Source organism: Acidipropionibacterium virtanenii (assembly GCF_003325455.1).
Classification (GTDB): Bacteria; Actinomycetota; Actinomycetes; order Propionibacteriales; family Propionibacteriaceae; genus Acidipropionibacterium; species Acidipropionibacterium virtanenii.
In genome coordinates this window covers 285,276-340,906 of record NZ_CP025198.1, presented here as the reverse complement: position 1 = coordinate 340,906, position 55,631 = coordinate 285,276, and the positions used below count along the sequence as shown (strand labels likewise).

The 55,631-nt window shown below is 68.1% G+C and carries 59 protein-coding genes and 1 pseudogene (2 of these 60 cut by a window edge); 31 read left to right on the top strand and 29 right to left on the bottom strand.

What is annotated here, in order from left to right:
• A protein-coding gene (locus JS278_RS01530; RefSeq protein WP_114046044.1) for an NADH:flavin oxidoreductase/NADH oxidase crosses the window boundary here: on the top strand, positions 1–80 show its 3' end. 1,021 nt of this gene lie to the left of the window's left edge; the window shows 80 of its 1,101 coding nt (coding positions 1,022–1,101); its start codon lies off the left edge, out of view; it ends in the stop codon at positions 78–80.
• 209 nt (positions 81–289) lie between these two features.
• Positions 290–1,066 (top strand): siderophore-interacting protein, encoded by a 777-nt coding sequence (locus tag JS278_RS01525; RefSeq protein ID WP_114043656.1) that lies wholly within the window; start codon positions 290–292, stop codon positions 1,064–1,066.
• Between the two features lie 95 nt (positions 1,067–1,161).
• On the opposite strand, the gene JS278_RS01520 is transcribed toward JS278_RS01525, so the two are convergent.
• From JS278_RS01520 to JS278_RS01470, 11 genes are all read right to left on the bottom strand, one after another.
• Positions 1,162–2,031, bottom strand: coding sequence for an undecaprenyl-diphosphate phosphatase (locus JS278_RS01520; protein ID WP_114043655.1), 870 nt, complete (start codon positions 2,029–2,031; stop codon positions 1,162–1,164).
• 106 nt (positions 2,032–2,137) lie between these two features.
• Complete coding sequence (locus JS278_RS01515; RefSeq protein WP_147243121.1) at positions 2,138–2,743, bottom strand: 2'-5' RNA ligase family protein; 606 nt, start codon at positions 2,741–2,743, stop codon at positions 2,138–2,140.
• A 44-nt stretch (positions 2,744–2,787) separates the two neighbouring features.
• Positions 2,788–3,234, bottom strand: a complete 447-nt coding sequence (gene rplI, locus JS278_RS01510; RefSeq protein ID WP_114043653.1) for a 50S ribosomal protein L9 — start codon at positions 3,232–3,234, stop codon at positions 2,788–2,790.
• Between the two features lie 15 nt (positions 3,235–3,249).
• Positions 3,250–3,489, bottom strand: coding sequence for a 30S ribosomal protein S18 (gene rpsR, locus JS278_RS01505; RefSeq protein ID WP_114043652.1), 240 nt, complete (start codon positions 3,487–3,489; stop codon positions 3,250–3,252).
• 207 nt (positions 3,490–3,696) lie between these two features.
• A complete protein-coding gene (locus JS278_RS01500; protein ID WP_114043651.1) occupies positions 3,697–4,335 on the bottom strand; it encodes a single-stranded DNA-binding protein in 639 nt (212 codons plus the stop codon).
• Between the two features lie 153 nt (positions 4,336–4,488).
• Complete coding sequence (gene rpsF, locus JS278_RS01495) at positions 4,489–4,779, bottom strand: 30S ribosomal protein S6 (protein WP_114043650.1); 291 nt, start codon at positions 4,777–4,779, stop codon at positions 4,489–4,491.
• Between the two features lie 245 nt (positions 4,780–5,024).
• A complete protein-coding gene (locus JS278_RS01490) occupies positions 5,025–6,374 on the bottom strand; it encodes a Dyp-type peroxidase (protein WP_245935164.1) in 1,350 nt (449 codons plus the stop codon).
• Between the two features lie 23 nt (positions 6,375–6,397).
• Positions 6,398–7,738, bottom strand: a complete 1,341-nt coding sequence (gene efeO, locus JS278_RS01485) for an iron uptake system protein EfeO (RefSeq protein WP_114043648.1) — start codon at positions 7,736–7,738, stop codon at positions 6,398–6,400.
• A 125-nt stretch (positions 7,739–7,863) separates the two neighbouring features.
• Positions 7,864–8,793: an iron uptake transporter permease EfeU gene (gene efeU, locus JS278_RS01480; RefSeq protein ID WP_114043647.1), complete on the bottom strand. Its 930-nt coding sequence runs from the start codon at positions 8,791–8,793 to the stop codon at positions 7,864–7,866.
• 170 nt (positions 8,794–8,963) lie between these two features.
• Positions 8,964–10,460: an ATP-binding cassette domain-containing protein gene (locus tag JS278_RS01475; protein WP_114043646.1), complete on the bottom strand. Its 1,497-nt coding sequence runs from the start codon at positions 10,458–10,460 to the stop codon at positions 8,964–8,966.
• Entirely contained in the window at positions 10,457–10,888 is a 432-nt protein-coding gene (locus tag JS278_RS01470) for a hypothetical protein (RefSeq protein ID WP_114043645.1), read from the bottom strand. Before JS278_RS01470 ends, JS278_RS01475 begins: the two co-directional genes overlap by 4 nt.
• A 527-nt stretch (positions 10,889–11,415) precedes the next feature.
• Between JS278_RS01470 and JS278_RS01465 the strand changes: the two genes are divergently transcribed.
• Both JS278_RS01465 and JS278_RS01460 read left to right on the top strand, forming a co-directional pair.
• Positions 11,416–11,775: a roadblock/LC7 domain-containing protein gene (locus JS278_RS01465; RefSeq protein ID WP_245935163.1), complete on the top strand. Its 360-nt coding sequence runs from the start codon at positions 11,416–11,418 to the stop codon at positions 11,773–11,775.
• Positions 11,776–11,786: 11 nt separating this feature from the next.
• Positions 11,787–12,374 carry a protoglobin domain-containing protein gene (locus JS278_RS01460; protein WP_181833794.1) on the top strand — a complete coding sequence of 196 codons (588 nt, stop codon included), beginning with the start codon at positions 11,787–11,789 and terminating at the stop codon, positions 12,372–12,374.
• Between the two features lie 96 nt (positions 12,375–12,470).
• Here JS278_RS01460 and JS278_RS01455 read toward each other — a convergent pair whose 3' ends face one another.
• The 3 genes from JS278_RS01455 to JS278_RS01445 form a co-directional block, all read right to left on the bottom strand.
• The gene (locus tag JS278_RS01455) at positions 12,471–12,854 is read right to left on the bottom strand and encodes a rhodanese-like domain-containing protein (RefSeq protein WP_114043642.1); all 384 of its coding nucleotides are present in this window, start codon (positions 12,852–12,854) and stop codon (positions 12,471–12,473) included.
• 89 nt (positions 12,855–12,943) lie between these two features.
• Positions 12,944–14,890 (bottom strand): AMP-dependent synthetase/ligase, encoded by a 1,947-nt coding sequence (locus JS278_RS01450; protein WP_114043641.1) that lies wholly within the window; start codon positions 14,888–14,890, stop codon positions 12,944–12,946.
• A gap of 120 nt (positions 14,891–15,010) precedes the next feature.
• Positions 15,011–15,814, bottom strand: coding sequence for a deoxyribonuclease IV (locus JS278_RS01445; RefSeq protein WP_114043640.1), 804 nt, complete (start codon positions 15,812–15,814; stop codon positions 15,011–15,013).
• 181 nt (positions 15,815–15,995) lie between these two features.
• Here JS278_RS01445 and JS278_RS01440 point away from each other — a divergent pair, with 181 nt between their 5' ends.
• From JS278_RS01440 to JS278_RS01395, 10 genes are all read left to right on the top strand, one after another.
• Entirely contained in the window at positions 15,996–16,829 is an 834-nt protein-coding gene (locus JS278_RS01440; RefSeq protein WP_114043639.1) for an SDR family NAD(P)-dependent oxidoreductase, read from the top strand.
• A 2-nt stretch (positions 16,830–16,831) separates the two neighbouring features.
• Positions 16,832–17,800 (top strand): lysophospholipid acyltransferase family protein, encoded by a 969-nt coding sequence (locus JS278_RS01435; protein WP_114043638.1) that lies wholly within the window; start codon positions 16,832–16,834, stop codon positions 17,798–17,800.
• Between the two features lie 2 nt (positions 17,801–17,802).
• On the top strand, positions 17,803–18,294 hold the full coding sequence (locus JS278_RS01430) for a GyrI-like domain-containing protein (RefSeq protein ID WP_425451484.1): 492 nt from the start codon (positions 17,803–17,805) through the stop codon (positions 18,292–18,294).
• A gap of 10 nt (positions 18,295–18,304) precedes the next feature.
• Entirely contained in the window at positions 18,305–19,093 is a 789-nt protein-coding gene (locus JS278_RS01425) for a hypothetical protein (protein ID WP_114043636.1), read from the top strand.
• A gap of 45 nt (positions 19,094–19,138) precedes the next feature.
• On the top strand, positions 19,139–20,305 hold the full coding sequence (locus JS278_RS01420; protein WP_114043635.1) for a lipid II:glycine glycyltransferase FemX: 1,167 nt from the start codon (positions 19,139–19,141) through the stop codon (positions 20,303–20,305).
• Entirely contained in the window at positions 20,302–21,372 is a 1,071-nt protein-coding gene (locus tag JS278_RS01415; RefSeq protein ID WP_114043634.1) for an alanine racemase, read from the top strand. Before JS278_RS01420 ends, JS278_RS01415 begins: the two co-directional genes overlap by 4 nt.
• Positions 21,373–21,420: 48 nt before the next feature.
• On the top strand, positions 21,421–22,152 hold the full coding sequence (locus JS278_RS01410; protein ID WP_147243120.1) for a hypothetical protein: 732 nt from the start codon (positions 21,421–21,423) through the stop codon (positions 22,150–22,152).
• A gap of 88 nt (positions 22,153–22,240) precedes the next feature.
• Complete coding sequence (locus JS278_RS01405) at positions 22,241–23,461, top strand: NAD(P)/FAD-dependent oxidoreductase (RefSeq protein WP_114043632.1); 1,221 nt, start codon at positions 22,241–22,243, stop codon at positions 23,459–23,461.
• 56 nt (positions 23,462–23,517) lie between these two features.
• Positions 23,518–24,810 carry an aminotransferase class I/II-fold pyridoxal phosphate-dependent enzyme gene (locus JS278_RS01400; protein ID WP_114043631.1) on the top strand — a complete coding sequence of 431 codons (1,293 nt, stop codon included), beginning with the start codon at positions 23,518–23,520 and terminating at the stop codon, positions 24,808–24,810.
• Between the two features lie 88 nt (positions 24,811–24,898).
• A complete protein-coding gene (locus tag JS278_RS01395) occupies positions 24,899–26,293 on the top strand; it encodes an FAD-binding oxidoreductase (RefSeq protein WP_114043630.1) in 1,395 nt (464 codons plus the stop codon).
• Between the two features lie 17 nt (positions 26,294–26,310).
• Here the strand turns inward: JS278_RS01395 and JS278_RS16725 are convergent, their stop codons facing one another.
• The 4 genes from JS278_RS16725 to JS278_RS15945 all read right to left on the bottom strand — a co-directional run bounded on the left by JS278_RS16725 (position 26,311) and on the right by JS278_RS15945 (position 27,499).
• Positions 26,311–26,370, bottom strand: coding sequence for a hypothetical protein (locus JS278_RS16725; protein WP_425451483.1), 60 nt, complete (start codon positions 26,368–26,370; stop codon positions 26,311–26,313).
• Positions 26,371–26,402: 32 nt separating this feature from the next.
• Positions 26,403–26,663 (bottom strand): type II toxin-antitoxin system RelB/DinJ family antitoxin, encoded by a 261-nt coding sequence (locus JS278_RS01385; protein ID WP_114043628.1) that lies wholly within the window; start codon positions 26,661–26,663, stop codon positions 26,403–26,405.
• A gap of 186 nt (positions 26,664–26,849) precedes the next feature.
• The gene (locus tag JS278_RS15950) at positions 26,850–27,026 is read right to left on the bottom strand and encodes a hypothetical protein (protein WP_181833793.1); all 177 of its coding nucleotides are present in this window, start codon (positions 27,024–27,026) and stop codon (positions 26,850–26,852) included.
• A 302-nt stretch (positions 27,027–27,328) separates the two neighbouring features.
• Positions 27,329–27,499, bottom strand: a complete 171-nt coding sequence (locus tag JS278_RS15945; protein WP_181833792.1) for a hypothetical protein — start codon at positions 27,497–27,499, stop codon at positions 27,329–27,331.
• Positions 27,500–27,626: 127 nt separating this feature from the next.
• Between JS278_RS15945 and JS278_RS01375 the strand changes: the two genes are divergently transcribed.
• Positions 27,627–28,727 (top strand): sensor histidine kinase, encoded by a 1,101-nt coding sequence (locus JS278_RS01375; RefSeq protein WP_245935162.1) that lies wholly within the window; start codon positions 27,627–27,629, stop codon positions 28,725–28,727.
• Here the strand turns inward: JS278_RS01375 and JS278_RS01370 are convergent.
• Positions 28,689–29,333, bottom strand: a complete 645-nt coding sequence (locus tag JS278_RS01370; RefSeq protein ID WP_114043625.1) for a response regulator transcription factor — start codon at positions 29,331–29,333, stop codon at positions 28,689–28,691. The two genes, JS278_RS01375 and JS278_RS01370, sit on opposite strands and share 39 nt — an antisense overlap.
• Before the next feature lie 161 nt (positions 29,334–29,494).
• On the opposite strand from JS278_RS01370, the gene JS278_RS15780 reads away from it, so the two are divergent.
• From JS278_RS15780 to JS278_RS01360, 3 genes are all read left to right on the top strand, one after another.
• Positions 29,495–30,184 carry a hypothetical protein gene (locus tag JS278_RS15780; RefSeq protein ID WP_147243119.1) on the top strand — a complete coding sequence of 230 codons (690 nt, stop codon included), beginning with the start codon at positions 29,495–29,497 and terminating at the stop codon, positions 30,182–30,184.
• A 359-nt stretch (positions 30,185–30,543) separates the two neighbouring features.
• Complete coding sequence (locus JS278_RS01365) at positions 30,544–31,242, top strand: ATP-binding cassette domain-containing protein (RefSeq protein ID WP_114043624.1); 699 nt, start codon at positions 30,544–30,546, stop codon at positions 31,240–31,242.
• A gap of 38 nt (positions 31,243–31,280) precedes the next feature.
• Complete coding sequence (locus JS278_RS01360) at positions 31,281–32,921, top strand: hypothetical protein (protein WP_147243118.1); 1,641 nt, start codon at positions 31,281–31,283, stop codon at positions 32,919–32,921.
• A 12-nt stretch (positions 32,922–32,933) separates the two neighbouring features.
• On the opposite strand, the gene JS278_RS01355 is transcribed toward JS278_RS01360, so the two are convergent.
• Complete coding sequence (locus JS278_RS01355; protein WP_114043622.1) at positions 32,934–33,335, bottom strand: type II toxin-antitoxin system VapC family toxin; 402 nt, start codon at positions 33,333–33,335, stop codon at positions 32,934–32,936.
• 3 nt (positions 33,336–33,338) lie between these two features.
• A complete protein-coding gene (locus JS278_RS01350) occupies positions 33,339–33,572 on the bottom strand; it encodes a FitA-like ribbon-helix-helix domain-containing protein (RefSeq protein WP_114043621.1) in 234 nt (77 codons plus the stop codon).
• 504 nt (positions 33,573–34,076) lie between these two features.
• On the opposite strand from JS278_RS01350, the gene JS278_RS16720 reads away from it, so the two are divergent.
• The 4 genes from JS278_RS16720 to JS278_RS01330 all read left to right on the top strand — a co-directional run bounded on the left by JS278_RS16720 (position 34,077) and on the right by JS278_RS01330 (position 38,207).
• On the top strand, positions 34,077–34,382 hold the full coding sequence (locus tag JS278_RS16720) for a lactococcin 972 family bacteriocin (protein ID WP_114043620.1): 306 nt from the start codon (positions 34,077–34,079) through the stop codon (positions 34,380–34,382).
• A gap of 104 nt (positions 34,383–34,486) precedes the next feature.
• The gene (locus tag JS278_RS01340) at positions 34,487–36,544 is read left to right on the top strand and encodes a bacteriocin-associated integral membrane family protein (RefSeq protein WP_147243117.1); all 2,058 of its coding nucleotides are present in this window, start codon (positions 34,487–34,489) and stop codon (positions 36,542–36,544) included.
• A gap of 17 nt (positions 36,545–36,561) precedes the next feature.
• On the top strand, positions 36,562–37,326 hold the full coding sequence (locus tag JS278_RS01335) for an ATP-binding cassette domain-containing protein (protein ID WP_114043618.1): 765 nt from the start codon (positions 36,562–36,564) through the stop codon (positions 37,324–37,326).
• Between the two features lie 491 nt (positions 37,327–37,817).
• A complete protein-coding gene (locus tag JS278_RS01330; protein ID WP_147243116.1) occupies positions 37,818–38,207 on the top strand; it encodes a sensor histidine kinase in 390 nt (129 codons plus the stop codon).
• 270 nt (positions 38,208–38,477) lie between these two features.
• Here JS278_RS01330 and JS278_RS01325 read toward each other — a convergent pair whose 3' ends face one another.
• The 6 genes from JS278_RS01325 to JS278_RS01300 all read right to left on the bottom strand — a co-directional run bounded on the left by JS278_RS01325 (position 38,478) and on the right by JS278_RS01300 (position 44,661).
• Entirely contained in the window at positions 38,478–39,731 is a 1,254-nt protein-coding gene (locus JS278_RS01325) for an anaerobic glycerol-3-phosphate dehydrogenase subunit C (RefSeq protein ID WP_114043616.1), read from the bottom strand.
• Between the two features lies 1 nt (position 39,732).
• Positions 39,733–41,079, bottom strand: coding sequence for a glycerol-3-phosphate dehydrogenase subunit GlpB (gene glpB / locus JS278_RS01320; RefSeq protein ID WP_114043615.1), 1,347 nt, complete (start codon positions 41,077–41,079; stop codon positions 39,733–39,735).
• Positions 41,076–42,701 carry an anaerobic glycerol-3-phosphate dehydrogenase subunit GlpA gene (gene glpA, locus JS278_RS01315; protein WP_114043614.1) on the bottom strand — a complete coding sequence of 542 codons (1,626 nt, stop codon included), beginning with the start codon at positions 42,699–42,701 and terminating at the stop codon, positions 41,076–41,078. Before glpA ends, glpB begins: the two co-directional genes overlap by 4 nt.
• Positions 42,702–43,039: 338 nt before the next feature.
• Positions 43,040–43,396: a hypothetical protein gene (locus JS278_RS01310; protein ID WP_114043613.1), complete on the bottom strand. Its 357-nt coding sequence runs from the start codon at positions 43,394–43,396 to the stop codon at positions 43,040–43,042.
• On the bottom strand, positions 43,348–43,677 hold the full coding sequence (locus JS278_RS01305; protein ID WP_114043612.1) for a hypothetical protein: 330 nt from the start codon (positions 43,675–43,677) through the stop codon (positions 43,348–43,350). The genes JS278_RS01310 and JS278_RS01305 overlap by 49 nt, the downstream gene beginning before the upstream one ends.
• 21 nt (positions 43,678–43,698) lie before the next feature.
• Positions 43,699–44,661, bottom strand: a complete 963-nt coding sequence (locus JS278_RS01300; RefSeq protein ID WP_114043611.1) for a 2-hydroxyacid dehydrogenase — start codon at positions 44,659–44,661, stop codon at positions 43,699–43,701.
• Between the two features lie 185 nt (positions 44,662–44,846).
• Here JS278_RS01300 and JS278_RS01295 point away from each other — a divergent pair, with 185 nt between their 5' ends.
• From JS278_RS01295 to JS278_RS01270, 6 genes and pseudogenes are all read left to right on the top strand, one after another.
• The gene (locus JS278_RS01295) at positions 44,847–45,242 is read left to right on the top strand and encodes an ArsR/SmtB family transcription factor (RefSeq protein ID WP_114043610.1); all 396 of its coding nucleotides are present in this window, start codon (positions 44,847–44,849) and stop codon (positions 45,240–45,242) included.
• 76 nt (positions 45,243–45,318) lie between these two features.
• Positions 45,319–45,717, top strand: a complete 399-nt coding sequence (gene arsD, locus JS278_RS01290; RefSeq protein ID WP_114043609.1) for an arsenite efflux transporter metallochaperone ArsD — start codon at positions 45,319–45,321, stop codon at positions 45,715–45,717.
• The gene (gene arsA, locus JS278_RS01285) at positions 45,684–47,483 is read left to right on the top strand and encodes an arsenical pump-driving ATPase (protein ID WP_342767031.1); all 1,800 of its coding nucleotides are present in this window, start codon (positions 45,684–45,686) and stop codon (positions 47,481–47,483) included. Before arsD ends, arsA begins: the two co-directional genes overlap by 34 nt.
• A pseudogene (locus JS278_RS01280) lies at positions 47,480–47,656 on the top strand (arsenate reductase/protein-tyrosine-phosphatase family protein); the annotation flags it as partial. The gene arsA and the pseudogene JS278_RS01280, both read left to right, overlap by 4 nt.
• Before the next feature lie 93 nt (positions 47,657–47,749).
• Positions 47,750–48,277, top strand: coding sequence for a MarR family winged helix-turn-helix transcriptional regulator (locus tag JS278_RS01275; RefSeq protein WP_114043607.1), 528 nt, complete (start codon positions 47,750–47,752; stop codon positions 48,275–48,277).
• Between the two features lie 98 nt (positions 48,278–48,375).
• Positions 48,376–49,767, top strand: a complete 1,392-nt coding sequence (locus JS278_RS01270; RefSeq protein ID WP_114046042.1) for a chloride channel protein — start codon at positions 48,376–48,378, stop codon at positions 49,765–49,767.
• A 20-nt stretch (positions 49,768–49,787) separates the two neighbouring features.
• Here the strand turns inward: JS278_RS01270 and JS278_RS01265 are convergent, their stop codons facing one another.
• Together JS278_RS01265 and JS278_RS01260 are read right to left on the bottom strand one after the other, a co-directional pair.
• On the bottom strand, positions 49,788–51,179 hold the full coding sequence (locus JS278_RS01265) for an amino acid permease (protein WP_114043606.1): 1,392 nt from the start codon (positions 51,177–51,179) through the stop codon (positions 49,788–49,790).
• 300 nt (positions 51,180–51,479) lie between these two features.
• On the bottom strand, positions 51,480–51,959 hold the full coding sequence (locus JS278_RS01260; RefSeq protein WP_114043605.1) for a MarR family winged helix-turn-helix transcriptional regulator: 480 nt from the start codon (positions 51,957–51,959) through the stop codon (positions 51,480–51,482).
• Between the two features lie 126 nt (positions 51,960–52,085).
• On the opposite strand from JS278_RS01260, the gene JS278_RS01255 reads away from it, so the two are divergent.
• The 3 genes from JS278_RS01255 to JS278_RS01245 all read left to right on the top strand — a co-directional run.
• A complete protein-coding gene (locus JS278_RS01255) occupies positions 52,086–52,631 on the top strand; it encodes a YceI family protein (protein ID WP_114043604.1) in 546 nt (181 codons plus the stop codon).
• A gap of 121 nt (positions 52,632–52,752) precedes the next feature.
• Entirely contained in the window at positions 52,753–53,949 is a 1,197-nt protein-coding gene (locus tag JS278_RS01250; RefSeq protein ID WP_114043603.1) for a metallophosphoesterase family protein, read from the top strand.
• Positions 53,946–55,631, top strand: the 5' portion of a protein-coding gene (locus JS278_RS01245; protein WP_114043602.1) for an AAA family ATPase. It continues 1,044 nt past the right edge of the window; only the first 1,686 of its 2,730 coding nucleotides appear in the window; it begins with the start codon at positions 53,946–53,948; its stop codon lies beyond the right edge, outside the window. Before JS278_RS01250 ends, JS278_RS01245 begins: the two co-directional genes overlap by 4 nt.

Below are 55,631 nucleotides of genomic sequence, written 5' to 3'. Positions count from 1 at the left end.
TGCGCGCCGCCCACGAGCTCGGGCTGCCGAATGACGAGGCGCCCTGGCAGCCGCAGCGCGCCCGTGCCATGTGGCGGTAGCGGGTTCAGCCGCGCCCCAGTTGTCCCCAGCCTGTGGACAACTCCTGTGGACAACTGGGCCCCGGGTGTGAATAACACTCTGCGATCCACCGGAACCCGTAGTCATTGACCTGTGGCATCGGTGGATGAAGAGTTCCTCACCGTCCACCGGTCGGTCCGAGCAGTATTTGTGTAACGAGCCCCTTGCGCAATTCGACTACTCTGACCCCATGCCGAAGCCGCTGCACCGTGCCCGCGTCACCGCCGTCTTCCACGACATCCCGGGCGTCACGTCGATCGATTTCGCCCCGGGCCTGGCGCCCCGCAGCCACGTCGACGACCACGTCAAGATCCTCCTGCCACCACCGGGCGCCCCGTACCGCAGTCCGGTACCGATCCCGGCGCCCGGCAGCCCTGCACCGCTGCTGCGCACCTACACCCGGCGCCGGTACGACCCGGCCACCGGGGCCTGGGGGATCGACGTCCTGGACCTGGGCCACGGAGGCCCTGGGAGCGCCTGGGCCGGCTCGGTGCGGCCGGGCGACGAGGTGACCGTGCGCGGCCCCGGCGGCCACTGGCAGATGCCCGAGCATCCCGGCACCGTATGGATGGTGGGTGACGCCGTCGCCATGCCCGCGATCTCCAACGCCCTGGAGGCCCTTCCGGCGGGCTCGCGCGCCGTCGTCCTGCTGGAGGGCGGGGGTCGCTCCTACCCGCTGCCGGAGCGACCGGAAGCACGGATCGTCGACATCCCCGTCACCTCGGGCGGCTCGGCCCTGGTGGACGCCGTGCGGCGTCTGAGGACGCCGGATCAGCCGTGGTGGGCCTTCGCCCACGGCCAGGCCGAGATGATCCGGCCGCTGCGGCGCCACCTGAGGATCGAGCGCGGCCTGGCCCGGGAGCGTCTGCTCCTGTCGGCCTACTGGATCGCCGGACGGGACGCCGAGGGCTGGAGGGTCATGAAGCCCGAGTTCAACCGCGCCATGGAGGCCGAATCAGGAGACTGAGCTGTCAACAGGACGACCCCCCTGCGCTCGCCAGGGTTCGCTGATCCCCCGAACAGGTCGGGTCGGCTACCGCGCCCGGAAAGCGGAGTGACGTTCTAGACGGCGACCAGACCGGTGAGCGCCAGGACGAGGATGATCACGCCGAGGGCGATCCGGTACCAGATGAAGCTGGTGAACTTGTTCGAAGACACGAACTTCAGCAGCCAGGCGATGGAGAAGTAGGCCACCACCAGAGACACCAGCAGGGCGATGATCGTCGGTCCCCAGCCGATCACGGCGGTCCCGCCGTTGGTGAGGATCGGGCCGGCGGCGGTGATGTCGGAGGCGGATCCGATCGCCTCGTAGACGCCTGCGGCCACCAGAGCCGGGATGCCCATGAAGAAGGACAGCCGGGTCGCGGTCTCGCGGTCGAAGCCCCGGAACAGACCGGCCGAGATGGTGGCCCCGGAGCGGGAGATGCCCGGGAACAGCGGCGACAGCGCCTGGAAGCAGCCGATGACCAGGGAGTCGGTGAGGGTGACGTCGCGCATGCCCCGGGTGAGGCCCTCGCGCCGGTCGGCGAACATCATCACGAAGCTCCACACGATCAGCGCCCCGGCGACCACCCAGATGGAGCTGAGCGGCCCGCGGATGAAGTCGCCCAGGACCAGACCCACGACGGCCACCGGGATCGACCCGATGATGATCCCCCAGCCGAGCGTGTAGTCGGGGTCCTCACGGGCGTCCTTGTCCAGCAGCCCCTTGAACCAGGCGCCGACGATGCGGACGATGTCTCCCCAGAAGAAGATGATCGCGGCGATGATCGCCCCGATCTGGATCACCGCCGTGAAGGCCGTGATGCCCGCGCCCTGGGTCTTGAAACCCATCAGGTTCTCGACGATCCTCAGGTGACCGGTGCTCGACACCGGAAGATACTCAGTGATGCCCTCGACGATGCCGAGGATGACGGCCTGCCACCAGTTCACGAAGGACGACCCTTTCTGTTGACTCTCTTGACGACGCGCACCGATCCGGGCGTACCGGCCTCAGCCTAGAGGGTCCGCGCAACAACTGGCACCTGCGGCTCCTGCCTCAGAACCGGGCCAGCATCTCCAGCTCGTCGGTGCCGACGGTCCACACGGAGATCCCGCAGAATGCGATCTCCACCGGAACATGGCCCGCCAGCAGCGTCCTGGCGAAGGTTGTCAATGCGTCCGGCACCTGGAACCCGACTGTGACGTGGGGCCGCCACAGGGGCGGGCCGTAATAGTTGAAGGTCGTGACGCCGGCACCCGCCAGACGCTCGTGGAGCTCCAGGTGCCCGGCCCTCAGCGGGCCTGCGGCCGTCTCGACGGGTCGCAGCGCGACCGCCCCGGAGGAGTCCTGCAGCAGCCCGGCCCGGTCCAGGGTCAAGCGCCGTGGAAGAGTCAGTTCGGGCACCACGTCCGCGACGCCGTCCATGGCGTCGACGCAGCACAGCGTGATGTGGAACGGGTGCTCCAGCACCGGAATCCCGGCCCGACGCAATTCCTGGCGGGCGGCGTCCAGCCTGAGCTGTGAAGCGTCATCCAGAACCAGCGCCAGAGAGTGGGTGAAGACGATGTCCGACTGCCACTCGGGCGGATCGGGCACGAGAGGTTCAGATGCGGAGGGCAGCGAGAAGGGGTCGCGCCCGACGGGCGCGACCCCTTCTCTCATGACGCCTTGCCTCTTGTGGTGCCTTGGCAGACGGTCGGGGCCGATCAGACCGCGAAGGTCTCCACAGCCACATGGCCCTTGACGGACTCGTGCAGCTTCACACCGACGGTGTGGGTGCCGAGGGTCTTGATGGGCTTGCTGATCTCGATGGACCGCTTGTCGAGGGCCGGACCGCCGGCCTTCTTGACGGCCAGCACGATGTCGCCGGGGGTGACGGCGCCGAAGAGCCGACCGGACTCGCCGGCCTGCACCTGGATCTGGACCTTGAAGTCCTCGAGCTGCGAACGGACCACCTCGGCCTGCTCGCGGGTCTGGATCTCCTTGGTGGCACGGGCCCGCTTGATCTGATCGATCTGGGCCTCGGCCCCACGGGACCATTTGATGGCGAAGTGCTGCGGCAGCAGGTAGTTGCGGCCGTAGCCGTCCTTGACCTCGACGATGTCGCCGGGGACGCCGAGCTTCTCGACGGGTGCGGTGAGAATGAGCTTCATGTCAATCCTCCTGACTCAGCGCGCGGTCGAGGCGTAGGGCAGCAGGGCCAGCTCGCGCGCGTTCTTGATCGCGATGGCGATCTTGCGCTGATCCTGGACCGACAGCCCGGTGACGCGGCGGGCGCGGATCTTGCCCCGCTCCGAGATGAACTTGCGCAGCAGGGCGGTGTCCTTGTAGTTGACCTCGCCGATGTGCACCGTCTTGACGGGGACGATCTTCTTCTTGTTCACAGACTTGCGCTGTGGACCGGCCATTGTGGTGCTCTCCTTGTCTACGGGATCACTCCCGTGAAAGCCCGGCTCTCGCCGGAATGTGCCTGTCCGTGTCCCCGGGACGCCGACCGATCAGCCGGCATCCGCGAGGGCGGAACCTGACGTTGGATGTGAGGGATCGAGGTCCTGATCAGGCCTGAGCCGATCAGGTGACACCGATCAGAACCGTGTTGATCTGAACTGTGTTGATCAGAAGGGCGGCTCGTCGCTCTGGGCCTGGGCCCACGGGTCGACGCCGCCTCCTCGGTTGTCCGATCCCTGGTTGTAGGACCCCTGGTTGTTGCCGGAGGGCGCGTTGTTCCAGCCGCCGGAGTTGCCCGACTGGGGCTGCTGCGACCAACCGCCGCCTCCGCCCTGGTTGAACCCGCCGGAGTTGCCGCCGGAAGGGTTCCCGCCGCCGGAGTTGCCGCCGGAAGGATTCCCACCGCCGGAGTTGCCGCCCGACCAGCCGCCACCGCCGCCACCGGGGGTGCGGGTGACCTTGGCCGAGGCGAACCTCAGTGCGGGCCCGACCTCGAGCACGTCCAGCTCGTGGACCACGCGATGGTTGCCGTCGCGGTCGTCGTAGGACCGGGCGCGCAGGTTGCCCTGAACGATGACCCGGGTGCCCTTCGAGAGGGACTCGGCCACGTTCTCGGCGTAGTTGCGCCACACCGAGCAGTTGAGGAACAACGCCTCACCGTCACGCCATTCGTTCGACTGGCGATCGAATGTGCGCGGTGTGGATGCCACCGTGAAGTTGGCCACGGGCACCCCGTTGGGGGTGAATCGCAGTTCAGGATCGGCTGTGAGATTGCCGATCACGGTGATGGTTGTTTCGCCTGCCATGTGACTCTCCGAATCGGATCGGGTACGACGTCGTCAGTTCAAGACTGCCAGCCTCCACCGACGGTTCTCACCGCGGGTCGGTACTGGCCCCCTTCGGACATCGCGTCCCTCCATCTGCTGGAGGGGTCCTGATGTGATCGTGTGCCCGGATCCTCAGTGGATCGCGGGACGCATGACCTTGGTCCGCAGGATGTTCTCGTCGATGGCGAAGAGCCGATCGACCTCCTGAACGGTCGCAGGGGTGCAGGTGACGTCCAGGACGACGTAGATCGCCTCGGACTTCTTCTGGATCTCGTAGGCCAGGCGACGCTTGCCCCACACATCGACGTTGTCGACGGTGCCCTTCTCGTCGGTGACAACCTTCAGGTAACGCTCCATGAGGGAATCGACCTGACGCTCGTCGACAGAAGGATCAATGAGGATCATGACCTCGTACTTGCGCATACGCTGACTCCACCTCCTCTGGTCTCAGCGGCCACGGGTCGTTCCCGTGGCAGGAGGGCGAATGCCCGTCGGGGGACAGGACCGCCCGACGCGGCCGCCCCGGAAGGACGGCCAGCGGGAAACTCTACGCCAGTGGCCCACCGATCACCAAGATGGCGGGCCCGGCGTGCGCATATCACTCGCTGGAGCCCGGTTTCGGACACAATTGTGTCGGATCGGGCTCTCCAGCTAGCAGAATGCGCGCGCTACTCCACCACGCCCTTGAAGAGGCGCTCCGCGACCCCCGGATCCGCCGCTCCGATCCCCGGCGGGACGGCGAACAGCGCCGAGGCCTGATGCTGGAGGTACTCGGTGAGAGCGTCGGACCGCGTCATCCGCGACAGGATCGGGTAGAAGTTCGTCCGCGGATCGCGCACGAAGGCGACGAAGAAGAGTCCCGCGTTGATCCGCCCCAGGGAGTCGATCCCGTTGGTGTAGTTGTAGCCGCGCCGCAGCATCCGGCGCCCCTTGTTCTGCTCGGGGGAGACCACCGCGATGTGGGAGTCGCCGGGTACCAGGGTGTCTCCCCCGGACCTGACGGCGTAGTCGGGGGTGGTGAACTCCTGGCTCGCCGACGTCGGTGCGGCCACTGACAGGGGCGCGCCGTACATCTTGTCGCGGCCCATCGTGTCCTCCTGCTCCCCCAGCCGCAGGCGGTCCCAGACCTCCATGAACATCCGGATCCGCCGGGCCATGTAGTAGGTGCCCCCGGCCAACCAGTCGCCCTGGTCGTCATCGGCCTGCACCCACAGGTGCTCATTCAGCTGGGCGGTGGGGTCCTCGGCCTTGATGTTGTTGGTGCCGTCCTTGAATCCGAAGAGATTGCGCGGGGTCTGCTGGTCCTTCGACGTCGAGGAGGTGCGCCCGTAGCCGACCTGGGACCAGCGCATCACGGCCTTGCCGAAGGCGATCCGGGTGAGGTTGTGGATGGCGTGCATGGCGACCTGGTTGTCGTCGGCGCAGCACTGGATGAGCAGGTCGCCGTCGGAGTCGCCGGACTGGAGGGTCTCGTTGGCGAACTTCGGCATCCCCTGGTCGAGGATCTTCGGCATCCTCGACTTCAGCCCGAAGCGGTCACGACCCTTGGCGTCGACGAAGAGCCCCCGGCCCACCCCGAAGGTGATAGTGAGCCCGGATGCGGGGTACCCCCAGGCCTCGCCGGTGTCGATCGGGGCGGCCTGCTTGTCGGCCAGCGGCTGGCCGCCGACCAGCTCGCCGGCCATCATCTGCTCGGCGGCGACCGACCAGTCGCGCAGCAGTTTGCGGACCAGACGGACGTCGATGTCCCGCAGGTCGTACGCGGCGCTGAACATCGAGTCCTGGGCGGGGGTGAGGATGCCGCTCTGATGGGCTCCGCGGAAGGGATACGTCGTGACGGTGGGGTGCGTCGACGACGCCGCGTCCTCGCGCTCCAGATGCCGGGCCAGGGCGTAGCCGCCCAGCCCGAAGGCCGCGGCGGCCCCGCCCGTGGAGGCCAGCATCGCGCGCCGGGAGACCTGGGCAGGTCCCTTCTCATGGCTCTGCGGGGGCTCGATCCGCTCGTCCTTGTCGCTCATCAGGTCACGCATTCGCTCAGTGGTCAGTGCAGGATCTTTCCCGGCACCTTCGAGAGCGCCTCGGAGGAGACGTTCACCTCGTCGGAGAACTCCCGCTGGGCCTTGGTGTAGGCCGAGTCCTTGGGGGCCTCGCCGGCGTCCTTCTGAACGGCCGCGATGGTGGAGTAGTCGACGTACTTCACGTTGCCCATCGAGTCCTTGCCGTTCTGGTACTTCTTCAGCAGGGCCTCCAGGTCCTTGAAGGACTGCATCACCTCGGCGTCCAGATCGGGATCGGCCTTCTTCACCAGGGCCTGCACGTTGCCGTAGGCCACCTGGGCGCCTTCGAGGTTGGCCTTGAAGTCGGGCAGGTCGGTGTGGGAGAAGGTCTCCTCCTCACCGACGATCTTGGAGGTGGCGACCTCCTCGAGCAGGCTGGAGGCGCCGGTGACGACGTCGGTCAGCTTCAGCGAGAACTTGCCGGAGGCGCCGTTGATCTTGCCGTAGACGAGGTTGTACAGGCTCTGGGTGTCCTTGTCGAGCTGATCGGCGGCGGCCTTCCGGTCGGCGGCCGAGGCGAACTTGAAGGCCGATCCGTCGGCGGTGAACAGATCCGCCTCGATCCGGTGCCAGCCGGTCCACGACTTGAGCACCGAGGGGTCGGTCACCTTCTTGCCGGCGTCGGCGGCGACGTCCTGGACGCGCAGATCCAGGGCGGCGTCCAGATCTCCGGCCTCCTTGATGCCGAAGGCCTCGGCGGTGGGCTCGATGCGCTCGTAGTGGCCGCGGGCCACCGGGTAGAGCTCCTTGGCCTTCGCGGTGTCGCCGGATGTGTAGGCCTTGGTGAAGGCAGCCGTCTGGGTGAGCAGCTGGCCTACCTGATCGCGCACGTAGGCGGTGTAGTTGGTGATCGCCTTCTGCTCGAGCTCCTTGGTGTCGGCCGAGACCGTGGCCCCCGAGCCGGCGGTGACGGTGAGCTTCTGCACTCCCTTGAGCGCCCCGACCATGTTGGGTTTGCAGGCCGTGTAGTAGGTGCCCTTCTCCAGCGCGGTGGTGAGGGTGGTGGTAACCCCTGGACCGACATTCTCCTTCTCGGCGACGATCTGGAGCTTGTTCTCGGTGAGGATCTCGAACTCGTTGGCGGTCGAGCCGTTGTTGACGATGGTGACGCTCACCTGACCACCGGGCAGGGTGGTGGTCGACATCGAGCAGGTGTCCCCGGCCCCGGTGATGGTGAAGGTCGGCTTGCCGGAGGATGCGGATCCGGCGGCGGAGGCGTCGTCGGTGTTGTCGGTGCAGCCGGCGGCGGCCAGCAGGGCGGCCAGCGCGAGGGCGCTCGCCGCGGATCGGCGGAGTCGATGGTTGCCGGCAGGTGAGCTGGGCATGTCTTCCTCAGGGGTGTCGTGCGTGCATGACGCGGGGTGGCGCTCCGGTTGCGCCGGGGCGGGTTCGGGATGGGACCGGAGGGGACGGCGTCGTCAGACGGTGTCGGTATCGGGATCGGCCGGAATCAGGTGGTGGCGGTCGCCGCCCCGCGTTCGGCGGAGGGCTGGGATTCCACCACGGCGGCAGGTTTCCTGGCGTCCCGGGGGCCGGCGGCGCGGCCGGGGAGCCTCCCATTGACCTGGGCGATGAACAGGGCCAGCACCGGGATCAGGTAGACCCACCAGGCGATGGTCTGGAGCACGGTCGGGGCCGGGTTGACCTGGAACATCGCGACCAGCACGACGTAGAGCCAGTAGATCGGTGACGTCGAGGCCGGCAGCGCGGCCGAGTAGTCCCAGGCGTGGGTCATGATGCCGGGCAGGAGGCCGGCCTCCTGGAGATCGCCGACGCCGTAGGAGACGATTCCGGCGGCGACCAGGATGAGGAATCCGCCGGTGAGGGCGAAGAAGCGGTGCATATTGATGCGCACCGCGCCGCGGTAGACCGCCCATCCCAGGACGACGGCGAGAGCCAGGCCCGCGACGACGCCGGCCGTGGTCGCGACGGTGCTGGTGCGCATCGAGGACTTGACGGTGGCCCAGATGAACAGCGCCGTCTCCACTCCTTCACGGCCGACCGCGAGGATGGCGATCCACACGACTCCCCAGCCGGATCCGTGATTCCGGAGGGACTTCGTGAGATCGGACTCGATGTCGTGCTTGAGTTCGCGCGAGTTCTTGCCCATCCAGAAGATCATCCAGGTGACCATGGCCACCGCGACCAGGGAGAGGCCGCCGCCGAGGATCTCCTGGGCCTGGAAGGTGAGCGTCTTCGGGCCCCAGGTGAGGATCGCGCCGACGCCCAGCGGAATGAGTGCGGCCAGGCCGACGCCGAACCAGAGCCTGCTCATGAGGTCGCGGCGTCCGGCCTTGACCAGGTAGGCGGCGATGATGCCGACCACCAGGGATGCCTCGAAGCCCTCGCGCAGGGCGATGAGCAGGTTGGCGACGAACATGGGCCCTCCATTCGCTGGAACGATTCCAGCTCCTTAGGCGAGCCTTACCTAATCATCCTTGGCGGTGGGCGGTCAACCCCGGCGTCCACATCCTGACGGCGCTCCCTGCGTGGCGCCCCTCATACCCCTTGTCCTGTCCCCGGACTGCCCTGTTTCTCGACGCCGTCGGCTCAGCGCGGGCTTCCCGGCAGGACCGCCGACGCGGTCGGCAACTTCGGATCGGGGCGCTCTCCCCGGGAGACCTGCTCAAGATCGGTCACCGCGATCTGCTCCGGCAGCCAGACCGCGCCGAGGCTGTGGTCCTGCATGACGAGGATCCGGTCACTGAAGGTGCGAAGCTCGGCCTCGTTCGAGGAGACCAGGATGACGGCCACACCCCGGCCGGTCACCTCGCCCAGCAGGCCGAGGAACCGTTCGCGGGTCTTCATGTCCAGGGCACGCGTCGGTTCGATGAGAATCAGCACCCGCGCATCCTGGGAGGCCAGCTCCAGAAGCCGCTTCCACCGCATCTGCCCGCCCGAACCCGATCGCTGCCCCAGCAGCTTCTTCATGGAGTCGTCGGCCTCGCGCATGGCGTCGAGCATCGTCAGGGTGTCGGAGAACTCGGCGTCGTAGGTCTCGTCGTCGGCATCGCTGAGCATCAGCAGATTGCGCGCCAGATAGGCCTCCGCCGATTTCTCCGGCAACCCCGACAGGACGCCGATCCGCAGCCTGCTCGCATCCCGGGGGGAGTCGATGGTCACCCGCACCCCGTTGAGCTCGATGCGGCGGGCCTCCCGCGGCTGCTCACCGGTCAGGGCCTGGACGAGTTCGGAGACCCCGGAGCTCCGGGCGCCGGCGACGCCCAGCACCTCGCCGGCGCGCAGATCGAAGGACACCCGGTCTGCGCCCTCCAGGCCGCAGTCCAGGCCGCGCACGCTCAGCGCGATGTCGTCGACGGCGTGGCTCGTCGTCCGGTCGAGGCTCACCTGGCCGTCGAACAGGGACTCCATGAGCTGCTCGGGGGTGGCCGTCGCGGCGCTGACCACCTCGGATATCCGGCCGTCGCGGAGCACCGCCACCCGGTCGCACAGCGAGATCGCCTCGGGGATGTCATGGGTGATGTAGATGACCCCGCGACCGTCCACCGCCGTCCTGCGGATCGAGTAGCGCAGATCCTCCATCTCCCGGGCGTTGAGGTTGCTGCCGACCTCATCCAGGACCATGACGTCATGCGGGTCGGCGAGCATCCGCACGGCCTCCAGCAGCCGCTGGTCGGCATCGCCGAGATCCCCCACGCGCTCGGCGGGGTCGAGCGCGATGCCCGCCTCCACGAGCACCCTGCGGGCCGCGGCGGCCATCGCCCGCTCGTCCATCCGGCCCTGCGGATCCGCATCGCGGTAGATGGCGCGAGCGACGGTGAGGTCGGGATCCAGGGAGAGGTTCTGCTCGACGATGGAGACCCGTTCCGGACGCCATGGCCCGCCGGGCATCTCGATCCGGCCCTCATCGGCCTCGAGCCTGCCCGACAGGATCGAGGCGAGGGTGGACTTGCCGACGCCGTTGGGCCCCAGCAGCGCCAGGATCTCCCCAGGACGCACCTCGAGATCGATGCCCGCCAGCACCTGCAGGTCGTCGAAGCTCTTGGTCAGGCCACGGATCGTCAGCACTGCCTCGACCTGGCTCATCGCGATTCCTTCCCCTCATCCGCCCGGCGGCGGTCCCGCAGTGTCACGGCCCGGCGCAGGTGCTCAACCTCGTTCGACTGGCTCTCGAGTTCATCGCGGGCGTGATCCAGGGCATCGGCAAGTCCGACGTTCTCGGCCTGCAGCGCCTCGATCCTGGCCTCCAGCCCGGGCACGGTGGCGTCCCACGCCCTCACCGCCCCGGTCTCGAGTCTCGAGATCTCGCGGTCCCTGGCGGCCAGCGCCCTCTCGAGTTCGCCGATCCGCGCGACGAGAATGTCGGGAGCGGCGTCCGCCCCAGGAGCCGAATCCGTCAGCTCGCCGACAGCGGGGACGACCCTGCGGTACACGGTCCAGCCGATCAGCGCTCCCGGCACGACGGCGACCAGCGCCGCCCGGAACACCCGGCCGCGCGAGTGCGGTGCATCCATCCTCGATCTCCTCCGTTCACCACGTCATATCCATAGCAATTTCCGTTGGTTTCAGCGATGAACTCAGCGGCGATAATATCCTCAACGACAGGCGAGGCCCGTTCAAGCAGGCCGAATACGCCGACAGCAAATATACCTCACAGATCCCTGCTCGTCAGCTTCTGCGTAACAGGATAAGCTAGCGAACCGTCAAACGATTGTCAACATGACGGTGCCAGGCCGGCCGTCACGACGTCGTGACCCCATCGTGCATGCCAGTAGCGCATCGCGAACGTATCGTGTCTCACCGGGAGGATGCCCTCCCGATCGCCGAAGTTGACGCCCGACCACCAGCGGTGGCGCACCTCCTGCTGTACGCTGTCCGCATACAGTGCCTCTTTTTTATCTCGCGAGCGTGCCGGAGGGCCCGCTCCCTGACATGATTCTCTGCGTCGCAGATATACACATGTTGAGCCGCTCGGCTCGCAGTCATTCTATGAAAGGCAGGACCCGGCATGTCGGTGAATACCCATCAGAGCAGCAAATCCATGGAGCTTTCGCAGGTCCTTGCGCAGATGCGCCGGGGCATCCCGGAGCTGCACGGGACGATGATCGCATCGGTCGACGGCCTGGCGGTGGCCCACGACTTCCCCGAGGCCGATGCCGAGCGGGTGGCCGCGATGGCGGCGACCGCCCTCGGCCTGGGCAAGCGCATCACCGAGCGCACCGAGCTTGGCGGTCTCGCCGAGGCCGTGATCCGTGGTGACAACGGATACCTTGTGGTGTACTCGGCCGGTGACGACGCGGTCCTGGTGCTCCAGGGCCCGGTCGACTCGAACCTGGGCCTGATGAGGATCGAGGCCAGGGCCGCCGCCGTCGAGATCAAGCAGATTCTCGGGCGGGCCTGAGTATGGACACCATGCACGCGATCGCGCAGGCCGCGGTCGACCAGACGCCCCCCAACTGTCGCGTCAGCGCCGAGCAGGCGGCGGTCATCGCCCGTCACGCCGACATCCTCGAGAGCCTCGGCCCCGGGATCGTGGACGCCTTCTACGAGACCTTGTACGCCCACGAGCCCACGGCCGCGGTGTTCAAGGACGGCGAGCGGCCGATGCGCGAGGAGTCGCTGCACAACTGGTGGCGGCGCACCGTCCGTGGCCCCATCGACGACCAGTACTGGTCCTGGATGGCGATGGTGGGCCTCATCCACGTCATCCGACGGGTCACCAACCCCATGATGCTGGCGATGGCTCAGTTCGTGGCCGACTACCTCGACGAGCACTCCGATCGACTCGAACTGGATTTCGACGAGGAGCAGCGCGTCGTCGAGGCGTTCCGGCGGGTGGCGGCGATGACGGGATCGGTCATCACCTGGGGTTACGACCACGCCGTCAGCTCCTCCCTCTTCGAGGTCGCGGGTATGCCCGAGGCCCTGCTGGCGAGGCTGCGCGACGAGGAGGTCAAGTCGGCCCTCGTCTCTGCCCGCAAGGAGGTCACCCGCAACTGACCGGGAGTGACCGGACACGGTCGCGGACCCGACCGACGACCGATGTGCCGCCCGGGGTGGCAGGAGCGAAGCGGCGCGGATAGGGACATCTGCGCTCTACTGATTGCGCGGCGGGCCCGGGATGAGGATCTCGCCGCCGTCGCGCCAGGTGCGCAGCCCACCGGTGACGAAATCGCATTCGTAGCCCTTGTCACGAATCGCCTGGACGAGGTGCCCGGAGCGGAACCCGGTGTCGCAGATGAGGACGAAGTGGGGGTCGGGTTCGGCCAGCGGATCGTCCCCGTAGACGGCGGTGAAGGGGTCCGCGGTCAGCTCCCGGGGCTCGACGAGCCGGGCCCCGGGAGCATGGCCGGCCTCGTACTCGCGGCGTGTGCGCACGTCGACGAGGACGCCGCCGTTCGCCAATGTCGTCAGCGCCGTCGGCAGGTCGATCCCCCCGCTCGGCATGCCCCGGTTGGTGAGGAAGTTCCGCAGTCCCATGGCGGAGATTCTAGAGGGTGGCCGACGCCGTGGCGCCGGGCGCGCGGCCTCTTCGCTCAGCGCTCAGAAGACAACGTCCACATCGTCGCTCATTCCTGCGGCGACTTGTGGTGATCGGTCTTCCGCAGCTTCGCCAGCTTCGCGTACATCTCGTCGATCACCTCGGTGAACCGCTTCTCCACCTCGCGGCGCTTCACCTTCAGGGTGGGCGTCAGCAGCCCGTTGTCCTGGGTGAAGTCCTCCCACAGCACCCGGAGATCGCGGATCTGCTCCTGATGAGGAAGTTTGGCAGTGAGATCGGCGACGTGCCGACGGATCTCCTCGGCCAGCTCAGGGCTGCGGAGCCCCTCGGGAACCGACAGGTTGATGTGGAGGCGCTCGGCGATCTCCTGGACGCGCGGCATCGAGGGCTTGACGAGCAGAGTGAGGCAGGGGCGGTTGTCTCCGAGGATGACGGCCTGCTCGAACAGCGGGTCGGCCAGCAGGAGCCCCTCGATGGGCTGGGGGGAGATGTTCTTGCCGTTGAGGGTGACGATGATGTCCTTCAGCCGGTCGGTGATGACGAGATATCCGTCCTCGTCGACGTGGCCGATGTCGCCGGTGTGCAGCCAGCCGTCCTCGATGGTCGTCGCCGTGGCCTCGGGGTTGTTCCAGTAGCCCTTCATGATGTTGGGCCCCTGATAGAGGATCTCCCCATCGGCGCCCGCCTTGATGCGCGATCCGACAAGGGGTTTCCCGGCGGTGCCGAATTTGTGGGCACCGGGCGAGTTGAAGCTCACCAGCGGGGAGGTCTCGGTGAGCCCGTACCCCTGGCAGATCAGCAGCCCGATCGAGGCGAAGAACTCCTCCACCTCCTTGCGCAGCGGCGCGCCCCCGGCCGCCAGCACGGTCTTGGGGCCGCCGACGGCGTCGCGCACCGCCCTGAGCACCAGCCGATCGGCGACGGCGTGGCGAAGTCTCAGCCCCAGTTCGGCTCGCCGGCCGGACTCCTTCGCCTGCCACCAGTGGCGGCCGACGTCCAGCGACCAGTCGAAGATCCGGATCTTGAGGCGGGAGTCGGAGACCTTCTCGCGAGCCACCGTCATCACCTGCTCGTACAGCTTGGGGACGGTCACGAAGAGGGTGGGTCTCACCTCGGCGAGCATGGTCGCCACCGTCTTGGGGTTGGTGACGTAGGTGTTGAGGCAGCCGTGGCTGATGAGCACCATCGTCCAGGCCCATTCCAGTGCGTGGGAGAGGGGCAGGAAGCACAGCGAGTGGTCCGAGGGCCTGATGGTGAAGAACTCGTCGAGGGCGTCGGGCTGGGACATCGCCGCCCGATGGGTGATCATCACTCCCTTGGGGGCGCCGGTGGTGCCGGAGGTGTAGATGAGGGAGGCGACGTCGTCGCCGGATGAGAGTGCCATCCGCTCGTCGACCAGGGCGTCGAGCCGCTGAGTCTCGTCGGCATCGCGGGGCGCCCGGACGAGCTCGGCGAGAGAGAGTACCGGGAGCGCCGCCCCAGGAAGGCCGGACTGGTCGGCGGCTTCGGGATCGATGACGACGACGGCGTCGAGGGTGGGCATCCGGCTGGCCGCCGAGAGCACCCGGTCGCGTTCGGAGGCCCCGGCCAGGCAGATGATCCGCACCCCGGCGTCGGTGACGATGTGGACCAGCTGGTCGGCGGTGCTGGTGGGATAGATCGGCACCGGGACGGCCCCGACGGTCATGATCGCCAGATCGAGCTCCACCCATTCGGGGCAGTTGTTGGCGAAGATCGCGATCCGGTCGCCGCGGGCGATGCCGTGCTCCACCAGGGCGCGGGCCAGGGCCTGGACGCGGCGTCCGGTCTCGGCGTAGGTGCGGATCATCCACTGCTGGTCCTCCCGGACCCGGGATGCGGGCCGGTAGGGGTAGGTGGCGACGGTGCGACGGAACATGTGAGCAAGATGCACGGCCGCCGGATCCTCCCCGGGCACAGGAGTCCCCAACAGCTCGGCGGCCGGGTCGGGGCGCAGCTCATTCTGGACGGCGGTGTGTGCAGCTGGGTTCGGCATGGCCCACTCCTCGATCGGGACCGAGCCGCGGCGAGCACCCAGGAATGGCGCGTCGCGGCACCGGTCAGAACCATCGTAGGGAGAACCGCCAAGCGGCCGCCCAGGCCGATCACTGTCGGATCAGCCCGCCAGGCGCTCCCGCAGCCAGCCGATGTCGGCGGCCTGGCCGGCGGCCTCCCCCGGGGTCTCGACGACCAGCGGGGCGCCGGCGTCGCGCACCACCGCGGCCAGTTCCTCCGGGGAGATCTTCCCCTTCCCGATGTTGGCGTGACGGTCGCGACCCGATCCGGCCGGTCCCTGGGAGTCGTTGACGTGGACCAGGTCGATCCGCCCGGTGATCGCCCTCACATCGGAGACGACTGTCGTCATGTCCAGACCGGCGGCGAAGGCGTGGCAGGTGTCGAGGCAGAAGCCGACATTCTCGGCCCCTGAGGCGGCTTGGATGGCCGTCCAGGTGCCCTGGATCCGCTCCAGCTCCCGGGCCATCGCATGCTTGCCGCCGGCGGTGTTCTCCAGCAGCAGCGGGACGGGCAGTTCGAGCCCGTCGACGGCCTTGCGCCAGTTGTCCTGACCCTGCTCGACGGGCTCTCCGTCGCGGACATGACCGCCGTGCACCACCACCCCGATCGCCCCGATCTCACCGGCCAGGGTGAGGGTCTGCTGGAGGAGCTTGCGGGAGGGAATACGGATCCGGTTGTTGAGGGAGGCGACGTTGATGACGTAGGCGGCGTGCACCACCACAGCGATCCCGGCCGAGCCGGCGGCCTCCTTCAGCCCGGCCGCGCCGCCGGGATGGTTGATGACGGGCTTGCGCCAGGATTGCGGATCGCCCACCATGATCTGCGCCGCATTCGCGCCGCGCTCGCCGGTCTGGGCGCTCAGGTCGGCCTCGTCCACGGTTGCCCCGATGATCTGCTCAGTCACGCCCCCGAGACTATCTGCGATCATCCACGGAACCGAGAGAACTGACGAACGTCCATGGCCGGGAAGACCGGTGATCTCGTCGAGGATCGCGGTTCATGGGAAGGGTCGCGGGGAGGACGCGTGCCCGCCCGCACCGCCCGCGGATCGGTCGAGACGCATCTGCTGCCGTACATTAGGGCTCATGTCATCCAGCATGGTCACCGGTGGCACTTCCGGCATCGGCCGGGAGTTCGTCACTCAACTCGCGGCGCGCGGGGACGACGTCATCATCGTCGCCCGCGACACCGACCGCATGGCGGCCATCAAGGCTGAGCTGGAGCCCCGCTACGGGGTGAGCGTCGAGACCATCCGGGCCGACCTCTCGGACCGCGCCGAGGTGGACGCGGTGGCCGCCCGGCTGGAGGACCCCTCCCGCCCGGTGGATCTGCTGGTCAACAACGCGGGATTCGGCCTCCACGCCAAGATCCTCGACGCCGGGACCCTGCCTCTCCAGGACCGTGCCTTCGACGTCATGTGCCGGGCGGTGCTGGTGCTCTCGGCGGCGGCCGGCCGCTCGATGCGTGCCCGCGGCGCCGGCGCGATCGTCAACATCTCCTCGGGATCGGCCTGGATCAACACCGGCAACTACTCGGCCATCAAGGCCTGGGTGCTCACCTTCACCGAGGGGCTGGCCAATGAGCTGCACGGCAGCGGGGTGAAGGCGATGGCCGTGTGCCCCGGATGGGTGCACACCGAGTTCCACGAGCGGGCCCACGTCACCGCCAGCAACCTCCCCGAGGCCGTGTGGACCGATCCGGAGACCGTGGTGCGCCAGACCTTGACCGATCTTGAGAAAGGCAAAGTGGTCTCGATCCCCAACCGCCTCTGGAAGGCGGCCATCTCGGTCGCGGGGGTCGCTCCCCGGTCGACGATGCGCTGGCTGTCGCGCAACCTGACCTCCAGCCGCGACAAGACCGATTTCCCGGACCGGCCGGAGCATGACCGGCAGCAGGACCGGCAAGGCGGTGATCGCTGATCATGGCGATCAAGCCGAAGATCAAGGATCGCGGGCGCTACACCAGCGACCTGTCCGCCATCACCCGGCAGGCGGCCAACATCCTCCTGCTCAAGCCGCTGGTGTGGCGTGTCACGAAGGTGACCGTCCACGGCACGGCGAACCTGGACGGCCTCGACGGCGCCTACGTCATCACCGCCAACCACTCCTCCCATCTGGACACCCCGCTGATCTTCGGATCGCTGCCCAAGAGGTTGAGCCGCTACCTGTCCACCGGTGCGGCCGCCGACTACTTCTTCACGGACTGGTGGAAGGCTCTGACGCCGGTGCTGTTCTTCAACGCCTTCCCCGTCGACCGCGGCGGGAAGGGTCGTTCCAAGAAGGGGGCTGCGGGCCGCTCCCACCGCGGGCTGGCGGGCTCCCTGCTCACCGACGGCGTCCCGCTGCTCATCTTCGCCGAGGGGACGCGGTCGCGCACCGGCGCGATGGGGCCCTTCAAGCCGGGGGCGGCGGCCCTGGCGATCTCCCGGGGGGTGCCGGTGATCCCGGTGGCCCTGGTGGGGGCCTTCGCCGCAATGCCCTCGAACCAGGACGAGGGCTTCCTGCCGAAGGGACGCCCCCCCGTCCACGTCGTCTACGGCCACCCGATGAGCCCGGCCCCCGGAGAGATCGCCCACGAGTTCTCCGAGCGCGTCCGCCGCCAGATCATGGAGCTTCACGATCAGACCGCACGGGCCTACGGACTGCCCACCCAGGCCGAGTACACCCGCACCCTCGCCCTCGACAAGGCCGCCAGGAAGGCCGAGGAGGCCGAGGCCACCAAGGCCGCCGCGGCGAAGGCGCTGGAGGCCGCCTCCCCCGATGCCCCCACCGAGCCGGACCCGACCGGCCCGGCCGCAGCCGGTCCCGACGGAGCTGATCAGACCGCCCCGGACACCGATGCCGGCTCCGGGCCCGCCCGACCAGAATCCCCGGAGCGCCGGGCGGGATGACCATCCCACGCCCCACCGGCCTGAGGCGGGTCGGGGCCCAGACCGTCCTCAGCCTGCGCCGACGCATCTCCATCGACGAGCTGGACGACCACATCGAGTCGTCGATGCGTCTGCTGGAGTGCCTGGCGCCGGTCGCCGCGCCGCACTTCGTGGTGTACTGCGACGGGCTGGAGACCGGCAAGGACGGCACCGTCGAGGTCTGCCAGCCTGTCGACGAGCACGCCCCTCACCACCAGGACCTGCCTGCCGCGGTGGTGCGACGTATCGAGGATGCCCACTGCGAGGCCTGGGTCACCGTCACCCGGGCCGAACTCGCCTACCCCGAGATCGACGACGTCTACGACGAGTTGGACGCCGCCTGCCGTCGACGGGGCTGGGAGCGCCATGGCGCCCCCCGGGAGGTCTACTGGGCCAACTGGGACTTCCTGAGGATGGACGATCCGGCATGCGACGTCTGCTTCCCGATCGTGGACCCTGACCTCGCACTCCCCTAACCTGCGGAACGTGAAGTTCCTCATCTACCTCATCGCCCTGGTCGTCGTCCTGGTGATCTCCTATTTCGTCAAGAAGAACCGCAGCGGGAAATGGACCGAGCTGTCGGCCCGCCGGGGCTGGCAGTGGATCGGCGACGCGAAGCCGCGCATCGACGAGCGCCTGGCCAGCGGCCCCTTCGGCACCGGCTCGAACAAGGATGACGAATACGTCATGCACGGCATCTTCGACGGGCTGGACGTCCTCTCGGGGATCTACTCCTACCAGACCGGTTTCGGGCGCAGCCGCACCACCTACTCGCTGCGCTACGTCGCCACGATGGGGCCGCAGACGCCGACCCTCCAGCTCATCAAGGGAGGCTGGTGGGTCAACCGCAAGAAGGCGACCATCACCTTCCCCGATCCGGAGTTCAACAAGCGCTGGAACATCACCGGGGACGAGGGCTTCGTGCGCGCCGTCATCACCCCGCAGGTGGCCGGCTTCCTGATGGGCCTGGACAAGAACTGCGGATTCCTGCTGGAGAACGGGCTGCTCACCGCCTGGATCCGCGGCGGCACCGGGAAGGTCGACGAGGACGGACTGAACTGGGCCTGCCGCCAGCTCACCAGCTTCATCAACATCATCCCCGAGAACGTCAAGGCCGCCTTCCCGCAGGGGTTCCCGCGGCCGGACGGCTCGGGACCGGCTCCCCTGCCGGGCACACCGGCCCCGGCCGTGGCAACCGCTCCCAACACGCCGTCCCTCGGCGCCGGCGGGCACCACGACGGCGTGTCGGGAGCAGATGCCCCACCCCGCCGGTAGGCTCCCCGCACTCACGGGCACCCGTCGTACCCGTATGGTGTCCCTGTGATTCAGGTACGCCAGATCTCCGCCGACCAGCATCTCGCCTTCCTCCACGACTGGGCCGCACCGGGCTCGGCCGCCGAGGAGACGGTGAGCTTCCTCCAGACGCCGGCCTGGGGGAAGGTCAAGCAGGAATGGCTCAGCGAGTCCGTCGGTATCATCCGCGACGCCGGCGAGCTGATCGGCACCGGTCTGGTGCTCTACCGCAAGGTGCCCAGGCTGAAGCGCTACCTGGCCTATCTTCCCGAGGGCCCGGTACTCGACTGGACCACCCCCGATCTGCCGGAGGTCCTTGAGGCGCTGCGCGACCACGTCAAGGCGCGCGGCGCCTTCGCCCTGCGCATCGGCCCGACGGTGCCGCACCAGACGTGGCGCAAGGACGCCATCAAGACCGCGATCTCCGACGAGTCGATCACCGCCCTGTCCCAGGCCCCCGCCGACGTCACCAATCTTCACGCCACCCGGTTGGCCAACGAGCTGCGGCACCTGGGCTGGCGTCCTCCCAAGGATTCCGAAGGGTTCGCGGCCGGCCAGCCGAAGTTCAACTTCCAGCTGCCGCTGGTCACCTGGGACGACGGGGTGCGCACCCGCAGGTCCGAGGACGAGGTGCTGTCGGGGATGAATCAGCTGTGGCGCCGCAACATCCGCAAGGCCGCCAAGAAGGGCGTCGAGGTGAGTCGCGGGGGCCGCGACGACCTGTCCGCCTTCCACCAGATCTATGTGGAGACCGCCGGGCGCGACGGCTTCACCCCCCGGCCGCTGGAGTACTTCCAGACCATGTGGGACGCCCTCAACGGCGAGGACCCGGACCGCATGCACCTCTACCTGGCCCATCATGAGGGCGGTCTGGTGGCGTCGACCACCTGGGTGCATGTGGGCCGCCACACCTGGTACTCCTACGGAGCCTCCACCAGCGCCAAGCGCGAGGTGCGCGGCTCCAACGCCATCCAGTGGCAGATGATCCGCGACTCGATGGCCGTCGACGCCGACGTCTACGACCTGCGCGGGATCACCGAGGGGCTGGCCGCCGACGACCCGGAGCTGGGGCTCATCCAGTTCAAGGTGGGCTCGGGCGGCGAGGCCGTCTCCTACATCGGCGAGTGGGATCTGGTGATCGATCCGCTGCTGTACAAGGTCTTCGACTGGTACATGAACCGGAGGTCGCGATGAGCCTGGTGCTGCACGTCGACGCCGCCGCCTGGCGGGCCCACCAGGATTCCGTGGTCGCGGGAGATCCCGGCATCGTCCCGGTGGCCAAGGGCAACGGCTACGGCTTCGGGCTGCCCCGGCTGGCCGGCGAGGTGCGTCGGCTCGGTCTGGACCGCCTGGCGGTGGGGACGGCCGAGGAGGTCGCCCTGGTGCGCGGCAGCGCCGATGAGCACGGCGTCCGGACCGGTGGCGCCGAGCACCCCGGCTTCCCGGGTGACGTCGTGGTGCTGACGCCGTGGCGTCCCGGAGACGCCGTGGCCGAGGCGGCGCTGGCGGATCCGGGCGTCATCACGACGCTGTCACGGGTCGAGGACGTGGCCGCCGTGGCGAAGGCCCATCCGGGGGCGCGGGTGATCCTGGAGGCGCTCACCTCGATGCGGCGCTATGGGATGCGCCCCGACGAGTTCGAGGCCGCCGTGGCGGCCGCCGAGGGGCTGGAGATCGTCGGCTGGACCATCCACCTGCCGATGATCGGGGAGCATCTGGGCGAGGCCACCGACCTGGCCACCACCGCCCTGTCGGCCTGCACCGTGCCGCTGTGGGTCTCCCACCTGAGCCCCGACGATCTGGACCGGCTGCGTCAGACTTTCCATGTCGAGGTGCGCCACCGGGTGGGCACCGAGCTGTGGCTGGGGGCCCACGACGCCCTGCACTACCGGGCGAGCGTCCAGGACGTCCACGACGTGACAGCTGCAGAACGGGTCGGGTACTGGCAGCGGCGGGCCGGCCGGCGTCATCACCGGCTGGCGATCGTCTCCGGTGGCACCGCCAACGGCGTGGCCATGCAGGCGCCCACCGCCGCCGCGAATGGCCGGCAGGTCGTCCAGACGCTGGCCAACGGCGTCATGGAGGCGGGCCGGATGGCCCTGTCGCCGTACTCGGCCGGAGGTCGCAAGCTGTTCTTCGCCGAACCCCCGCACATGCAGGCCAGTCTGCTGTGGGTGCCCGACTCGGTCGACGTCGGCGACGAGCTCGAGGTGACGATGCGCGCCACCACCGCCACCCCCGACCGGACCGTCGTGGAGTGAGGTGGCCGATCACCCCGTCTGTGACATCGACGGCATACCATTGCCCGGGTGAGTGGTTTCGACTGGGCGTACCGCAGCAGCGTGCCAGGGGTGGGATGGACCCCCCGCGACGAGTCCCTGCTGCGCACCGCATTCGCGATCCACTGCATCCTCACCGATCACTATGCCGAGGTGCCCGGGATCCCGGTGCCCTTCGCGGTTCCAGGACACTTCCCCCAGAACCGGGTGATCGCCACGGCCCCCTTCACGCTGTACTCCTTCCAGGCGGCCAGTGACGGATCCTACGTGCATGACAACGGGTTCTTCTTCGCCACCGGCCAGTACGGACTGGCGATGACGGCCGGTGTCGGGCTCGCCAGGGCGATCGGCAACTCGCAGCGCCGGGCCAACGCCCAGGCGGACGCCACCCGGATGTGGCGTCCACTCGATCAGGGGAACATCTTCGTCAACATCGACGGCTTCCATCTCGTGACCGCCGGCGACCTGGCGGGCTGGGACTGGGGAAGCATTGTCATGGGCCAGATGGTCCAGCGCGGGCAGTTCGCCATGGTGGGCGACTCGGAGTTCGGACGGGTGAGTTACGTCATCGAGTCCGATCTGGCCGAACTCGTCTTCTTCCTGTGGGCGGCCCACCGGCAGCCCCAGCACCCCCAGCTGTATCAGCGGGTGTGGTTGCTGCCGGAGTGGCTGGACAAGTATGACGCGGTCCGTCGCCCCGACGACATCGACTACTGGAACCAGTCGGTCCTCGGGGACCGCGCCCTGCCGCCGGGGCTGTGAGGTCCTCCCTCTCATCCGTCCCGCGTCCTGTCGCACAGATCCCACGCTGCGCAACAATGGCAGGACGATCACCATCGAAGGAGATCCTATGAGCAGTCCACGAGACGTCGTTGTCATCGGCGGAGGCCTGGCCGGGGCGAAGACCGTCGAGGCGCTGAGGGAACAGGGCTTCGGCGGGACCGTCACCCTCATCGCAGCGGAGCAGAACCTGCCCTACGAGAGACCACCGCTGTCGAAGGGGTTCCTGGCCGGCAGCGACTCCTTCGAGGACGCCGTCACCCACACTCGCGACTGGTACGACGAGAACCAGATCGACCTGCGGCTGTCCACCCGGGCCACCGCGATCGACACCGCGAGGCACACCGTCACCCTCGATGAGGGTTCCCCGCTCCATTACGACAAGCTCGTCCTGGCCACCGGATCCAGCCCCCGCACGCTCACCGTGCCCGGAGCCGGTGCGGAACGCGTCCACATGCTGCGGACCAGGCAGGATGCCGAGTCGCTGCGCGCCGAGTTCGGCCAGGACCGGCGCCTGGTGGTGATCGGCGCCGGCTGGATCGGCCTGGAGGCCGCGGCCGTGGCACGGGCGAAGGGCGGCGTCGTCACCGTCGTCGCTCCCAGTACCATTCCGCTGGCCGCCGCCCTGGGAGACCGGATGGGCACCGTCTACGCGAAGCTCCACCGCGAGCACGGCGTCGCCTTCCGGCTGCGCACCTCAGTCGCCGAGATCACCGCGACGGCGGGCAGGGCCACCGGGGTGAAGCTCACCAGCGGGGAGACGATCGGGGCGGACGCGGTGCTGGTGGGCATCGGCGCGGTGCCGAATGCGGAACTGGCCGAGGCCGCCGGGCTGGCTGTGGACAACGGCGTGCTGGTCGACGCCGGACTGGCCACCAGCGACCCGGACATCTACGCCGTCGGTGACATCGCCAATGTTGACCATCCCGTCCTGGGCACCAGGATCCGGGTGGAGCACTGGGCCACGGCGTTGAACCAGCCGGCGGTCGCGGTGACGAATCTGCTCGGCGCGAACGCCACCTGGGACGAGCTGCCGTACTTCTTCAGCGATCAGTACGACGTCGGCATGGAGTACTACGGCTCGCCCGGGGAGGAGGACTCCCTGGTGATCCGCGGGAGCCTCGACAAGCGGGAGTTCGTGGCCTTCTGGACCGACGCGAACCGCATCACCGCGGTGATGAACGTCAACGTGTGGGATGTCATCGACGCGGTCAAGCCGATCATCGCGGCGAGGAGGTCCGTCGATCCTGCCCGGCTGGCCGACCCGGAGATCCCGTTCGCCGAGCTATGACGCTCACGGGCTGAACATTCATAGCCTCGGTGCCCGGCTCCTGAGACACTGGGTCGATGAGTGAGAACGCCGAGGATCTCCGCACACCGGCACCGATCACCGGCCCCTGGCGACGCACCGCCGCGGGAGCCGGGCTGCTGGCCGCCGACGGCCGGGTGGCGCCGACGATCTTCACCGAGATGACGGCCCTGGCCACCGCCACCGGCGCGCTCAATCTCGGGCAGGGATTCCCCGACGACCCGGGCCCGGCACAGGTGCTCGACGCCGCCGGCGACGCCATCGCAGCCGGCCGCAACCAGTACCCGCCGCTGCCAGGCATCCCTGGCCTGCGCACCGCGATCGCCGCTCATCAGAAGCGTTTCTACGGCCTGGACGTCGACCCCGACACCGAGATCCAGGTGACGATGGGCGCCACCGAGGCGATGGCCGCGACCCTTCTGGCTCTCGTGGAGCCGGGCCAGGAGGTGGTCACCATCGACCCCTTCTACGACGCCTACGCCGCGGTCATCGCGCTGGCCGCAGGTGTGCAGAGGCCCGCGCCGCTGACCCTCGACCGCGACGCCGCGGGCCGGCCCACCGGCTTCCGCCTCGACCTGGGAGCGCTGCGCCAGGCGGTCACCGATCGCACCCGGGCGATCATCGTCAACACCCCGCACAATCCCACCGGCACCATGCTCGGGCGCGCCGACCTGGAGCAGATCCTGGCGGTGGCGAAGGAGCACGGCGCCTACGTGATCACCGACGAGGTCTACGAGCACCTCACCTTCGCCGGGCCACACGTCCCGATGGCGAGCCTGCCCGGGGCCCGCGGCACCGTGATCTCGATCTCCTCGGCCGGCAAGACCTTCTCGGTGACCGGCTGGAAGATCGGCTGGATCACCGCCGCGCCGGAGCTGGTCACCGCGATCCGCACCGTCAAGCAGTTCCTCACCTTCGCCGGCGGCGGCCCCTTCCAGACCGGCGTGGCGGCCGGGCTGGGCCTGGGCGACGAGGTCTTCGACCAGGTGCGGGAATCCCTGAAGGAGCGCCGCGACCTGCTGGTCTCGGGGCTTCGGTCCGCGGGCTTCGACGTCGTCGTCCCCGACGCCGGCTACTTCACGGTCGCCGACGCCGCCCCGCTGGGCTTCGAGGACGGCGCCGAACTGTGCCGCCAGATGCCCGAACAGATCGGTGTGGCCGCCGTCCCCGTCTCGGCCTTCACCAGCCCCGCGGGGCCCAACGCGGCCAGAATGGGCTCACTGGTGCGATTCGCCCACTGCAAATCGGCGAGCAGTATCCACCAAGCGGTCGAGCGCCTCCAGAAACTCCAGGCCCCCGCCACCATGCCCCGCGTTCGTCCAGGAAGTTGACGTTGGTCCTGGAATTCCGGGACGAACGCCAACTTTCCGGAGGGAGGCCGGACATCACCTGGCACCCACCTCACCACAGGAGATTCCCATGACCGCACTTGCCACGGATCCCGCGCCCGCTTCGGTCGCCGCACTGCGTGCCGCCCTTCCCGGCGTCGTGCTCGACGACTCCCCCACCGCCCTCGCCGCACACCGCACCGACCGTTCGGCGATGCCCGGCGACCCGAACCCCCTGGTGGTGGCCCGGCCGGCGTCGACGGAACAGGTGTCGCAGCTGCTGGCATACGCCAACGCCCATCGGATCCCGGTCGTCCCGCAGGGCACCCGCACCGGCGTGGCGGGGGCGGCGTCAGCCGTCGACGGGGCGATCCTGCTGGACCTCACCGCGATGGACCGGATCGTCGGCATCGACGCCGACGACATGATCGCGGTGGCCCAGCCCGGTGTCATCGTCTCCGACCTTGCTGCGGCCGCCGCGAGCCGGGGCCTGTTCTACGCCCCCGATCCGGCGTCGGCGCAGATCTCCACACTGGGCGGCAATGTGGCCACCAATGCCGGCGGGATGCGCTGCATCAAGTACGGCGTGACCCGCGAGTCGGTGCGGTCCTTGGAGGTGGTGCTGGCCGACGGCACGATCCTGCGCACCCGCCCCAACACCATCAAGACCGTCGGCGGGCTGGATCTCACCGGGCTCATCGTGGGCTCGGAGGGGACTCTGGCGGTCATCACCGAGATCACCGTCAAGCTACTGCCGGCGCCGGGACCCGAGCGCGGCGTGCTGGGGCTTTTCCCCTCCGTCGCGCAGGGACTCGCCGCCACCAACCGGATCGCATCGGGATCACGCACCCCGGCCCGGCTGGAGTTCATGGACGGCCGGTGCCTGGAGGCCATCCGCAAGCACATTCCCGATGCCCCAGTCCCCGCCGAGGCGAACGCGTGGGCGCTCGCGGTCACCGATGCCCGCGATGGAGCCGAGGAGGACCTGACGAGTTTCGAGGAGATCTTCACCGACGCCGGGGCGACGACGGTGCAGCGGGCCACCAGCGCCGAGGAGCTGGAGGCCATTCTGGAGGCCAGGCGCCAGCTCCAGCCGAGCGCCCGTGGACTGCTCGGCGGGTCGGTGGAGGGCGATATCGCGGTGCCCCGCAGTGCACTGGCTGCCTTCAGTGCAGGAGTCGCCGAGGTGGAGAACGCCTACGACGTCACGATCGCCCTGGGCGGGCATGTGGGCGACGGCAATCTGCACCCGATCGTGGCGTACACGCCGGCCGAGGGGGCCCGGGCGAGGGCCGATGAGGCGGTCATGACGCTGAGCCGGCTGGCCCAGGAGCTGGGCGGGACGATGTCGGGCGAGCACGGCGTGGGGCTGGAGAAGCTGCCCGCCCTGGACACCGAGATGGCTCCAGCGGCCCTGGACCTGCAGCGCCGGATCAAGGCGCTTTTCGACCCGAACGGCATCCTCAACCCGGGCAAGAAGTACTGAGCCCGGGCTCGCGCACCTTACCGGTAGTGCCCGCGACAGGAGACGATGTAGAGGACCCTGTCCTCGACTTTGTACACGAGCCGGTTCGCCTGGTCGATCCGCAACTTTCTCAACGCGGCTCTTCGATGGGATTGTGCTCTTGGCTATGTCCGGCCCTCATACGGTCGAAAACCGCGTCCATCTGACGGCTGAAGTCCGCCTCCGTCGGTACCGGGGCGACGACCGGGAAGGGGAACCCACGGTAGGCGACGAACTGCCGTGCGAAGATGTTGAACGCCGCCGAGGACGAGAGCCCCAGGCTCCTGGCGACCTGATCCACCTGTTCCTTGAGCTCAGGATCGATACGAATGTTGAGGGTGGTTGCAGGCATGACGGCCTCCAGCGACGAAGAACTGACCAAGCATGCTCAGCCTACCACAACTGGTAGACGTGGTACAGACATCGTGCCACTACTGCATCACTTCTCGTGCAGGATATGGCGGACCCGCAAACCGAGACTCCGGGACGACGCCGGCCCATCTGGCCATGGCGACCGTGACCGGACACCAGTTCCGCCTCAGGACAGGGGACGGTCCTCGCGGGTGTACAGCTGCCGGATCTCCTGGAGTTCCCGGCGGATCTTCGACGTGTTGTACGCGGTGACGATCAGACTGATGAGGACCACACAGGCGACGACAATGCCCACCACCAGTCCGCCGATCGAGAGGGCGGCAATCGCACTTTCAGTTCCCATGGGTCTCTCCATTCACATTCCTGTCGACCATATCGGCCGACTTCACCACACTCAGGGACACTACGACGCCGACGTTGCTCCGTCGAGGGAATGGATCGAACTCTTCCCGATCGGACAGAAGAATGCCCGATCGGGCGATTGTCGACAAATGGGTTCTTCGACCGGTCCAGAGATCTGGCTGCCGGGCGCACCATCTCACGCACGAACGCCTGGCATCAACGGGTCATTCAGGCTCCACGTTCGTCCGACGTGTTGGAGGGCGCGAGGTGGCCCGGGAGTTCATCTGCGGCGAAACCTGAGCCTCAGGCCACCAGGTCCCCGGCGGGGGCGGCCGCGACGTGCCGATGGCAACCGGGCCACCATGGATGTCTGTCGCAGAAGGCCTCGGGATGACTCACCACGGGGGTGTTGACCGCCAGCAGCACTGCGGCCAGGGCCATGACGGCCAGACGTCGCAACCGGGGAATCATCATGACTGCTCCATCGTCGAACCAGATCGTCAACGCATCGTCCCACTCCCGGCCGCCGGAAGGACCCCTCCGGGGATTCCCGACCCCCCAGTTCCCCGCCTCATCGGCCAGAACCCTTACGATCATGGTCATGAGCACCCGGACCAGCCCCCTACGTCGCCTCCTGGGTGGCGGAGCCGTGGAGGTGGGTTTGGCACTTCTGCTGCTCGCCATGGACGTCGTGCCCTTCCGGCCGGGCAACGAGGCCGTGGTCGCCCTGTTGGTGGAACTGGCAGCCTGCGTCGGCGCGGCACTCACGGCCTGGCATCCCCGCATCGGGGCCGTGATCGCCTGCGTCGGCTTCGGCGGTCTGGCGCTGCTGCCCGACGACCTAGTTGGCATGACCCTCTATGCCCCGATGATCGTCATCCTGTCGTGCGCCTGGCATGAGGAGTTCTGGACCGCGGCGGCGACATCACTGTGGGGATATGTCGTGTCCCTGTGGATGTCCTTCAACAACACAACGACGCTGGCGGAGGATGCGCAGGCCACCGTGCTGTGGCTCGGCTTCTACGCCCTTCCATGGGTGATCGGCCTGGCTCTGCGCAACACCGAGGTCTCCGAACGTCGACGTCTCGTCGCCCGTGCCGAGAATCAGCGCCGGGAGATCGCCGCCGAGTTGCACGACAACGTCACCCATGAGTTGGCCCTCATCACCATGGCGGCCGAGAATGCACGCATCGACCCCGGGATCGATCGCGACTCGGCACTGACCGATATCGCAGCCCGGAGCCGGCGCAGCTCGGTCTATGTCACGAATTTCGTCAAACTGCTGCGCGTGGGTCGCACCTCACCCGCGGTCTCCTTCTCCCAGGAACTCCAGCGGGGCCATGACGCCCTCTCGAACGCCGGCTTCAATCTGGACATCTACACCGATTGTGACGTCGAGACCATCTCCCCGGTGATATCGAATGCAATGGGCCGTATCAGCCATGAGGCGATCAACAACATCATCCGGCACGGAAATCCGTCCGAACCGTGCGAAGTCAGTGTGAAAGCGTCGAGGACCAGGCTCGCCGTCTCGTTCAGGAATGCCACGGAGTCCGTTTACGACGGAGACGATCTTGGCATCATCGGCATGCGAGAACGGGCCGAGGGGATCAACGGCACCCTCGAGACCCGTCTGTCGGACGGCTACTGGTCGGCGACGGTGTCAATCCCGATCACCATGACCGACGACGGCATCTCCTGAGTACGCCGCCAGCCCCGCCCGGCCTCTCACGCCGGCCCGCCGGCACAGCGCCGAGACCGTCTGCTTCACCCACGACGCCGACATGTTCAGCTCCTCGGCGATCTGCGCATTCGTCGAACCTGTCTGGACGAGCCTGAGCACCTCACGTTCCCGCGGGTCGGCGAGCCAGTCCACCAGGCCCTGCCCGCCCGCAGCGGACTGCCGGATGAACTCAGGAGCCAGCAACGAGACGCCGGACGCCACCAGGCGGACGGCCGCGACCATGTTCTGAGGGCTCACATCCTTGGTCAACGCACCGAGCACCGTCTGCCGCAGGGCACCGCGCACCGGCACCTCATCGGGATACGACGTGACATACAGGATCTTGCAGCCGCTCCCTGACGCCGCCAGCCCCGAAGCTACGGCGGGCCCCGTCATACCGGGCATCCGGACGTCGAGCAGCAGCACCTCGATGTCATCCCGGGAAACGCCGGCGATGGCGTCAGCCCCGGAGCCGTACATCCCGCACACCCGCAGGTCCGAGGCACCCGAGAGATAGACCCCCAGTTGACGACGTACCACATCGCTGTCGTCGCAGATCCCGACTCTGATAACCCCTCCGCTCATAGCCGAATCATAGCTCCCGGGGACGGCTTCCAACGGCCCGGGGTACGAAATGTCGACAATTGCCCGATCGGGCAGAGTTCGCCTGAACCTCTTGACGCCTCATCGACTTCAGGAGCAGAGTCCATCCTGTCAGTGCCTAGCCAATGCGAAAGGACATTTCAGTGAAGAAGTTCCAGGATAAAACGCTCTCAAGAATTGCAGTCATTTCGGCGATAGTTTCACTTGCCATGTCGTCTTCGACACTGTCGGCGTCGGCGGATTCAGGAGCACCTCGACCAAATCCACTGGCCTCAGACGACCGGCAGTCCGTATCAAGTTACCTCTCCGAATATGGCGCCTCAGAGCAACAAATCTCAAAAATCATCAGCAACCTTGAAAAAGGCATCCTTCCCGACGCAGCTAAAGGCGGCTCTCCATCCGCGACAAAAGAAGTGAAAGCCAATGGCGTAACGCAAACGATCTCTACCTATCCAGATGGATCAATGTCAGTGATAGAAGTTTCTGATCCAAGCGCGAAAACTAATGGGAACCTCGGAACCCGATCCGCCTCCGTAACGAGCTGCAAGAAGGTAGCGGCGCATACCTACCAGAATTGTTATGCACAAGCGAAAACTCCAGTTATCACCTGGAGCTTCAGATTCAACTTCGGCCCGAAAACAATCACAAAGCACTGGAACGGTGCGTACGCTTCCAGAGGCGCTGTCGTGTCGAACCCTCACTTTGTATGGATGAGTTCAACCGTCGAGAAGTACGGAGGCCAGCTCACCTATGGCGGTGTATACAGCGGAAGTAGCTATCTCAAGGTTGGAGTCACTCCAGACCATGCCACCGCTTCTCTCGTGAGTGCATAAGAGGAGGTGAGTCTCTTGGCTACAGAAAATGCCATTCTTATTCTCGTGATTGCCAGCTGTATTATCACACTCCTCGTATTGTGCATTCTTGGCGTCATTGGGTACAGGCTTCTGAAGTATCTCAAGAATGAGAGAAATCAGTAGCCCTTTCGTAGCCATCCAAGTGATGGGTGAGTTCCAGCGGCATCAGGGTCTATGTGAACCACACCCGAACTCATTTCGTGAAGCGTCCAAGACCGAACTACCGTGACCGGCAGCGCCGTAGAACGAATGGGTCCTTTCCACAGCGACCACCTCGCCCACCAGTGTTCCGATCAGATCGTCTTCAACCGCGCCAGTTGATAGGAGAACATGCACAGATGACACTGACTGTCGACGAGCTGACGGTGCAATACCGAAGGCGAACCGCCGTCGACGCGGTGTCCTGGCGGTTGGATGAGGGCTTCCACGCGCTGCTGGGCCCCAATGGCGCGGGGAAGTCCTCACTGCTGCGCGCCATCGCCACCCTGCAGCCGGCGTCGGGAATCGTCGAGCTCGACGGACGCACCGGGACGGCGATCCGCGAACAGCTGGGCTACTGCCCCCAGGAGAACCTCGGCAGATCACGGTTCACGGTGCGCGAGCACCTGGCCTACTTGTGCTGGCTGCACCGGATACCCGACTCCAAAACCCCGGCCGAGGTGGATCGCGTCGTCGAACTGGTATCTCTCACCGACCGTGCCGACGATCGCATCTCCGCCCTGTCCGGTGGAATGCGCCGTCGGGTCGGCATCGGCTCGGCCCTGGTGGGACGGCCATCCCTGGTGATCCTTGACGAACCCTCGGCGGGGCTGGACGTCGCCCAGCGTGAATCGCTGTCGGCAGTGCTGCAACGCGTCGCAGCCGACGCGATCACGATCGTGTCGACCCACATCGTCGAGGACGTGCTCGACCACGCCGACACCCTGACCGTGATGGATCAGAGCCGCTTCGTCTTCAGCGGGGCCTTCGACGAGTTCGCCGGATCACGCGATCTGGAGGCCGTGCGCTCCCGCTATCTGGAGATGGTGACGCCGTGAGCCGTGGCATCACCCTGTGGGGCCGCCATCACCACGTCATGCCATGCATTGCGGTGGCCGTTCTCGCCGCGGCGGCCGTGCGCGGCCTGGTGCTCCTCATCGCCGCCGACGGGGGCACGGTGGAAGTCGCGCCGCTGTGGGTGGCCACCGTCGCGGCCGTCCCGCCGTTGTTCATGTTCACCACCGAGACCGATGCCGACCGCGCTGCCCCGCGCTCCCTGGCGGCCCGCCGGTGGACGCTGCTGGGCATCGCGGTCCTGGTGTCCGGGCTCATCTCCCTGGCCGCCTTCCCCACTACCATCGGCGAGTGGGGATTCGTGGCCGCCTGGCGCGACGCCGTCGCCCTGCTCGGCCTGGGCCTGCTGAGCCTGACGGTCCTTCCTCCTGCTGCCATCTGGGTGACGCCGCTCGTGGCGGCCCTGGCATCGATGCTGTTCTCCTGGCCTCTCCACCCGACACTGTCCCTGGGGCTCTGGGGGGCGCTGCACGCACCCGCGGACGCATTCCTGGACCCTGGCGTGCCGAACCTCAGCATCCCGCTGTGCCTGCTGATCGGCGTCGCCGGGATCGCCACCTTCGCCAACGGCCTGACGTGGGCTCCCCGGACATTCACCTCGAAGGCCCAGCAGCCCCGCCAGAACGCCATGACCCATCGACGCTCTGGTACCCGAGGCATCAGGTCGGCCTCGCTGACCGTGCCGATGGCCTGCCTGGTGGCGGTGGTCTCGGCCTGGCCCTGGATGACGTCGCTGTCCGGGTGGGGCGGCAGCCCCAGACTCCTGCTGGCCTTTGAGGTGCCCGGCTCGGTCTTCATCGCCGTGGCCTGCGCGGTGCTGCTGGGAGTGGTGAGCGGCCAGTACCGATGGCGCAGCGGCGTCGCCGTATGGCAGCGGCTCTCCACGCGCCCCGCATGGACGTTACCCGCCCGGGCGGCAGGGAAAGCCGCGGCCACAGCCGTCGCCGCAGTGGGCGCACCGGCCCTGGCGATGGCGCTCGTGACGGCCGGCGACCTGGCCCGTCATGGGGTGGGCGCCGACGTCGTCGCCACCGAGTTCTTGGCCGGCTGGCCGCCCACTCTCCTCGTCCTGGCCGAGGTGGCCGTCGGCGCGGCACTGGGAGCCTGCGCGGGCTGGTGGACCGGCCGGATCTGGATGGCCCCAGCCTGCCTCATCGTTGCGCTGGCCGTGATGATCGCAGTACCCCGCCCGCCGGGCCAGGACGTCGACCGGAAGTGGGCTGAGCGCTACGGCTACACCGCCTGCCAGACGGTGCCCGGTCACGACGTCCGGGTCTGCGCCCCCGCTCCCGACAAGGGGTATCTGCCGGCCGCCGCCGCGTCCCTCTCACAGATCTACAGCCAGTCGCCTCATCCCGAGGCCCTGCCTCGCCTGGTACGCCTGACCACCACGGGCACCATGGGCGGCAATATCCACCCGAAGGGCTTGAACAACCCACCCGACATCGGTGCCCACGGCAGCCGCGGTCTCGCCCCGCCCCACCAATTCGCCTCTGACGCGATGTCCTCAACGGATGCCGGTAGATCCTTGGCCTATTCCACCGAGGCATGGTGCACCGGCACTGATCTGCTCGACCTGCAGAAGCTCTTCGGCGTCGACGAGTACGCGCAGACCCCCACCATGGACAAGACCCTCGCCGCACTGAAGACATGCCGGGTCTGAGCGTCGACAGCATCACGAGATGACGCGGATCTGGCATCGGGCCGCACCGGAACGGGAGATGCGCGCATCGGCCGTCACCAGAGTCAGGCCATGGCTCTCGGCCACTGCCACATATGCCGCGTCGTAGGCGCTGAGGTTCGCGCGAAGCTCGCAGACCCGGACCAGGGCCGGGACGGTCGGCAAGGTGAGCACCGTGACCCTCCCAAGCCAGGCAACGACCCTGGCCGCACGCTCCGGGCTGAGCGTGCCGGCCAGGCTCAAACCCCGGACTACCGACATCACCTCGATCCGCCAGTGCTCCGGCACCGCCCAGTCCAGATCCTCGCGCAGGATCCGCCGAGCCGAGAGAACCCGCGAATCCCGGTCGGCGTCGCCGAATAGCAGGGCCGCAGCGGAGCCATCGACGACGATCACCGCTCACCGTCCCTGACGGCCGGCGTCCAGAGCCTCCAGGACCTCGTCGGCCCCGAAGCCCGGCTCGTGAGGCCATGCCGAGATCTCGTCCACCAGAGCTGCATTACGGGCGAATCCAGCCTCCCGCATGACGACGTCGCGCAGAAAGCTGTTCAGGCTCTGACCGTTCTGACGCGCTCTCTCGGCGAGGAGGTCACGAGCATCCTCGGGGACGTCGCGGATCTGAAGTGCTGGCATGCATGCATTTTACATGCAGCCATCCCGAGCACCGCCTCTGCCCGAGCGCGCCGGCGGAAGTTGACCGACATGGGAACCTCATCGGCGGACCGGTTCTTCTCCGACATGGTCCCGCGCGCTGACCCGACCACTGGGGCCCGACCGGCTGGAGTACGAAATGTCGACAATTGCCCGATCGGGCAGAATCACTACCCGATCGGGCAGAGTTTCCGGTTCCTCCTTGACCACCCACAAACCCCACTGGAAAGATCCGGTTCGAGGTCAATGACAGATCCGGCAGCACTCATCGAGAGCCACGAACCCTCGATCGTTCGGTACAAGGAGGTGACGACACCGCGCGAGACTTCAGGACTTGATGCATACCGTTCTCTAGGGCCCAGTCGAGACCGACGAAAAGTGATCAGATCACGCTCTGACGACATCTTTCTGCGTTCCAAGACGGAGCCGTTCCTGCGTGAACGCGATGCACACGTGCGACGGCAGAATTCATGAAGGAGAATATCAATGAAAATCTCGAAGATCCGAAGCGCCTTGAGCGTGGCCGCTGTGGCGGCACTGCTCGGGGCGGGCCTCGCCCCGACGGCGTGGGCGAGCGGAGCAGGTGGAGGGAATTTCACCTGCGTGCAGACCAGTAGTGTGCCCAGAGTCGGGCACATCACATCCACCTACTACCATGCGAGCCGCTCACACTACGCGACAGCGAAAGGCCGAAGCTACCAAACCATAAGCGCTGGGGCGGGAAAAACCGCTAAGGCCGTGGCGGAGCGCGCTTCGAGTGGCAACGCCTGCTACTGGGGCTTCAACAGCTAGAGCTCCTTCGATCAGCGGGACCTTGGGTGAGGAGCCGGCCTCTTGACGACTGTCACCCAAGGCCCTGCCATCGAGGGATAAATCGCCGCGAGAGGATATCAAAGGTGCACCGGGTCGCACGAGCTTCTATTATAGTTTCGGTCATTTTTACCGCCGTGCTAACATTTCAGATTTTCATATCTGTTGACGAGGCCCAGCCCGCCGGAACACACACCACGTTCACTATCGACCATGTTGATTCTCCGAAAAAATCTGCCGCGCTTCGTGCGATTGATGAGTCGGCCAGTCGACTCCATATCAATATCTTCAAGATTCAGGCTGGAACGACCAACTCATTCCAGACCCGGACGTTGTACGCCTTCATCGGCGACCGGGACTCGCTCTCCCGCTCCGGTGGCTACTCCTACCCGATATTCTCTACTCAATCCCAGAGAACCACGATCACACCGGCGGACCGGATCACCACAGAGGACTTGCGCGGCGTCTACGCCACCAGCGCTGATCACTCCCAGATGACGTCGATCCTTGCCGATCTTCGCAAAGCTGGAATCAGTGCGGATGACTCGACCGCCACAGGTCTTGAGATCTTCGTGTACGCCTTGGGCCCGGCGAACCTCGGGGCTGCTTTCGTCATCGTGTACGTCGCACTCGCCCTGGCTTTGGCGTACTCGGGAACCACCAACCGCAAGGCTCACGCCATCAAGAGCCTGCACGGTTACGGTCGCGCGCCAATCCTGGGAGCCGAGCTCGGCAGTGCAGGGGCAACCTTCGGGCTCGGCCTCGCTGCCCTGCTGCTGGTCGGCACTCCGGTGCTCTGGGCGGTCACCAGGTTCCATCAGGTCTGGAGATTCGCCGGGTTCCTGGGCACAGGTCTGGGGGTCCTCGCTCTTCTGACAGCCGTCCTCGTCACCGTGCTGGGCGGAGTCGCAACCCTGCGGCACCGGATCCCCGAGGTGCTCAAAGGCGAACGCGCTCCCCTGGCCGACGGGGTGCTGGCCGCCGCCACGCAGGTGATAGTGCTCGCGGTGGTGCTGGCAAGCATCTCTGGAGCCATGTGGCGCATCGAGGCCGTCAGCCGAACGTCCCGTGAATTGAGCCGATGGTCTCAGATGCCTCCTGCATATGCCCTCAGACTCAGTACGGCCAGCACACACGACGACGACCTCCGTGACGCCCCGGCACTGACCTCCATCATCTCCCGCATGGACCGGCAGGGAACTGTTCTCATGACCGGATACAAGGGTGGCGAACTCGCCAATGGTGGCGATGGCACCACGCCACCTGGGCCCGAGGGATCCAACTCCATGATCGTCAACCCGAAGTACCTCGGTGTCCAGCCCGTCTTGGGCACCGACGGCCACCGGATCCGCAATATCGCGACCGCCCGGAATGGCTTCACCCTGCTGGTCCCCGCGTCCTATCAAGGTGACGTAGGCGCACTGCTGGCCACCTACACCAAATACTTCAAGGAATACAGCTGCCTGCTGGGCGCCCCTAAATCCACGCCACCTTGCGCCCCGCACGGCCGGGTGATCCGCACTGCCGCCGGACAACAACTGTTCACCTTCAAAGGCACCGATCCCTCTCCCGCGGAGGACCAGGAGAGAACATCACTGACCGATCCCGTCCTAGCGGTCGTCTCACCATCATCTGGACTCATCGGCCCCATGGAATACCTCTCCTACACCTCCCTGAACTCTGTGCTGTTCTTTGATGCCGATGACCTTGAGCAGCAACTGACCCGTGCCGGCATACGAGGCCATTTCCAGGGCATCGACAACGCCGCCGACGCCGTCACCGAGACCCTGGCCGCCTCCAGGCTCGAGCAGCGCATGGACGTCTTCGGGATATCCCTCGGCTTGGTGGTGCTGATCCTGGCGACCATGGTGAGCGCCGCCGTCTACTGCGACCGGCGCCGGCGAACCAGCTTCGTCCAGCTCCTCCACGGCTACGGCTTCACCCGTCGGCACGGGCCGTTGCTGGCCGGAGATCTCGGCCTGGCCGTCCTGACAGCCACCGCCACCATGATGATCGGCGGCATGCACCTCCCCCGCGATCTCGCGGCAGCCGCCATCCTCGTCGCCGCACAGGTCAGCGTCGCCGCGCTCTTCGTGAGGGTCTACGAGACCCGGTCCCGCGCCGACTTCATCAAGCGTCCCTGAGACAGGAGCAGCCCCCTATGACCGCCATCACCACGACCGCCGCCACGACGACGTCGCTCAAGGACGCCCCCTTCACCCTCACCGCGACAGGCCTCACCAAGACCTTCGGGAACCGGACCCTGTGGGACGGGTTCTCCTTCACCGCCGAATCGGGCACCATGACCGCGATCACCGGGCCCTCGGGCGCCGGCAAGACCACCCTGCTCAACTGCGTGGGCCTGCTCGAGGGATTCGACGCCGGCCAGATCGTCTACGGCCCGTGGTCATTCACCGGGGGGCCACGCCATCATGTGGGCGCCCGGGAGCGCAGCTGCCTGCGCGAGGTGCTCGGATTCCTGTTCCAGAACTACGGTCTGGTCGAGACCTGGAACGTGCGGCGCAACCTCATGGTGCCCCTGCGAAACCGGCGGGGGCTCACGTCCAGGGCCCGGGACTCCATGATCGCCCAGGCACTGGAACGAGTCGGCCTGCCCGGGACGCAGACGACCATGATCTACACCCTGTCGGGCGGGGAGCAGCAGCGCGTGGCCCTGGCCCGCCTCATCCTCAAGAACCCGTCCGTGGTGCTGGCCGACGAGCCGACATCGGCCCTCGACCACGCCAACCGCGACCTCGTCCTCGGCGTCCTCCGGCAGCTGGCTGACGACGGAGCCCTGGTCCTCATCGCCACCCACAGCGACCACGTCGCCGATCGCTGCACGGGCCAGGTTGGGCTTAGCCCGGCCGACCAGGAACGGAGACACGGAGCAGGCCAGAGGCCGGCCGCCACCAGTCCGTCGTGAACTCTCCGCCCCCGGCTGTCCGGACGCACCGGCCGGACCCTACGATCGTGCCCATGAACTCCCGGGCCGCCACCCTGCGCCGCTACCTGGGCAGTGGTCTGGTCGAGGTCGGCGACGACCTTCTGGGGATACCTCGTCTCGGTGTGGATCACCTTCCGCAACACCACGACCGCGCACGAGGACATCCAGGCCACCATCGTCTGAATCGGCTTCTACGCCCTGCCCTGGCTCATCGGACTGGCTCTGCGCAACACCCAGTTGTCCGAGCGCCGGCAACTCGCCGCTCGCGCCGAGGCCCAGCGCCGTGAGATCGCCGCAGAGCTGCACGACAACGTCACCCACGACCTGTCCGGCCATCGTCACCCAGGCCACCGCCGCCCAGAACGCCCTCAACCGGGGAGACCCCGACGTCGACCCCGCGAAGACCTCTGGCGGACATCGCCTCCAGAGGCAGTCGCACCGCCACCTACCTGCACAACCTCATGGCCCTCATGCGGGTGTCCGAGCCGTCGTCGGCCGCCGCCTCCTTCTCCCGCGAGCTCCAGGACGGCGCGGAACGCCTGGCCACGGCCGGATTCAAACTGGAGATCTACACCGACCACAACGTCGACGCCCTCCCCTCGGCCATCTCGGACGCCTTGGGGAAGATCACCCGTGAGGCCCTCAACAACATGGAGCAGTTCGGGGATTCGGGAGAGCCCGCAGAGGTCACCGTCTCCGCCGGGGAGCACCGCATCGCGGTGGCCTTCCGCAACGTCACCGGCCAGGACGAGCCCGCTGGCAGTCGTCCCGAGCGGCGGGGATCGTCGGGATGCGGGACCGTGCCGAGGCCATCGGCGGCACTCTGGAGACCCGCCTGTCGGACGGCTACTGGTCGGTGACGGCGTCAATGCCCATCACCAGGGTCGGCGACCAGATCACCCGACCCCGCCGGGTCGTCACGCCTTCCGACCCCGCCGGGCCGGGAACCGGCCCCGCCCCCTCGGAGGCAGGCAAATAACTCGGATGCAGTGGAATACAGCTGCATACGAGTCATTTGCCTGCCTCCGTCTGCCGACGTGGAGGTGGATGAGGCCCCAGGGGGCCGAGGCCAGCGACGGGGGCCCGACCCCCACGGACTCACCGCCGGGGGTTTGAAGGGGGTTGCCCCCTCACTTCAACAGATTGTCCGACAGCCCCAGCGCATGGTGCAGGAGCCACACCGGGTGGACGATCTTGACCCCCGACGACTTGGCGATCTGCCAGCGGCAGGTCTCGGTGTCGCAGACGCCCACGCCCTCGTTGTAGTTCTGCATGTGCTCGAAGACGCCCTTGCCGATCTTCTGCGCGGTGTCGTAGCGCTCGGCCTTCAGGCCGTAGGTGCCGGCGATGCCGCAGCAGGGCTCGTTGGACTCAACGACCGTGACGCCGGGGACCAGCTCCATCATGTCGATGGCCGGGAACCCCATTCCCTGGCTCTTGACCTGGCAGGGCTGGTGGTACGGCACCGTGAGATCGACCTCGCGCAGCTCGGAGAGGTCCAGGCGCCCGGCCCGGTACTCCTCCATGATGAACTCGCAGAAGTCCCGCGAGCGCACCGAGACGTTCTCCAGACGGGGATCGTCGACGCCCATGATCTCGTGCGCCTCATGCTTGACCATGCCGATGCACGAACCCGACGACGACACCACGGGAAGTTCGTTGTCGAACTTCAGCAGGTTGTCGCACAGGTTGAGGATGTCCTTGGTGGCGCCCTTGAACAGCCCGTTGGACTGCTTGGCCAGGCCGCAGCAGGACTGCTTGGGGACGAAGACCTCGTAGCCCAGGTGCTCCAGCACCTCGATGCTCTTCTTGGAGGTCTCGGTCTCGAAGTAGCCGCCGGCGCAGCCCTGGAAGAACACGACGGGGCCCTTGGTGGGCTTGACGTCGGTCTTCTTGCGGTGCTTGAGCCACTTGGCCAGGGTCTCGGTGTGGGCGGTGGGCATCGGGGCGTCGCGGTGGATCTTGATGACCTTCTCGATCGCCACGCGCAGCGGCCGGATTCCCAGCGCCCAGTTCGCCACCGGGGCGATGGGCGACAGGAGCATGCCCTCCATATTGGTCTCGGGGATGATCCGGTCCCTCAGCGGCACACCGTTCTGGGCCTTCATCTTCGCCGCGGCCTGCTCGTTGAGCTCGGCGATCTTGACGCCCTGCGGGCAGTTCAGCGTGCAGATGCCGCAGAAGTCGCACCACTCCAGGGAGTGGTCGACCGACGCCCCGTCGCGGAACCGCTCGGCCTGCGGGCCGTTGTACTTCGGTCCGGTGAACAGCGGGTTGGCCTTGGCGACCGGGCACACCGTCTCGCAGATGGTGCACTTGACGCAGTTGTCCAGGGAGGCGCGGGACACCTCGTGCCCGGCGAAGGTCTCCTCAATGACTCCCATTTCAGTTCCTTTCCGCGGTCTGGGCGGCCGGTGCGGCGACGGGCAGCGCGGCGAGGACGGCGTCGGCGGCCTTGACGGCCGATCCCAGCGCGATGCCCTCACCGGTCTTGTCCTGCCAGCGGGTGGCGCCGGCGAGCACCCCGCCGGCGGCGTAGACGTTGTCGAAGACGGGCACGCCGTCCTTGACGACCTTCATCGACGAGTCGACCTCGACGCCCACCTCGAAGAGCGGCTGGGGATCGCCCCAGTAGTCGCCGTGGGTGAGATGGTCGGCGTCGATGCCCTCGGGCAGCTTCACGGGCAGATCCAGCACCGTGTCGTGCACCGTGCCGTGGGAGTCCAGCCGCAGTGCCGCGGACTCGAAGCCGCCGGCGGCCAGGATCACGGCGTCGCAGGGAATCTCGCGCTTGTGCCCGGCGACCCCGACGGTCACCGAGGCGATCCTCCCATCGGCGGCGGTGCGGCCGACGACCTTGGAGCCGAGGATGAACTCGACCCGCTCCTTCTTGACGGTGGTGACGAGCTTCTCGTTGAGGCGCATGCCCGGCACGCACGGCGGCAGGGAGGAGATCTCGAAGACCGGCGCGCCGAGAATGCTCGAGATCTCGGCGAGGGCGGCCTGATGGTCGTCGAGGCCGAGGACGGCGGGCAGGCCGACAGCCTCCCCCTCGTTGACGAATCCCTTGAGACCCTCGGCGAAGGTGCGCCGGGTCTTCGGGTCGTCCAGGGCACGGGCGAAGGTGAGCCCGGAGGCGTCGAACTCGTTGGGGCGGGGCTCGAAGTCGGTCATCACCGCGCGGGCCTGCACCCTGCCGCCGTCGGGCAGCACGGTGCGCTCCAGGTTCTGGGCGATGAGCATCGGGTGGAAGTCCTTGAGCTGGGCGATCCCGATGATGACGACCTTGAGTCCGTCATGCAGCACCCCGGCGGTCATGGACGGCGGGATGAGAGCGGTGGGACGCACCGCGCCGACGGCGGTCGGGAGGTTGACGTTCTCCTCGCCGTCGCCGACGAGGAACTCGTCCCCGGCGATCTCCTTGAGGAAGCGCACCCCCTGGCGGACGGCGTCGGCCCCGATCTTCGCGTAGGGGTGGGCGGGGTGGGCTGCCGCGTAGTCGTCGATGGCGTCGAGCGGACGGGAGACCCGATCAGGCGTGTACCCGAGGATATCGATGGTGCCCTGGGACAGCTGCAGGCCGCCCAGGCCCTTGGTCACCTGGGTGACGCGTGCCCCGGCCCGGCGCAGCCTCAGGGAGGCGGTGAGCCCGGCGATTCCGGCGCCGATGACGACGACGTGAGGCTGGGCGCCGATGCGGGCGGCAGTGGTGGGAACAGCAGTGGTGGTCACAGTTCGACCTCGCTCTCGGGAACGGGAAGATGCTCGACGTCGAAGGTGCCCTGGAAGATCCAGTCGTCCAGTGCGGTCTGGCGCACCTGCTCGCCGAAGAGGATGGGCCACAGGCCTATCCAGCGGTTCTTGAGGAACAGACGCAGCAGGCCGGTGGCCCGCTCGACGTCGACAGCGCCCTCCTCCAGTGCGACGCCCGTGGCGCGCATCGAGCAGAAGCCGCCCTGGCAGGGACCCATGCCCAGACGCAGCTGACGACGCAGGTCGTCGAAGGTCGCGTCGGGCTGCTTGGCGAGCAGGTCGGTGAGCATCTTGCGGCTCATCAGCTCGCACTCGCAGATCACCTGGTCGTCGATCGGGTTCTTCTTCACGGGAGCCTTGGCCTTGGCCTCCATGTGGGAGGCGCGAGCCTTCTCGTTGACGCCCAGACGGTGGGTGATGAGGTAGTTCTTCCCATCAGAGGCGCCGGGCACCGGCTCCTGGTCGGTGGTGCAGGGGCGGTCGTCGCCGAGCTGCTCGCACATGACGTCGGTGACGTTCTTGGCCATCAGGCGGTAGGTGGTGAGCTTGCCGCCGATGATCGAGACGATGCCGTTGACGCCGTCGCGGGTGCCGTGGTCGAGGATGCTCATGCCCCGCGACATGTGGCGGGTGTCGGTGGCAGCGACCCTCTTGTCCTTGAACAGCGGACGGGCGCCGGCCCAGGCGTGGACGGCGCGGGAGTCGCGGAAGCCGGGGATGAGGGCCTCCCCGGAGTCGAACATCTGCTGGACCTCATTGCGCGGGATCGGCAGCTTCTGCGGATCGTCGGCCTTGACGTCGGTGGTGCCGATGATCGACACGGAGTGCACGGGCACCAGGATGTCGCCGTCAGCCGGGTAGATGCAGCGGTTGACGACGGTGTTCACCAGACGGTGGTTCATCGCGATCATGATGCCGCGGCCGGGCACGACGTCGACGTCGTGGCAGCCGACCAGGTCGGCGATCCGTCCGGCCCAGGGCCCGGCGGTGTTGATCACGAAGCGGGTCGAGATCTTGATGTCCTCGTCCTTGCGCAGGTCGTGGGCGACGACCGCGGTGACCTGATCGCCCTCGCGGATGATCTCGGTGACGGGGGTGTAGGTGAGCACCTGGGCGCCGTGATCGATGGCCGAGTGGACGGCACCCCAGACCATCTGCCAGCCGTCGACGGTGCCGTCCTGAACGGCGAAGGCCCGCTTGATGCCGGGGTTGAGGCGGGGTTCGCGACGCAGCGCCTCGGCGGTACTGATCTCGCTCCAGGGCACCTTCGACTTCGTGGCGCCCTCGGCCCACTGGTCGGAGAATTCCATCGGATCGTCGGGGGTGACGACGAACAGGCCGCCGGTCTTCTCCACGGCCTCGCCGTGGATCCGGGTGACGATCTCGTTCTCCTCGGCGCACTCGGTGGCCGAGCCGGGGTCTGAGACGACATAGCGCCCGCCGGAGTGCAGCAGGCCGTGGTAGCGGCCGGTGGTGCCCTGGGCCAGATCGGCCTTGTCCAGCAGGACGGCGGAGTACCCGCGCATCGCGACGTCCCGCACGACGCCCGCGCCGGTGGCACCGCCACCGACCACGACAACGTCTGCGTCCATGGTCCTCATGTCTCAAGCTCCTTCCGGGGCGCCGGTGGGTGAGTCGGTACCTGCCTGTGCGCCATTGCCAAGTCCACTACAGACAGTAGTTAACCATCCGTGAGTCACCTATTGCGGGATGCCGATGTGCACATATCCGGCGACACAGAGCACGGACGTGCAGTCCATTGCCACAGTTGTGCAGATCGACTGTTCGGCGCGACTTCCCGGATGTTTACGCAACGTCATTGTTGTGTAAATACCGGGTGCGCATTTCACTCGCTCGAGACGGGTTTCAGGAAGTATCCGTCCGAAATCAGGGCTCCAGCTAGCAGAATGCGCGCCTTGGTCGAGGCGGAGTCAGTTCACTAGGGTCTCTCTGCGAGTTCAGTGGCAAGGACCTCCGGGTCCGTGGCCCAGATCAGACCGTCCCACGGCTTGGCGACCAGTGGCCGACCGGGCGCTCGCCGCCGAAGTGCGGAGACCAGCGGATGGTGCTCGACCGGAAGCCACACCGTGATATCGAGATCCGCCTCCTGCCAGGCGTGCATCCAGTCGAGCGCCTCGACCACCTCCGGCTCCGGTTGCAGCGGCAGCGTCTCGTCGTTGGGCTGGCGGGGCCGGTCGGCCCGACTCCAGATGGAGGCCACCCGGCTCCACAGCGCCGGATCACCGGTCAGGCGCGCGCCGTACCACTCCGCGACGAAGTCGGTGTAGAACTCCATCGGATAGGGGCCGGCGGTGCCGTAGTGTCGATGAGCACCGCCCGCCCCACGGCCCCGTCGCGCACCAGTGCCGCGGCCGGGCCGCACCCGTACCCCAGGCCGACCACGGCGTCCCACTCGCGCCCGTCGGCCCGCACATCTTCCAGCACCTGGGCCGCCTCCATGACGGCCACGATCGTCGGCACGGTGCTCGCCGGCCAGGCCACGGCGTCGCCCATCTGACGGGCGACCTCGCCCAGGGATCCCGGCCCCAGTTGGATGTCGATGAGCAGCGTCGTCATGGCCCGGCTCCGCCCGCGAACTCAGTTCACCGGGGTCTCGGCCGGCTTCCCGTCGAGCACCGCCAGGATGTTCCGCGCCGCCAGGGCGCTCATCACGGCGCGGGTCGGGCGGGCGGCCGAGCCGATGTGCGGCAACAGGACGACGTTCTCCATCTCGAGCAGCCCGGGGGTGATCGAGGGCTCGTGCTCGTAGACGTCCAGCCCGGCCCCGGCGATCTCGCCGGCGCGCAGCGCCTCCACCAAGGCGTTCTCGTCGATGCAGGCTCCCCGGGCGGTGTTGATGACGAAGGCGGTCGGCTTCATCTTCCTCAACGCGGCGGAGTCGATGACGTGGGTGGTCTCGGCGGTCAGCGGACAGTGAAGGGAGACGACGTCGGAGACCCGCAGCAGCTCATCGAGATCGACCCGCCGGGTCGGTGCGGTGTGCGGGTTGGTGGTGTCGACGGCGGCCACGTCGTGGTCGTGGCGGGCGGTGTAGACGACGTCCATCCCGAAGGCGGCGCCGCGCCGGGCCATGGCCTCGCCGATCTGGCCCAGGCCGATGACGCCCAGGGTGGCGCCCTGCAGGCCGGCGCCCAGCATGAAGGTGTGGTCGTAGCGCCACGGGGTGCCGGCGCGCACCAGTCGCTCGGCCTCGCCCAGGCGGCGGGTGGCCATCAGCATCAGCCCGAAGGCCAGGTCGGCGGTGGCCTCGTGGAGCACCCCGGGGGTGGTGGTGACGACGATCCCCTGCTTGGTGGCGGCGTCGAGATCGATGTTGTTGAACCCGGCGGCGCACTGGCCGATGACCTTGAGCCTCGGGGCGCGGGCGAGCATCGCGGCGTCCAGAGGATCGGAGAGGGAACTGAGGACGGCGTCGGCGTCGACGATGGCCCCCTCGAGTTCCTCGCGGGTCATGAAGTGGTCCCCACCGACGAGGTCGTGGTCGGAGAGGAGTTCGAGTGCAGCGGGCATCTGGGGAGCTGTGACGATGATCCTGGCCATGGGGCCACGCTATCGCCGCGGCTCACCGACGAGGGCGCACCCCGGCACATCGACGGGCCCGGGCAGTGTCACCACGGGACCGGTGCCACCATGGGCCCGTGCACATCTCCACCGCCGAAACGGCTTGCAGCCGGTACGCCGCCCGACCGATCGACGAGTGTCTATCCGTCTGGCAGTCTTGAGACATGGTCGCCTCTCCCCTGCCCGCCCCGTCCTCCCCATGCTCATCGCAGCCCGTCGAGCTCATCGACCGGCCCGCGGCACCGAGTCTCGCCCAGATCGAGGAGCTGGCGGCGGCACTCAAGGCGCTGGCCGATCCCACCCGCCTGCAGCTGCTGCGACTCATCGCCGCCCACCCTGGCGCCAGTGCGTGCATCTGCGACCTCACCGGCCCGCTCGGCGTCTCCCAGCCCACTGTCTCGCACCATATGAAGATCCTTGCCGAGGCGGGCCTGGTCACGCGCCGGCAGGAGGGCCGCTGGGCCCACTACCGGATGAGCGCCGACGCCGTGCGCCGGCTCGGAGAGCGTCTCCTGAGCCTGGCCGAGCCCGCGGTACCGGTCGCCGAGCATTGCTGCTGACCAGGACATATTGATCGGTATCGATGTATCCGTTAGATTCATTCCATCGATGACCGTCGATCTGTTTGGAGGAGTCATGCCGAGTATCCGCGTCTACGAGCCGGCGCTGTGCTGCAACACCGGAGTCTGCGGCCCCGACGTCGATCAGGACCTGGTGACCTTCACCGCCGATCTGGATGCCGTGCAGCAGGCCGGAGCCGACGCCGACCGCGCCAATCCGGCATCGGAGCCGCAGGCCTTCGCCGCCAGCCCGGCGGTTCTGGCCTTCATGAACACGGTCGGCTCCGAGGGCCTGCCGCTGACCCTGGTGGACGGTGCCACAACGCTCACCGGCCGCTACCCGACCCGCGACGAGATGCTCCGGTGGACCGGCCTGGCCGCGCGGGAACCGGAGATCCCGGTGGGGGCGCACGTGATCCCTCTGACCGACGACTCGACCGGATGCTGCGGCGGCGCTGGGGCCGGCTGCTGCTGATGGAACACCTCGGCTTTCTCGCCGGTGCGCCCCGGCACCTCCTCCTCACCGGCAAGGGCGGCGTCGGCAAGACCACAGTGGCCTGCGCCGCGGCCGTCCAGCTGGCCCGGTCCGGTTCGCGCGTGCTCCTGGTGAGCACCGACCCGGCCAGCAACATCGGCCAGACCCTCGGCGTGACGATCGGCCGCTCCATCACCCCGGTCCCCGCCGTGTCTGGGCTCTCGGCCCTGGACATCGATCCCCAGCAGGCGGCCGAGGACTACCGCAGGAGGGTCCTGGCCCCTCTCGAGGGCCTGCTTCCCGATCGCGAGCTCGCGACCATCACCGAACAGCTGTCGGGATCATGCACCACCGAGATCGCCTCCTTCAACGAGTTCACCGACCTTCTGGCCGACCCGGCCGCCACCTCGGACTTCGACCACATCATCTTCGACACCGCTCCCACCGGCCACACCCTCCGGCTGCTGCAGCTGCCCGGGTCCTGGACGGGCTTCCTCGACGACGGGAGGGGCGACGCCTCCTGCCTGGGGCCGATGAGCGGGCTCGAGAAGCACCGCTGCGCCTACCGTGCCGCCGTCAACGCCCTGGCCGATCCGGCGTCCACCCGGATCGTGCTGGTGACCCGGCCACTCAGCTCCGCGCTGCGGGAGGCCGGTCGCACCCGCGACGAGCTCGCGATGCTGGGGATCGACGCCGACCACCTGGTCATCAACGGGACGCTGCCGACCGGAGACCCCGACCCTCTGCACACCCGGATGCACGCCCGCCAACAGGACGCCCTGGCGCAGTGCCCCGAGAACCTGGCAGGGATGCACCGGGACCAGATCCCATTGCGTCCGGGCACCATGATCGGCACGGACGCCCTTGCCGGCCTCTTCGACGGCGAGGTCCAGGTCCCGGCCGCTCCCGGCGATGAACCGAGGGCCGCCTCATATCCGGGCATCGGGGCGCTGGTCGATGAGCTCGACGCCCGGGGCCGTGGGCTGGTGATGACGATGGGCAAGGGCGGCGTCGGCAAGACCACCGTCGCCTCCGCCGTCGCGGTGGCCCTGGCCGACCGCGGCCACCGCGTCCGCCTCACCACCACCGACCCCGCCGCCCACCTGGAGGCCACGCTGGCCGGCCGGGTACCGGGTCTGAGCGTCGACGCCATCGACCCCGGGATCGCCACCCAGGCCTACAGGGACCACGTCATGGCCACCAAGGGCGCCGCCCTCGACGAGGCGGGACGCCAAGCACTGGCCGAGGACCTGCGCAGCCCCTGCACCGAGGAGGTCGCGGTCTTCCAGGCCTTCAGCAGGGCCGTCGACGACGCCGTCGACGAGTTCGTCGTGATGGACACCGCGCCCACCGGGCACACCGTTCTGCTGATGGACGCCACCGGGGCCTATCACCGGGAGACGATCCGCCTGGCCGGCGGCATGGAGACCCCGAGCACCCCGCTGATGCGCCTGCAGGACCCCGAACACACCCGGATCATCATCGTCACCCTTCCCGAGACCACTCCCGTGCTGGAGGCCGCCGGGCTGGAGGATGATCTGGCACGCGCCGGCATCCGCCCCTGGGCGTGGGTCGTCAACAACGCCCTGTCCGCCGCCCGGACCCGCTCCGGGATCCTGGCCGCGCGGGCCGCCACCGAGGCTGAGCAGATCGACGCCGTCACCCGGCGGGCGTCGCGGCTCGGGGTCATCGCGGCCCGCGGCGCGGACCCCGTGGGCCTTGCGGCACTGCGATCCCTCGTCGCGCAGAGCGAGCACGTCTCATGACTGATGTCCCCCGCCCCTCGGTCCTGTTCATGTGCGTCCACAACGCCGGACGCCCCCAGATGGCCGCGGGCTGCCTTCGGCATCCGGCCGGCGACCGGATCGATGTGCGCTCGGCCGGGTCGGCCCCCGCCGAGCAGCTCAACCCCGGCGTCGTGAAGGCGATGGCCGAACTGCTCGGCTGAGCCCTCGCCGCTCCCCTGATCGGGATTCGGGCGGGGCACGACCCTGCCCCGCGACAGATGAATGCATGCTGCAACAATTGCTCCATGCATGTTTCTGCGAGAAGCACTGAGGCGGCGGCCGGCGGCCCGGATCCCGGCGCCCTGGTCGACGAGGCGATGGAGGCCTCCCGGGCTCTGGTCGACATCGCGGCGCGCTCTCTCATAGGGGTCGGCGACGAGGTCACCCTCCCGCAGTACCGGGTTCTGGTGCTGGTGGACAGCGGGGGCCCAAGCCGCAGCGTGGACATCTCGCGGATCCTCGGCGTGCATGCCTCCACCGGCTCCCGACTGGTCGACCGGCTCGTCTCCAAGGGCCTCGTCGACCGGCGCACCGATCCCCAGGACCGACGTTCCAACACCTTGTCCATCACCCCCGAGGGCCACTGGCTGGTGAACCGGGTGAACTCCAGGCGCCGGGAGGAGATGCGCGACCTGATGGGACATCTGGACGCCGGGCAGGCCGGCACCGTGCTCACAGGGTTGAGGATGTTCAGCGCCGCGGCCACCGCCTCGGGTCATGGGACCCCGGCCGCCCAGCCGCCCGCCCCCGATGACACCGAGGAGACGCGATGAGCCGCCGGGGTGGTCCCGCACGGCCGGACCCGCGACGGACGCTTTCCGGGCGGGCGGGCCGAGACCCGGCATCCAGCCTCCGGGAGCGCTGGAAGAACCTGCTGCGCCGATTCCGCTCCGCCCTTGTCCCCCACCGCCCCACAGCCTTCCGCGACTCCCTCAACCGCTGGCTGCTGATGGGCGTGGTGATCGGGATCGTCTCGGGGCTCGGCGCGATCCTGTTCTACTTCTGCCTGCACACCGGCACCCGGTGGCTGCTGGAATATCTCGGCGGCTACACCCCGCCCAGCACCGCCGGGGAGGGCGACGGCACCGCCGGATCCGGGTTCACCCGGCCCTGGGCGATCCCCCTGGTGGTGACCGGCGGGGCGCTGGTCTCCGGGCTGCTGGTCCACTTCGTGGCCCCGGACGCCAAGGGCCACGGCACCGACAACGCGATCCGCGCCGCCCACCACGACCCCACCTCGCTGCGCGGAAAGGTGGCGGCGGTCAAGATCGTCGCCTCCTCGATCCTCATCGGCTCCGGCGGCTCGGGAGGACGCGAGGGCCCCACCGCCCAGATCAGCGCCACCGTCATCTCCAGCCTGTGCCGGCGTCTGCGGATCAGGACCCCCGACGCCCGGATCGCGGTGATCGCGGCCACCGCCTCGGGCATCGGCGCCATCTTCCGGGCTCCCCTGGGCGGAGCGCTGCTGGGCGCCGAGCTGCTCTACAAGGACGACCTGGAGGCAGACGCGATGATGCCCTCGCTGATCTCCTCGATCGTGGCCTATGTGGTGTTCGGCTCGGTCTACGGCTTCGATCCGATCTTCGGCACGATGAGCGGGGAGGTGTTCAACCAGCCCCTCCAGCTGCTCTGGTTCGTGGTGATCGGGCTGGCGGCGGGGGCGATGGGCAGGCTCTACTGCGTCGTCTTCTACCGCGGTTGCGACTTCTTCGACCGCCTGCCCCTGCCCGGCTGGCTCACCCCGACCATCGGCGGGCTGTGCGTGGGCCTGCTCGGGCTGGCGGTCCCGGCGGCCCTGGGCACCGGCTACGGCACCATCGCCCAGCAGATGATCCCCGAGACGCTGGCGTCGATGCCGCTGCTCATGGTGCTGGCGATCCCGTTCGCCAAGATCGCCGCCACCACCTGGTCCATCGGCTCGGGCGGCTCGGGCGGGGTCTTCGGGCCCGGCATGGTCATCGGAGGATCCACCGGCGCCGCGGTGTGGCGCCTGCTGGAGGGGCTGCCCGGCATGCCGGCCTCCCCCACCTCCTTCATCGTGGTGGGGATGATCGCCTGCTTCGGGGCCGCGGCCCACGCCCCGGTCGGGATGATGCTGATGGTCGGCGAGATGACAGGCAACCTGTCCCTGCTGGCCCCGGCCATGATCGCGGTGGCGGTGGCCTCCCGGGTGGTGGGACCGGTCTCGATCTACCGGTCCCAGCTCGTCGACCGTCTCGAGGGCCGGAAGGTGCACGCGGCGATCCCGGCCCACATCCGGTAGGCCGGGCCAGGGCCGCGGGCTCAGCTCTTCTCGCTCCCGGAATTATCGGCGTCGACCAGCCTGTCGCCGGGGGTGGTGACCGGCTTGAACGGGTCCTGACCGAGTTGTCGAGTGCGCAGGATGCCGATGCCGAAGAGCACCACGGTCAGCGCGAAGGTGGCCAGGATCTGGCTGCGGACGCCGGCGTCGGTCATGCCCAGGCCGATGATGCCCACCAGCACGATGAGAGTGAGCCAGGACAGGAACGGGTAGCCCCACATCTTGAACGGCAGCGTCTCGCCATTCCTGTCGGCGCGACGGCGCAGGATGATCTGGGAGGCGATGGTGAACAGGTAGGTGACGATGATCGTCGAGCCCACCACGTTGAGCAGCACGTCGAGCACCTTGGCGCCCCAGACGTAGGTGAGCACGACGCACACGTATCCGAACGCGACGCTGGACAGCACCGCGGCCACCGGCACGTTGCGGCGGTTCTTCCTGGTCATGGCCTTCGGCGCCAGACCGCGGGTGGCCAGCGATCCGAGCATTCGGGAGTCGCCGTAGAGGTTGGCGTTGAGCGAGCTGAGCACGGCCAGCACGATGATGAGGGTCAGCACGGCGTCCGCACCGGGAATCTTCGCCAGATCGAGGACTGCGACGAAGGGGGAGGAGGCCAGCTTCGGGTTGTCCCAGGGCAGGGCGAAGACCATGATCGCCACCGAGCCCATGTAGAAGACCAGGATGCGCCAGATGATGGTGTTGATGGCCTTGCCGACGTGCTTGCGCGGATTCTCGGTCTCGGCGGCGGCCACCGCCACGATCTCGATGCCGCCGAAGGCGAAGATGACGATGAGCAGGCCGGTGGCCACTCCGCCCCAACCGCTGGGCATGAATCCGCCGTGGTGCAGGAAGTTCGACAGACCGGGGGCCGGGGTGGGCAGCACGCCGACCAGCAGCAGGACGCCGACCACCAGGAAGGCGACGACGGCGGCCACCTTGATGAGGGCGAACCAGAACTCGAACTCGCCGAACTTGTCGACGCCGAGCAGGTTGATGACGGTCAGCGCCACCATGAAGATGAGGGTGAGCAGCCAGTCGGGGGCGATGGGCCAGACGGCCAGGAAGATCTGGGCGGCGGCGGTGCCCTCGGCGGCCACCACGACGGCCAGCTCGACCCACCAGACCCAGCCCATCGCGAATCCGGCGGCCGGGCCCATGGCGCGGGCGGTGTAGACGGAGAAGGCTCCCGAGTCGGGGTGGGCGGCGACCATCTCGCCGAGCATCCGCATGATGGCGATGACGACCAGGCCGGCGACGATGTAGGCCACCAGCACCGAGGGTCCGGCGGCGGCGATGCCCTTGCCCGAGCCCAGGAACAGCCCGGTGCCGATCGCGCTGCCGAGGCTCATCATCACCAGATGACGGCCCTTCATCTGCGGGGCGGGCGCTGTCGTGCCCGGAGAGGCCTTGGATGAGGCCGAGGTATCGGATGGGCTCGACACGTGTGCTCCTAGATCGTGAGACGCCAGCACATCAGCCTAATCCGCCGGCGGCCCCGACGCCGTCACCGACCCTGATTCGAGACGCCGGCCCGGATTCGGGGCAGGAGGGGACTTCTCATCGCACCCCGGACACCCCAGAACTCGCTATGCGCCTCGAACTCGGCGTTGGCCCTCTAGCAGGAGGGCCAACGCCGAGTTCGAGGCGCATAGCGACGTCACAGGGTTCTGCGGTCAGGCATCGAGGGACCGGCGCTCCTCGGCCATGGTCTCGCGGATGTGGTCGAGGATCTTCTCCAGCTCGTCGAGGTGATCCATGTTCAGACCCCCGAAGACCACCCGTCGCACCATATCGGCGTGCCCGGGAGCGGCGGCGACCACGGCGTCCCAGCCCGCCCCGGTGAGCCGGACCAGCTGGCCGCGGCCGTCACTGCAGCAGGACTCCCGGCGCACCAGGCCACGCTTCTCCATCCGGGTGAGCTGATGGGAGAGCCGGGACCGCTCCCAGTGCATCGCGTCGGCCATCGCGACCACGCGCATCGACTGGTCGGGAGCCTCGGAGAGACTCACGAGCACCTCGAAGTCCTGGAGGGACAGCTCGGTGTCACGGGCGAGTTGCTTGTTGAGCAGGGCGGGCAGGCCGTTGGTGACGTCGAGCCACAGACGCCACACGCGCTGCTGGTGATCGTCGAGCCACGGAGCGTCCTCAGTCATGCGCCCGACCCTCTCACGCGAATCACTCGCGGAATAATTCTCGGATCCAGTGGTTGACATGTCATCAATGATGCGTCATAGTTGGTGACACGTCAACAAAGTGAACATCCACACACAGGAGACACGATGACTTCTCTCGCTGAGCTCAACGGCAGCTACACCCTCGACCCCGCCCACACCCGCCTGGGCTTCGTGACCCGCCACGCGATGGTCACCAAGGTCCGCGGCTCCTTCACCGATTTCGAGGGCGCTGCCTCGGGCAACGGCGCCGACCCGTCGTCCGCCAAGGTCTCGGTCACGATCAAGACCGACTCCTTCACCACCGGTGTCGCCGACCGGGACGGCCACATCAAGTCGGGCGACTTCCTGGAGGTCGACAAGTTCCCGGAGATCACCTTCGTCTCCACCTCCGCCGCCGTGAAGGGCGAGGACCTGGAGCTCACCGGCGACCTCACCATCAAGGGCGTCACCAAGTCGGTCACCATCCCCTTCGAGTTCGACGGCGAGGCCAAGGACCCCTTCGGCAACACCCGCATCGGCTTCGAGGGCAAGCTCAAGATCTCCCGCAAGGACTTCGGCATCACCTGGAACGCCGCACTGGAGACCGGCGGCGTGCTGGTCAGCGACGACGTCACCCTGGAGCTCGAGGTCAGCGCGATCAAGCAGGCCTGAGCCCGCGCCTCGCGGCAGCGGGGCCCTGGCGCCAGGGGGGCCGTCCCACATCGTGTGGGACGGCCCCCTGCGTCGCGTCCGGGCGCTTCTCTAGAGTGGGTCCACCGACCGAGGAGACCCCATGACGGTGAGATTCCTGCACACCTCCGACTGGCAGCTCGGCATGACCCGGCACTATCTGGCCCCGCGCCCCGGCGGCGAGGACGACGCCCAGGCCCGGTTCACCGCCGACCGGATCGAGGCCGTGCGGCGGATCGGCGAGATCGCCCGCGACCAGGACTGCTCCTTCGTCGTGGTGGCCGGGGATGTCTTCGAGACCCAGAACGTCTCCCGTCGAGTGGTGGCCCTGGCCTGCGAGGCGATGGCCTCGATCGGGCTGCCGGTCTTCCTGCTGCCGGGCAACCACGACTCCCTGGAGCCCGGCTGCATCTGGGACCAGGATCTCTTCACCGACCGGTGCCCCTCCAATGTCACCGTGCTGCGCGACACCGAACCGATCGACGTGGCCGACGGCGCTCAGGTGGTGGGCGCCCCGCTCACCTCGAGGCACCCCTCCTCCGACCCGATCGCCCCGGTGATCGCCGATCTGGCGCCCGACGGCACGACCCGGATCCTGGTGGGTCACGGCCAGCTGCCCGGCCTGTCGGGCCAGGATTCAGAGGAGACCGAGGTCGATGCGACGGCCATCAAGGAGGCCGTGAACAGCGGCGCGATCCGCTACGCGGCCCTGGGCGACCGGCACATCCGCTGGCCCGAGGACCCGCACGCGGCGATCCGCTACTGCGGCACCCACGAGACCACCCGGTTCACCGACGCGGGGCGCGGATCCGTCGACGTCGTCGAGGTCTCCGGGGGCCGCGTCACCGCCACCCCCCACGAGGTGGGACGGTGGCTGCACGCCAGGGTGAGCCGCGAGATGGCCACCGACGAGGACATCGACGCCATGGCCGCCGAGCTGTCTGGCTTCAGCGACCCGACGCGCACCATCGTCCGCTACGACCTCCACGGTCACCTGTCGGTGGCCCAGAACGCCCGCCTGGAGGCCCTGCTCGCCGACCGCCAGGAGGTCTTCGCCAGTCTGGAGCCCAGCGCGGACCGCCACGATCTGGTCGTCACCCCTGACGGCGGCGACCTGGACGGCATGGACCTGCCGGGCTGGGCGGCCTCGGCGGCCACAGAGCTGTCGGAGGCGGCCGCCTCCTCCCCGACCGCGATCGACGCCCTGGGGCTGCTGCGACGTCTGGCGATGGCCTCACCGCCGGGACGCGCCGAGAACCCGGCAGGCGAGGAGGCACACAGCGGGGAGGCACACAGATGAGACTGCACCGGATCCATGTGGAGAACTTCAAGTCCGTGGAGGATCGCACCCTCGAGCTGCCCGACACCGGCCTGGTGATCGCCGAGGGGCTCAACGAGGTGGGCAAGACGTCGATGGTCGAGGCCCTCGACATGCTGCTGGACCCGAAATTCAAGGCCACCTCGAAGCGCGCCGAGGTGAAGGCGGCCCAGCCCTACGGCACCGATCTGCCGGTGATCGTGGAGGCCGAGTTCACAGTCGGCGGCGTCCGGCTCGTCCATTCCAAGCGCTTTCTAGCTCAGCCGGCCGCCCGCCTGGAGTTCCTCTCGGGGCCGCGGGCCGGGGATGTGCTCACCGATGAGCGCGCCACCGACACGATGGCCGAGATCTGGCAGGGCACCGACCAGACGCTGTGGCGCGCCCTGCGGCACATGCAGTCCGACAGCCTGGAGGCGCTCTCGCTGAAGTCCTCGACGGCACTCACCTCGGCCCTCGACCGGGCGAGTCGCATCGAGGACGCCGGCCCCGGCGATCATCGGGCCGATGACACCACCCTGCTGGAGGCCGCCGAGAAGGAGTTCGCGAAGTACTGGACGGGCACCGGGAAGCCGGGCAAGCAGCTGAAGGACGCCACCACGGCCCTGGAGCGGTCCGAGGCCGAGCTGGCCGTCGCCAGGCGCGACCTCGACGAGGTGGACACCGTCGTCACCGAGCTCCAGACCGCCGAGGAAGACCTGCGCGCCCAGCGGCGGGATGTCGGGAGGCTGGAGAAGGAGTCGGCGGCCGATGCCACCGCTTTGAAGGCCCTCGAGGGGCTCGAACAGCAGGTCACCGAGGCGCGGCGGACCGAGCGCGACGCGCAGCAGAGGCTGGACACCGCCGCCTCGGCGCGCCAGGCGCGCCGGCAGGCCGTCGAGGAGGTGGACACCGCCAGGCAACAGGTGAGCGAAACGAAGGCAGCGGCCGAGAAGGCCCATGACGCCGCCGGGGACGTCGAGGAGGAGTACCGGGAGGCCGACGAGCGGTGGGACGCCTGTGAGAAGGCGCGTCTCGACGCTCGCCGGGCCTGGCAGGAGGCTCGGGCCACGGTGTCCGGTCTGCGCGACCACGACCGGCTGGCTCGGCTGGACGCCATCATCGGCCGGCTGTCGGGAGTGCGGATCGAGCTGCGCGAGGCCGAGGGCCGGCTGGAGGGAAACCTCGCCTCGGCGAAGGGGCTGAAGGCCGCCGAGAAGGCATCGGCCCGGCTGGCCGCCGCCCGCACGAAGCTCGAGGTCGCCAGCCCCCGGATGAGGATCGAGAGGCTGGACGACGACGCCCCGGCGCTGGCTGTTGACGGGCGCCCGATCGAGGATGAGGGGGACGGCGGCGCCGTCGACCGGGTGGTGGACCGCCCGGCGGTCGTCGAGGTCGCGGATGCCTGGCGGATCACCGTCACCCCGGCCTCCGACGTCGACAAGCTCGCCCACGATGTGGAGCGCGCCGAGCGCGAGCTCACTCAGGCACTGGAACCGATGGGCGCAGCGACCCTGGAGGCCGCCAGGGAGCTGCTGGCGGCCCGGGGACGCGACGAGAGTCTGGCCACCGGTCTGCGCGAGCGACTGGAGCGGGAGCTGGCCGACGTCGACGAGTGGGAGGACGACTCCCAGGAGCGGTCGGTGGCCGGGCTGACCGAGCTGCGGGCCAGGGTGGCCGCCAGGGTC

Excerpts from the sequence above, each read along its gene's own strand:
- JS278_RS01525 (WP_114043656.1), top strand. The coding sequence starts at position 290 with ATGCCGAAGCCGCTGCACCGTGCCCGCGTCACCGCCGTCTTCCACGAC.
- JS278_RS01515 (WP_147243121.1), bottom strand. The coding sequence starts at position 2,743 with ATGAGAGAAGGGGTCGCGCCCGTCGGGCGCGACCCCTTCTCGCTGCCC.
- rplI (WP_114043653.1), bottom strand. The coding sequence starts at position 3,234 with ATGAAGCTCATTCTCACCGCACCCGTCGAGAAGCTCGGCGTCCCCGGC.
- rpsR (WP_114043652.1), bottom strand. The coding sequence starts at position 3,489 with ATGGCCGGTCCACAGCGCAAGTCTGTGAACAAGAAGAAGATCGTCCCC.
- JS278_RS01500 (WP_114043651.1), bottom strand. The coding sequence starts at position 4,335 with ATGGCAGGCGAAACAACCATCACCGTGATCGGCAATCTCACAGCCGAT.
- rpsF (WP_114043650.1), bottom strand. The coding sequence starts at position 4,779 with ATGCGCAAGTACGAGGTCATGATCCTCATTGATCCTTCTGTCGACGAG.
- JS278_RS01490 (WP_245935164.1), bottom strand. The coding sequence starts at position 6,374 with ATGAGCGACAAGGACGAGCGGATCGAGCCCCCGCAGAGCCATGAGAAG.
- efeO (WP_114043648.1), bottom strand. The coding sequence starts at position 7,738 with ATGCCCAGCTCACCTGCCGGCAACCATCGACTCCGCCGATCCGCGGCG.
- efeU (WP_114043647.1), bottom strand. The coding sequence starts at position 8,793 with ATGTTCGTCGCCAACCTGCTCATCGCCCTGCGCGAGGGCTTCGAGGCA.
- JS278_RS01475 (WP_114043646.1), bottom strand. The coding sequence starts at position 10,460 with ATGAGCCAGGTCGAGGCAGTGCTGACGATCCGTGGCCTGACCAAGAGC.
- JS278_RS01470 (WP_114043645.1), bottom strand. The coding sequence starts at position 10,888 with ATGGATGCACCGCACTCGCGCGGCCGGGTGTTCCGGGCGGCGCTGGTC.
- JS278_RS01465 (WP_245935163.1), top strand. The coding sequence starts at position 11,416 with ATGGAGCTTTCGCAGGTCCTTGCGCAGATGCGCCGGGGCATCCCGGAG.
- JS278_RS01460 (WP_181833794.1), top strand. The coding sequence starts at position 11,787 with ATGCACGCGATCGCGCAGGCCGCGGTCGACCAGACGCCCCCCAACTGT.
- JS278_RS01455 (WP_114043642.1), bottom strand. The coding sequence starts at position 12,854 with ATGGGACTGCGGAACTTCCTCACCAACCGGGGCATGCCGAGCGGGGGG.
- JS278_RS01450 (WP_114043641.1), bottom strand. The coding sequence starts at position 14,890 with ATGCCGAACCCAGCTGCACACACCGCCGTCCAGAATGAGCTGCGCCCC.
- JS278_RS01440 (WP_114043639.1), top strand. The coding sequence starts at position 15,996 with ATGTCATCCAGCATGGTCACCGGTGGCACTTCCGGCATCGGCCGGGAG.
- JS278_RS01435 (WP_114043638.1), top strand. The coding sequence starts at position 16,832 with ATGGCGATCAAGCCGAAGATCAAGGATCGCGGGCGCTACACCAGCGAC.
- JS278_RS01415 (WP_114043634.1), top strand. The coding sequence starts at position 20,302 with ATGAGCCTGGTGCTGCACGTCGACGCCGCCGCCTGGCGGGCCCACCAG.
- JS278_RS01405 (WP_114043632.1), top strand. The coding sequence starts at position 22,241 with ATGAGCAGTCCACGAGACGTCGTTGTCATCGGCGGAGGCCTGGCCGGG.
- JS278_RS01400 (WP_114043631.1), top strand. The coding sequence starts at position 23,518 with ATGAGTGAGAACGCCGAGGATCTCCGCACACCGGCACCGATCACCGGC.
- JS278_RS01395 (WP_114043630.1), top strand. The coding sequence starts at position 24,899 with ATGACCGCACTTGCCACGGATCCCGCGCCCGCTTCGGTCGCCGCACTG.
- JS278_RS01385 (WP_114043628.1), bottom strand. The coding sequence starts at position 26,663 with ATGCCTGCAACCACCCTCAACATTCGTATCGATCCTGAGCTCAAGGAA.
- JS278_RS15950 (WP_181833793.1), bottom strand. The coding sequence starts at position 27,026 with ATGGGAACTGAAAGTGCGATTGCCGCCCTCTCGATCGGCGGACTGGTG.
- JS278_RS15945 (WP_181833792.1), bottom strand. The coding sequence starts at position 27,499 with ATGATGATTCCCCGGTTGCGACGTCTGGCCGTCATGGCCCTGGCCGCA.
- JS278_RS01375 (WP_245935162.1), top strand. The coding sequence starts at position 27,627 with ATGAGCACCCGGACCAGCCCCCTACGTCGCCTCCTGGGTGGCGGAGCC.
- JS278_RS01370 (WP_114043625.1), bottom strand. The coding sequence starts at position 29,333 with ATGAGCGGAGGGGTTATCAGAGTCGGGATCTGCGACGACAGCGATGTG.
- JS278_RS01365 (WP_114043624.1), top strand. The coding sequence starts at position 30,544 with ATGACACTGACTGTCGACGAGCTGACGGTGCAATACCGAAGGCGAACC.
- JS278_RS01360 (WP_147243118.1), top strand. The coding sequence starts at position 31,281 with ATGCCATGCATTGCGGTGGCCGTTCTCGCCGCGGCGGCCGTGCGCGGC.
- JS278_RS01350 (WP_114043621.1), bottom strand. The coding sequence starts at position 33,572 with ATGCCAGCACTTCAGATCCGCGACGTCCCCGAGGATGCTCGTGACCTC.
- JS278_RS16720 (WP_114043620.1), top strand. The coding sequence starts at position 34,077 with ATGAAAATCTCGAAGATCCGAAGCGCCTTGAGCGTGGCCGCTGTGGCG.
- JS278_RS01335 (WP_114043618.1), top strand. The coding sequence starts at position 36,562 with ATGACCGCCATCACCACGACCGCCGCCACGACGACGTCGCTCAAGGAC.
- JS278_RS01330 (WP_147243116.1), top strand. The coding sequence starts at position 37,818 with ATGCGGGTGTCCGAGCCGTCGTCGGCCGCCGCCTCCTTCTCCCGCGAG.
- JS278_RS01325 (WP_114043616.1), bottom strand. The coding sequence starts at position 39,731 with ATGGGAGTCATTGAGGAGACCTTCGCCGGGCACGAGGTGTCCCGCGCC.
- glpA (WP_114043614.1), bottom strand. The coding sequence starts at position 42,701 with ATGAGGACCATGGACGCAGACGTTGTCGTGGTCGGTGGCGGTGCCACC.
- JS278_RS01310 (WP_114043613.1), bottom strand. The coding sequence starts at position 43,396 with ATGGAGTTCTACACCGACTTCGTCGCGGAGTGGTACGGCGCGCGCCTG.
- JS278_RS01305 (WP_114043612.1), bottom strand. The coding sequence starts at position 43,677 with ATGACGACGCTGCTCATCGACATCCAACTGGGGCCGGGATCCCTGGGC.
- JS278_RS01300 (WP_114043611.1), bottom strand. The coding sequence starts at position 44,661 with ATGGCCAGGATCATCGTCACAGCTCCCCAGATGCCCGCTGCACTCGAA.
- JS278_RS01295 (WP_114043610.1), top strand. The coding sequence starts at position 44,847 with ATGGTCGCCTCTCCCCTGCCCGCCCCGTCCTCCCCATGCTCATCGCAG.
- arsD (WP_114043609.1), top strand. The coding sequence starts at position 45,319 with ATGCCGAGTATCCGCGTCTACGAGCCGGCGCTGTGCTGCAACACCGGA.
- arsA (WP_342767031.1), top strand. The coding sequence starts at position 45,684 with ATGCTGCGGCGGCGCTGGGGCCGGCTGCTGCTGATGGAACACCTCGGC.
- JS278_RS01275 (WP_114043607.1), top strand. The coding sequence starts at position 47,750 with ATGCATGTTTCTGCGAGAAGCACTGAGGCGGCGGCCGGCGGCCCGGAT.
- JS278_RS01265 (WP_114043606.1), bottom strand. The coding sequence starts at position 51,179 with ATGAAGGGCCGTCATCTGGTGATGATGAGCCTCGGCAGCGCGATCGGC.
- JS278_RS01260 (WP_114043605.1), bottom strand. The coding sequence starts at position 51,959 with ATGACTGAGGACGCTCCGTGGCTCGACGATCACCAGCAGCGCGTGTGG.
- JS278_RS01255 (WP_114043604.1), top strand. The coding sequence starts at position 52,086 with ATGACTTCTCTCGCTGAGCTCAACGGCAGCTACACCCTCGACCCCGCC.
- JS278_RS01250 (WP_114043603.1), top strand. The coding sequence starts at position 52,753 with ATGACGGTGAGATTCCTGCACACCTCCGACTGGCAGCTCGGCATGACC.